Origin of the sequence: Mixta intestinalis, from assembly GCF_009914055.1 — a bacterium.
GTDB classification, from domain to species: domain Bacteria; phylum Pseudomonadota; class Gammaproteobacteria; order Enterobacterales; family Enterobacteriaceae; genus Mixta; species Mixta intestinalis.
The window spans coordinates 3,498,979-3,556,649 of the sequence record NZ_CP028271.1 but is presented as its reverse complement, the minus strand read 5'-3'; the positions used below and the strand labels follow the sequence as shown (position 1 = coordinate 3,556,649).

Sequence of the window (57,671 nt, the reverse complement as noted above, 5' to 3'; positions counted from 1 at the left end):
ATTAACCCATTCAGCCATTGACCTTTCTCCGTCCTGTTAGCTTTGCGCCTATCTTCGCCACTCCGCGCCTCTTTTTCCAGCCCGGGCGGGACAGGAAAGCTCTGAGCGACAAAAACAGGCGACACTTTGTGCGCCCGTATAGTTAGTTTTACAAATAAGGGCAATTTCTGCTGCCACAAGAGCAAAATATCTTTTCGCCCTCGCTGTTCCTTTCCTGACGCAACCTGATATTTTTGCCGCCATCAATCCTGTTTGACCTTCTGATTAGCTGCATATTTGCTAAACGGTGGGTTTTCATTCTGAAATTTCGTCTGAGTAGCCATGAAAAAAGTAGAAAACGGACATCTGTTACTGATGCTGATTGTGTTGGTCGCGGTAGGGCAAATGGCGCAAACCATCTATGTCCCGGCGATGTCTATTATCGCGGAATCCTTTAACGTGCGTGATGGCGTGATGCAGCGCGTTATGGCTGCTTATCTGATGACTTATGGCGGATCGCAACTGTTTTATGGGCCGCTGTCGGACAGCATCGGGCGTCGCCCGGTGATTTTAATGGGGATGTGCGTCTTTATGGTCGGCGCGCTTGGGGCGCTGTTATCCCCGTCGATTAACTGGCTGGTGGTGGCCAGTGCGGTGCAGGGGCTGGGCACCGGCGTCGGGGGCGTTATGGCGCGTACTATGCCACGCGATCTCTATTCAGGGAGCGCGCTGCGCCGGGCGAACAGCCTGCTGAATATGGGCATTCTGTTTAGCCCGCTGGTAGCGCCGATGATTGGCGCGCTGTTAACGCAGATGTTTGGCTGGCACGCCTGCTTTGTGTTCATGCTACTGCTCTGTCTGCTGGTTACCGGCGCGATGGCGTACTGGCTGCCAGAAACCCGTCCACAGCAAAGCGAAGCGCGCCCGCTGTTTTCCCGCTACCGTCCGCTGCTGCGCGATCGCATCTTTGTTCGCTATTTGCTGATACTGATCGGTGCGCTGGCGGGGATTGCGCTGTATGAGTCGAGCTGCGGCGTACTGATGGGCGGGGCGCTGGGGCTGGATGCGATGACCATCAGCATTCTGTTTATCCTGCCGATTCCGGCGGCCTTTTTTGGTGCCTGGTTTGCCGGGCGTGACGATAAAAGTTTTCATACGCTGATGTGGTATGCGGTGAACAGCTGTCTTCTGGCGTCAGTGCTGATGTGGCTGCCGGGATGGTTTGGCATTATGAACACCTGGACGCTGCTGGTGCCGGCCTCACTGTTTTTCTTTGGCGCTGGCATGATGTTTCCGCTGGCGACCTCCGGCGCGATGGAACCCTACGCCTGGCTGGCGGGCACCGCCGGGGCACTGATTGGCGGGCTACAAAACCTTGGCTCTGGTCTGGCAGCCTGGCTGTCGGCGCTGCTGCCGCAGGACAGCCAGTTTAGTCTCGGCATGCTGATGTGTGCGACCACCCTGTTGATGCTGATATGCTGGTGGCCGCTCTCTAAAAACCCGGAGCCGCAGACCGTTTAATTGCTACAGTAGCCACTGCTGCAACGCCGTATCCTTGCGATCCAGATAATGAATTGACTGGATACGGCGAATAGTGCGCGATTTGCCACGAATCAGCAGGGTTTCACTGGTCGCCATATTCCCCTGACGCGTAATGCCCTTCAGCAGGTCGCCGCTGGTAATGCCGGTGGCGGCGAAAATAACATTGTCATTGCGCGCCATCATCTCCAGCGTCAGCCGCTGATTAGCGTTGATGCCCATTTGCTGACAGCGTGCCAGTTCCTGCTCGCCGAGGCGGCGATTTTCTTCGCTTTCGCCTTTCACCTCATGACGAGGCAGCAGGCGTCCCTGCATATCGCCATCCAGCGCGCGGATGACCGCCGCAGAAACCACGCCTTCCGGCGCGCCGCCGATGCCGTAGAGCACGTCTACTTCGCTATCGGGCATACAGGTGAGGATAGAGGCGGCAACGTCGCCATCGGGAATAGCGAAAATACGCACGCCCAGCTGCTGCATCTGCTTGATTACCGCATCGTGACGCGGTTTTGCCAGAATAGTCACCGTCAGCTCGTTAAGCGTTTTGCCTAATGCCGCAGCGATGTTTTTCAGGTTAGTTTCCAGCGGCAGGTCGAGATCGATATGGCCTTTGGCACCGGGGCCGACAATCAGCTTCTCCATGTACATATCGGGCGCGTGCAGAAACGTGCCTCTGTCGCCCACCGCCAGTACCGCCAGTGCATTTGCCTGGCCCATAGCGGTCATGCGTGTACCCTCGATGGGATCGACAGCGATATCTACCGCATCGCCGTTGCCGGTACCGACTTTCTCACCGATATAGAGCATCGGTGCTTCATCAATTTCACCTTCTCCGATAACGATCTGTCCGTCGATATCCACTTTATTCAGCATGATGCGCATGGCATTAACCGCTGCGCCGTCAGCCAGATTCTTGTCACCGCGGCCCAGCCACTTATAGCCAGCCAGCGCTGCCGCTTCGGTCACGCGGGAAAATTCAATGGCGAGTTCTCGTTTCATCACCAGCCTCTGCAAAAACGAATGAGGCAAAAGTGTATCACAGCGGGGAAGCCGGGGGAGAAAAGCCCGCACCGGCTGGGGTGCGGGCCTGAAGGATTATGACTCGTGATCTTCCCACGCCTGAGCACGGGCCACGGCTTTTTTCCAACCGGCGTAGCGGTAGTTACGTTCGGTGGTTTCAATGCTGGGGCGGAACTCGCGCTCGATAATCGATTTAGCACGTACCTCATCCAGATCCTGCCAGAAGCCCACCGCCAACCCGGCCAGATAAGCCGCGCCTAATGCGGTCACCTCACGGACTTCCGGACGCTCTACGCGCGTGCCAAGAATATCGGACTGGAACTGCATCAGGAAGTTGTTGGCGACCGCACCGCCATCCACGCGCAGCGATTGCAGGCGGGTATTTGCATCGTTTTGCATCGCCTCCAGCACGTCGCGGGTTTGATAAGCGATGGATTCCAGCGTGGCACGGATAATATGATTTGCGTTTGCGCCGCGTGTCAGACCGAACAGCGCGCCGCGCGCATAGGGATCCCAGTAAGGTGCGCCGAGGCCGGTAAAGGCGGGCACCATATAAACCCCGTTTGAATCTTTGACTTTCATCGCGAAATATTCGGAGTCAGCGGAATCGCTAATCAGCTTCATTTCGTCGCGCAGCCACTGAATTGACGCGCCGCCGATAAATACCGCACCTTCCAGCGCATAGTTAACTTCGCCGCGCGGCCCACAGGCAATGGTGGTGAGCAGGCCGTGGGTAGACGTTACCGCTTCGGTGCCGGTATTCATCAGCATAAAGCAACCGGTGCCGTAGGTGTTTTTCGCCATGCCGGGCTGTACGCAGAGCTGGCCATACAGAGCCGCCTGCTGATCGCCTGCGATACCGGCGATTGGGATACGGGTGCCGCCTTTGCCGCCGATGTTGGTCTGACCGTAAATCTCAGAGGACGATTTTACTTCCGGCAGCATTTCACGCGGGATATCAAGGATATCCAGCATCCGCTGATCCCATTCCAGCTTGTGAATGTTGTACATCATAGTACGGGAAGCGTTAGTGTGATCGGTGATATGTACCCGGCCCTGGGTCATTTTCCAGACAAGCCAGGTATCCACGGTGCCGAACAGCAGTTCGCCGCGTTTAGCGCGGTCACGTGCGCCTTCCACATGGTCCAGAATCCATTTTACCTTGGTGCCGGAGAAGTAGGGGTTAATGACCAGGCCGGTGGTGTGCTGGATATATTCTTCCAGCCCTTCTTTTTTCAGTTTTTCACAGTAATCTGCGGTACGCGGATCCTGCCAGACAATAGCATTGTAGATAGGCTTGCCGGATTCTTTATCCCAGACGATTGCCGTTTCGCGTTGGTTGGTGATACCGATAGCGGCGATCTGATCGGAGCGAATATCCGCATGCGCCAGCACCTCTACCAGTGTGGAACTTTGTGATGCCCAGATATCTAACGGATCGTGCTCAACCCAGCCCGCTTTTGGGTAGATCTGGGTAAATTCGCGCTGGGAAACCGCAACGATATTGGCGTCATGATCGAGTACCACGGCGCGGGAGCTGGTTGTACCCTGATCGAGCGCAACAATATATTTTTTATCTGTAGACATAATCATTTCCTGATGAGCAAAAATTGTACAGGGTTACGCTTTACGTTGTTCAGTACGGGTAACAGGCTTATCGGCGTCGGTTTTCTGCGTGATATTAAGATTACATGGCAGATGACGACAGATCAGCGAGCGGTAGCCCCATGCACCCAGGCAGGCACCCACCAGTGGGCCGAAAATCGGGACCAGAAAATAGGGGATATCGCGTGCGCCGGTAAAGGCGACGCTGCCCCAGCCTGCCAGCCAGGCGAAAATTTTCGGACCAAAATCACGCGCAGGGTTGAGGGCAAAACCGGTCAGCGGGCCCATTGCGCCGCCGATAATGGCGACCAGCAGACCAATCAGCAGCGGTGCCAGCGGGCCACGCGGTACGCCATTGCCGTCATCGGTTAGCGCCATAATCACCGACATCAGTACGGCAGTAATGACCAACTCCACTAAAAACGCCTGGCCTACGCTAATATGCGGGTTAGGATAGGTTGAGAAGATCCCTGCCAAATCGAGGCTGTCAGCCGTGCCACGTACCATCTGGTGACTGCTTTCATAATCAATGAACAGGTTGTAATAGAGGCCGTAAACCAACGCCGCAGCGCAAAAGGCACCGGCAACCTGGGCGATAATATAAGGGATGACCTTGCGTCCTTCAAAATTGGCGAACAGGCAAAGGGCGACGGTCACCGCTGGATTCAGATGCGCGCCGGATACGCCCGCTGTCATGTAAGCGGCCATTGAAACCGCCAGGCCCCAGATAATGCAGATTTCCCATTGACCAAAAGCGGCGCCGGCCAGCTTCATCGCGGCAACACAGCCAGCCCCGAAGAAGATAATCATGCCGGTTCCGAGGAATTCGGCAATGCACTGACCCTTAAGTGTGCTCGTTGCTGTCTGACTCATAATGAAATTCCTGAAGGCGAGGTTAAGTTTTATCAATCGTTGTTTTCATTCCGTTGAACCACCCAAACAAATGTGGGGTTGTTGTGAATTTATCGTTAACGCGCATAAACGAGAAATAGCGAAATTAAAATCTGTGTGCTCCATCAAAAAAATGCGCGTTTTCGCGTCTTTTACCGTTCTGTAAACACCATTTTGGCGGTCGCGCGCGCTGCGTGGCGCTCATTTTATTTAACAAAAAGCAGATAATCTGAGATTCGCGTTCAGATACCGTTTAAGCGCTCGGCATAAGCTGAAAATTGTTACATACTGCGCTTCACAACGGTTCGCCGCTGGACTTGGGCTGTGCGCCTACTTACAATCGGTATATCAGTATTTTCAACGGAGTTTTGTGATGTCTCGTCGTCTGCGGCTGGCATCATCAACGCCTTGCGATTAGGAGAAGTCATAGAATGTCATTTGAAGTTTTCGAGAAACTGGAAGCGAAAGTCCAGCAGGCGATTGATACTATCACCCTGCTGCAGATGGAAATTGAAGAGCTGAAAGAGCAGAACAATACGCTGAAGAATGAAGTGCAGCAGGTTTCAGGAAACAGCGAAGCGCTGGTGCGTGAAAACCAGCAGCTGAAAGAAGAGCAGGTTCAGTGGCAGGAACGCCTGCGGGCTTTGTTAGGTAAGATGGAAGAAGTGTAATCCTTCGGGGATGCTGCTTTCATCAACCATGAAAAAACGGGTGCTCTCAGGCACCCGTTTTTCGTTGCGCAATCCGCCGCGTCTAAGCGTTGACGCGGCGTTAAGATTATTCGATATCCAGCGGGTCTTCTGACAGGATGATGCCGGTGTTATCTGCGTAGAGGTGATCGCCGGAAAAGAAGGTGACACCACCGAAGTTTACGCGTATATCGCTTTCGCCGATGCCTTCACCTGCCGCGCCAGCTGGAATGGCGGCAATGGCCTGGATGCCGATATCCAGCTCTTCCAGATCGTCTACCTGGCGCACAGAGCCGTAGACTACAATGCCTTCCCATTCATTTTGCACCGCCAGCTGTGCCAGCGCCGCATCAACCAGCGCCCGTCGCACCGAGCCACCGCCGTCTACCAGCAGCACACGACCCCGGCCGTTTTCTTCCAGTAGATCGTATAACAGGCCGTTGTCCTCGAAACATTTTACGGTCGTAATTTGGCCGCCAAACGAGGTGCGACCCCCAAAGTTGGAGAAGAGTGGTTCCACCACGTTAACGTCTTCGTGATAGATGTCGCAGAGTTCGGAAGTATCATATTTCATAGGATTTTCGTCTGTTTGCCACAGGAGCGGTAAGTATATCGCTTTATCTGAGTTGTTGGCAAAATCATCAACCGCGCAAAAATTGCGTTATATCAGCAATCCGGCGATCAGCTAAGCAGTATGCCTACCGAAAAGAGAATATTGGTCAAAAGCGCCGCCTTCACCGTTTTCTCCAGCATCGGGCGCATCGCCTGAGGCGTCTTGTGATGCAGAATATAGTGGCCCTGTTGCCATAGCAGCGGAATGACCAGTAAAAACAGCCAGCGTCCCCAACCCTGTTGTCCGGCCCAGGCAAAAACGGCAAAGCACAGCAGCGCACTGCCCAGCAACAGTGCATGATAGCGCCGTGCATTATCTGCGCCAAGCCGTACCGCCAGCGTCATTTTTCCACATTGACGATCGGTTTCTATATCGCGCAGATTGTTAATGTTCAGCACCGCTGCTGCCAGCAGGCCGCAGGCGGTTGCCGGTAGCAGCACCAGCAGCGGCAGGTTATGGCTTTGCAGATAGAAGCTGCCACCGACGCCCAGCCAGCCAAAAAAGATCAGCACCGACAGGTCACCCAACCCAAGATAGCCATAGGGCTTTTTACCTACGGTATAGGCAATCGCCGCGACAACGGCCAGCGCGCCCAGCACAAGGAAGCTCAACACGTCGCCCAGCGTGTGGCAGGCGCGGCTAATTAACATAATGCCGCAGAGCAATGCCAGGCCCGCTACCAGCACCATTCCTCTGCGTAGCTGTGGTAGCGTGATAGCGCCTTTCTGGATGCCGCGCAGCGGGCCAAGCCGTTCGCTGCTGTCGCTGCCTTTTAGCGCATCGCCATAATCGTTAGCCAGGTTGGAAAGCACCTGTAGCAGGCCGCTGGTCAGAAAGCAGAGCAGGGCGATGATCAAACTGAAATGATGTTGCCACCAGGCCAGTGCGGAACCGGTCAGGATAGAAGCAAACGCCAGCGGTAGCGTACGCAGGCGCAGGCTTTCCAGCCAGCCTCGGAATTGAAAGGAGGTTATCCGTTGAATCTGTTCCATAAGCCTGCCTGCAGCGGGTGTAATTAAAAAGGAGTAGGCTGATTTTAAGGCGGCGGGCGATGCGGCGCTTTAATCTTCGTCAAGTTGCCGGAGCTAAAGGGCAAGAATGCAACAAAAAAGGAGGCCGTAGCCTCCTTTTAATGGGGTATTGATGCCGGTTACAGAATAAAGCGGCTCAGATCCTCGTCAGCGACCAGCTGATCCAGATGCTGAGAAACATAATCGGCGTCGATAGTAATGCTTTCACCGTTACGGTCGCTGGCATCATAGGAAATATCTTCCATCAGACGCTCCAGAACCGTGTGCAAACGGCGCGCACCGATATTTTCTGTGGTTTCATTGACCTGCCAGGCGGCCTCAGCGATACGGCGGATACCGTCATCGGTAAAGTTGATGTTCACGCCTTCAGTCCCCATTAACGCTTTGTACTGAACGGTAATTGAAGCGTTCGGCTCGGTCAGGATGCGTTCGAAATCATTTACCGTCAGCGCCTGCAGCTCAACACGGATCGGCAGGCGGCCCTGTAGTTCCGGGATCAAATCGGACGGGCTGGCAACCTGGAAAGCGCCAGAGGCGATAAACAGGATGTGGTCGGTTTTCACCATTCCGTGCTTGGTAGATACAGTACAGCCTTCTACCAGCGGCAGCAGATCGCGCTGTACGCCTTCGCGCGATACGTCAGGACCGGACGTTTCGCCGCGTTTACAGATTTTATCGATCTCATCAATAAACACGATGCCGTGCTGTTCAACCGCGTCAATTGCATCCTGCTTCAGCTCTTCCGGGTTAACCAGTTTTGCCGCTTCTTCTTCGATCAGCAGCTTCATCGCCTCTTTGATTTTCAGCTTGCGCGGCTTCTGCTTCTGTCCACCCAGATTCTGGAACATGGACTGTAACTGGCTGGTCATTTCCTCCATGCCCGGAGGAGCCATGATTTCTACGCCCATCGGCGCGGCAGCCAGGTTAATCTCGATTTCTTTGTCGTCCAGCTGGCCTTCACGCAGCTTTTTACGGAATGACTGGCGTGCTGCGGAGGGTTCAGCGCTCTGCTCCGGCTGTCCCCAGTTATTTTTTGCCGGGGGAATCAGCGCATCAAGAATACGCTCTTCAGCCATCTCTTCAGCGCGGTAGCGATTTTTTTCAATCGCCTGCATACGCACCATTTTCATGGCGGCATCGGTCAGATCGCGGATGATGGAATCCACTTCCTTACCGACATAGCCGACTTCGGTGAATTTGGTTGCTTCAACTTTAATAAAAGGCGCGTTCGCCAGCTTGGCCAGACGGCGGGCAATTTCAGTTTTACCCACGCCGGTAGGACCAATCATCAGGATATTTTTCGGCGTAACCTCATGGCGCAGATCTTCATCCAGCTGCATACGACGCCAGCGGTTGCGCAGGGCGATCGCCACAGCACGCTTGGCGCCATCCTGGCCGATGATAAATCTGTTCAGTTCGCTGACAATCTCGCGCGGAGTCATTTCAGACATAATTTCGATCCTTACGCTTTGGAGGCTAATTCTTCAATAGTCAGATTGTGGTTGGTATAGATGCAGATGTCACCTGCAATACCCAGGGCTTTTTCAGCAATATCGCGGGCGCTAAGCTCGGTATTCTCCAGCAGCGCGCGGGCAGCGGCCTGTGCATAGGGGCCGCCGGAACCGATAGCGATCAGATCGTTTTCAGGCTGAATCACATCGCCATTACCGGTAATAATCAGGGAGGCGTTTTCATCCGCTACCGCCAGCAGCGCTTCAAGCTTGCGCAGCATGCGGTCGGTTCGCCAGTCTTTAGCCAGTTCCACCGCCGCCTTCACCAGATGGCCCTGATGCATCTCCAGCTTGCGCTCGAAAAGTTCAAACAGAGTGAAAGCATCTGCTGTGCCGCCGGCAAAACCCGCAATCACCTTGTCATTGTAGAGACGGCGCACTTTCTTGACGTTGCCTTTCATTACGGTATTGCCGAGAGTAGCCTGGCCATCACCGCCAATCACTACCTGGCCGTTGCGTCGTACACTTACTATCGTTGTCACGGGCAGACCCCTTGTTACAGTGGAAAAAAGGCTCCGCGCTGCGTGGCGCGGAGCATAATGCAACAAGATATGGGGCAGGTTTGGAGGGTTTCAACCCCCAAGGGCAAGAGGAATACAGCTGGAGTGTCCTGCGCTACGCAGGCGCTTCAGGGTGCTGTCAGCGCTGGCGCGACTGTTATAAGGACCAATTACCACGCGATTCCAACCGCCGCCGGTAGTAATGCGGCTTTCAAAACCTTCAAACGCCAGCTGGGCGCGCACTGACTCTGCCTGCTCGCTGCCTTTAAAGGAGCCACATTGCACCATCCAGCGCTGCGACTTCTCTTTCTCCGCTTTGGCTTTGGCGGCTTCCTGCTGTTTGGCCCGGTTGTTTTCCTGCGGTTTCGGTGTGGTAACCGGCGGATGTGATGTCCGCGGCGGTGCAGGCTGATAGCCTGGCTGCTGGACGCGCTGTTGTTGCGCCTGTTGCTGCTGCTGTTGTGTCCGTTGTTGCTGCAACTGCTGCTGCTGACGCTGGAGCGTTTGCTGGCGCTGTACCGGCGTCTGTTCGTTCCACGGCACTTCATTCAGCTGAGTGGGTGCCTGGCGCATATCAGCCTGCATCTGCTCCAGGAGCTGACGCTGTTCGTCAGTCAGCTGTGTTTGTGACTGAACTTCGCCGCCTGAGGAAGGCTCTTTCGGTGTCGGCACGGTAACCTGGCGGTTTTCCAGCTCTTTAATATAGCGCCAGCGCTCCTCAGGTTTGGGCGGCAGCCCGTTACCGGTCGCTTTATGATCGGGAATAACCGGCGTTTCTTCTTTTTTATGGTGGGCGATAAACCATAGCCCGCCAACGAACGTTACCAGCACGGCAACCGCCAGCCCTATCATCATTTTAGAAATACCGGAGCTGCCGTTGCGCTTTTTGCTGCTGCGGCTGTTGCCTTTCTTGCGACGCGTCCCTGTCGAACGCCCGCGGCCTACATAATCTTTTTGTGCCACTAATCGTTCCGCTAATTCAAAGAAGAAAATGCCTGCCGGACGAGCGGGCGCTGAAACGGGCGCGCCGCAGCTATCCAGCTGTCAGCCCGCCATGTTACTCAAGGGCCGGAAGTTTGACCAGCGGTGAGTCGTTTAAGAATTTGCTGAAACTACCTGAACGGCAGCCTGGTGCCGTTTAGCTGGCGTGTATCGTGCTTCCGCGTAGTTTCAGCTCAAACTCCAGTAGCCGGGAGCCGTTGCGTACGATCTTACCCTGTAACTGCTCCAGCAACAGCAGCATGGCTTCACGCCCCAGCGCAAAGCGCGGCTGAGCAACGGTCGTCAGCGGAGGATCGCTATAGCGAGACAGCTCAATATCGTCAAAACCAACCAGGGAGATGTCGCGAGGAATGCGCAGGCCCATACTTTTTGCCTGGGACATCGCACCTAACGCCATAATATCGTTGTGGCAAAACAGCGCCTCCGGTGGCTGCGGCTGTGCCATCAGACGTTTGAACGCGGCGGCTCCCGCCTCGAAGGTAAAATCGCCGCGCACAATATAGCGCGGTTCAACTTCCTGCCCGTGACGACGCAGCGCCTGAATATACCCTTGCAGGCGATAGTGACTGAGCGGCATCTCTTCCGGCCCGGCGATACAGGCGATGCGGCGATGACCAAGCTGCCATAAATGGTTTACCGCTTCGAAGGCCGCCGTCAGGTTATCGATATGTACCGTTGGCAGTTCCAGATCCGGTGCAAACTCGTTTGCCATCACCATTGGCGGCAGGTTGCGCTGCTCCTCTACGCCGGTATCAAAAGGCACCTGCGAGCCTAACAGCACCATGCCGTCGATCTGGCGCGTCAGCATCAGGCTGAGAAAGGATTTTTCCTGCTGGTTTTGATGTGCGCAGTCACCGATCAGCACCAGATAGCCTTCCGCTGCGGCAGTGACCTCTACGCCACGTATAATTTCGCTGAAAAAGGGATCGCAGATATCGGGCACAATAACCAGAATCGTGCGCGATTCACTGCGTTTGCCGTTACGCGCCAGCGCATGGGGAGAGTAGCCTACCTCAATAACCGCCTGCTCAACTTTCTGACGGGTTACCGCCGAAACTTTTTCAGGATTCATCAGCGCGCGGGATACGGTGGCGGTTGAGACACCCGCCCGTTCAGCCACATCTTTCATCGTCGCTGCCGTCGACGCCTGGTTCTGCTCCAACGCTTTTCTCCTCGCATCGGCTGTGCCGATCTGACCTTCTGTCCACTATGTTTTGTCAGGCTGCGCTTGTTGCGGCTAAAGCTGACGATCATCACATTTTTAACAGATTGTCAGGGGGGCCGTTACTCAAATTGCATGAAAATTGTGACTTATTCGAGGTTTTTCGATCCAGCTCGCAAACCTTTGCGCAGGATACGCCTAGCTTTCCGTCGGATCGATATCCAGCGTCCATTTTACTTTACGCGCCAGCGGCAGGGTAGGAATCAACGGCAGCGAGGTTTTTAACAGCTGTTGCAGGCGCAGACGGGCTGGATGTTGCAACAGAAGCTGCCAGCGATAGCGCCCACTGCGTTTTGCCTGCAAGGCCGGTACCGGCCCCATAATCCATAGTCCCTCGTCGCGCAGCGGGCTCGCTTCCAGCAAATTACGTAACTGATGTAAAAAGGCGGCGGCCTGCTGATTATCATGATCTTCAGCGCGGAACAGGGCATGGCTGGTAAACGGCGGCAGCTGAACGCTTTTACGCTCATTCAGCGTCTGGCTGGCAAAGGCGTCATAACCCTGATGTAGCAGGATTTGCAGTAGCGGATGCTCAGGATGATGAGTTTGCAGCAGCACTTCGCCCTGCTTACCGGCGCGTCCGGCGCGTCCGGCAACCTGGATATAGAGTTGGGCAAAGCGCTCTGCTGCCCGAAAGTCGGCGGAGAAAAGCGCGCCATCCACATCCAGTAGTGATACCAGCGTGACGTCGGGAAAGTGGTGTCCTTTTGCCAGCATCTGTGTACCGATAAGGATGCGCGCGCCGCCGCGAAACACATCTGCCAGATGCTGCTCCAGTGCACCCTTGCGGCTGGTGGTATCGCGATCGATACGCGACAGCGGTATGCCGGGAAACAGGCTCTGTAGATTATGCTCCAGCTGCTCGGTGCCCAATCCTACCGGCACCAGATGCGTGGAGCCGCACTGGGGGCACTGACGCGGTACCGGACGCTGGCTGTCGCAGTGATGGCAGCGTAGCTGGCGCTGTTGCTGATGTAGCGTGTAGTAGTGATCGCAGCGTGGGCATTCCGCGATCCAGCCGCAGTCGTGGCACAGCAGCGCAGGCGAAAAGCCGCGGCGGTTAAGGAACAGCAAAACCTGATTATCCGCCTGCAAATGTTGGCGCATACGCTGTACCAACGCCGGAGAAAGCCCGCCCTGAAGCTGGACGCCTTTTAAATCAATTAATTGCTGCGTTGCCTGCCGGGCATTACCGGCACGTTTGCTCAGGTTTAGCTGACGATACTTGCCGCTCTGTACGTTATGCAATGTTTCCAGCGCGGGCGTCGCCGATCCCATCACAATCGGAATATGTTCTTCACGCGCGCGGAACACCGCCAGATCGCGAGCGTGATAGCGCCAGCCCTCCTGCTGTTTGTAGGAGCTGTCGTGTTCTTCATCAATAATAATCACGCCGGGACGGGCGAAGGGAGTAAACAGCGCCGAGCGGGTGCCGATTACGATGGCGTTTTCTCCCTGGCGCGCGCGCAGCCAGACAGCCATGCGTTCGCTGTCGTTCAGGCCGGAGTGCAGTACATCGATCGGCGCGTTAAAGCGCGCCCGGAAGCGTGAGATGGTTTGCGGCGTCAGGCCGATTTCCGGCACCAGCACCAGCGCCTGACGGCCACGGCTCAGCACGTTTTCCAGCACGCTGAGATAGACTTCGGTTTTCCCGGAGCCGGTGATGCCTGCCAGCAGCCAGGGCGCGAACTGTTCATCCTCGCTGCGAATAGCGCCAACGGCCATCGCCTGCTCCGTATTCAGGCGCAGCCGTTCGCCTTTAATGCCGAAGCACGTGCGCCAGTCTTCTCTGGCTGGCAGATACTCGCGCAGATCGCACAGTCCCTTTGCCCGCAGTGCCTGTAACGCCTGGTCAGCCAGCGCATGCTGCGCGATTTCGTGGCGGTAAAGCGGCTGTTGGCGTAGTGCGGCAAGCGCCTGCTGCTGTTTGGGCGCACGCTTCAGGCTTTCCGGGGCGGTTTCGCGCCCCAGCTCGGTAATAAACCATTGCCAGAGCGGGGTATCCTGTGCCGGTTTACCCTGACGCAGCAGCACCGGCAGCGCATGAAACAGCACTTCACCCAGGGGGTAGTGATAATAATCTGCGGCCCAGTGCAGAATGCGCCAGAGAGAAGGTGGAAACAGTGATTCGTTGTCGATAACGTCCAGCACGCTTTTTAGCTGCGCTTCAGGGAGCTCGCTCTGCTCGCTAAACCCCACTACGATACCAACCATTTTGCGATTGCCAAAGGGCACGCGTACGCGACCGCCTGGCACAGGGTGCAGGTGAGCAGGAAGCAGGTAATCAAACCGGCGCGCCAGCGGAACGGGCAGCGCAACCTGAGCAACGGGCATGACGTTATCCGTAAAAAGAGTTGGACGGCGTAGTGTACACTGTGTCGCCATAAATGTGCGGATTCGATTGCACAGGGCGGTTATTTTCTGTATAGTTTGCCGCCTTTGATGCAAAACAGCGTATCAAAAATCACCAGAATTTTTAATCCACGTGTGGTGCCGGCGCAGGTTTTTCCTGGCGCGGGAGAGCGACACGGCCTTTACTGAGGTTATCCCATGAAACAAGGTATTCATCCTAACTATGTTGAAATTACTGCAACTTGTTCTTGCGGTAATGTGATCAAAACCCGTTCTACCGTTGGTCACGATCTGAACCTGGACGTGTGCGGTAAATGCCACCCGTTCTACACTGGTAAACAGCGTGTTGTTGATACCGGTGGTCGTGTTGAGCGCTTCAACAAACGCTTCAGCATCCCGGGCAGCAAATAAGTTTCCCGGCAGACGCTACCCTGGTTTCAGCGGAGCGGATGCAAGAAAAAACCCAGCCTCGGCTGGGTTTTTTTATGGGCGAAACAGACGGAATTAATATTCCCAGGTATCGGGATCTTTCCCCAGTTCACGCATGATTTTCTTCGCCTCTTCCGGGATTTCATCGCTGCGTTCCTTACGCAGATCAACGTCGTCCGGCAGCGGCTGGCCGGTAAAAGCATGCAAAAATGCTTCGCACAGCAGTTCGCTGTTGGTGGCGTGACGCAGGTTATTGACCTGACGGCGCGTGCGTTCGTCTGTCAGAATTTTTAATACCTTCAGCGGAATAGACACGGTAATTTTTTTAACCTGCTCGCTCTTCTTACCATGCTCAGCATAAGGGCTGATATATTCGCCATTCCATTCAGCCATGAGTTACCTTAATTATTAAAAGTGAAAGTGCTGGAAATCAGCCAATTATGCCCGATCTTTCCACGTCTCACTAATTAAAGTCAGCATTTAACAGCAACTCTGCCGGTTTAGATAAGACGTTTTACAGCGGGGCAATGACCTGCAATTTTAGCGGTTATTGCGCCTTTGCTCAATCTATACGCAAAGACATTTAGATGTCCAGATGTATTGACGTCCAGAAGCGAAATGTTATCCTGTGAACCTTCTTTTCAGGCCCTTTCAGGAACAGTAAGCACCATGACGCGCAAACAGGCAACTATTGCAGTACGTAGCGGTTTGAATGATGACGAACAGTATGGCTGCGTTGTCCCGCCAATCCATCTCTCCAGCACCTATAACTTTACTGATTTCAATCAGCCACGTGCCCATGACTATTCGCGCCGTGGTAATCCAACGCGCGACGTAGTGCAGCGGGCGTTAGCCGAGCTGGAAGGCGGCGCTGGCGCGGTGATGACCAATACCGGCATGTCGGCGATTCATCTGGTTTGCACGCTGTTTCTGAAGCCTGGCGATCTGCTGGTGGCACCGCATGACTGCTATGGTGGTAGCTATCGTCTGTTTGATAGCCAGAGTAAACGCGGCGCGTATCGTGTGAAATTTGTTGATCAGGGGAATGCCGAAGCATTACAGGCTGCGTTGGCAGAAAAACCGAAGCTGGTGCTGGTAGAAAGCCCCAGTAATCCCTTATTGCGCGTGGTGGATATCGCCGCCATCTGTACCGCTGCACGTGCCGTCGGCGCGGTAAGCGTGGTGGACAACACTTTTCTGAGCCCGGCGTTACAGAATCCGCTGGCACTGGGTGCCGATCTGGTGCTGCACTCCTGTACCAAATATCTTAATGGCCACTCTGACGTAGTGGCGGGAGCGGTAATCGCCAAAGAAGCTGAAGTCGCGACGGAGCTGGCATGGTGGGCGAATAATATCGGCGTGACCGGTTCTGCTTTTGACAGCTATCTGTTGTTGCGTGGCATGCGCACGTTAGGCCCGCGCATGGCGGCGGCGCAGCGTAACGCGTTGGCAATTATTGATTATCTGAAGCAGCAGCCGCTGGTGAAAAAGCTGTATCATCCTTCCCTGCCGGAAAACCCAGGTCATCAGCATGCCGTGCGCCAACAGCGCGGTTTCGGCGCGATGCTAAGTTTTGAGCTGGATGGTGATGAAGCGCGCCTGCGCCGCTTCCTGAAGGCGCTGGAATTATTTACCCTGGCGGAATCGCTGGGGGGAGTAGAAAGTTTAATTTCCCATACCGCGACCATGACCCACGCCGGGATGTCAGCGGAAGCGCGAGCGGAAGCCGGTATTTCCGATACCCTGTTGCGCGTATCTGTTGGGATAGAAGATCACGAAGATTTAATCGCCGACCTGGAGCAGGCATTCCGGGCGGCAGTCGAGGATTAAGAGATGAGTATTTCAGCCACAGCGGGCGCGCCGAACAGCAGACAGCTGCATAAATTTGGCGGCAGTAGCCTTGCTGATGTCAGCTGCTACCAGCGTGTTGCAGGCATTATGGCCGATTACAGTCAGCCGGGCGATCTGATGGTGGTTTCTGCCGCTGGCAGTACCACTAACCAGCTGATCGGCTGGCTGAAGCTGAGCCAGAGCGATCGGCTGTCGGCGCATCAGGTACAGCAAAGCCTGCGTCGTTATCAGTCCGATTTAATTAAGGGCTTGCTACCTGCGGAAATTGCCCAGCCGCTGCTGGCGCGCTTTATCCAGGATCTGGAATATCTGGCCGGGCTGTTGGACGGCAAGATAACCGACGCAGTCTATGCCGAAGTTGTCGGGCACGGCGAGGTTTGGTCAGCGCGCCTGATGGCGGCGGTGTTGCAACAGCGCGATCTGGAGGCCTGCTGGCTCGACGCCCGCGATTTTCTGCGTGCTGAGCGTGCGGCACAACCGCAGGTTGATGAGGGAAAGTCCTGGCCTCTGCTACAACAGCTGATGGCGCAACACGCACACCAGCGCCTGGTGGTTACCGGCTTTATTTGCCGTAACGATGCTGGAGAGACGGTATTGCTGGGGCGTAACGGTTCTGACTATTCCGCTACCCAAATTGGTGCGCTGGCGGGCGTTAGTCGCGTAACTATCTGGAGTGATGTGGCAGGCGTTTACAGCGCCGATCCGCGTAAGGTTAAGGATGCCTGCCTGCTGCCGCTGCTGCGTCTGGATGAAGCCAGCGAGCTGGCGCGCCTGGCAGCACCGGTGCTGCATGCCCGCACCTTACAGCCGGTTTCCAACAGCGATATCGATTTGCAGTTGCGCTGTAGCTATCAGCCGGAGCAGGGATCGACGCGCATTGAACGTGTGCTGGCCTCTGGCACCGGTGCCCGTATTGTTACCAGCCATGATGACGTTTGTCTGATTGAGATCGCGGTGTCGCCGCAGCACGATTTTGCGGCCCTGCATAAAGAAGTGGATCATCTGCTGAAGCGTGCACAGATTCGTCCGCTGGCAACCGGCGTGCACAGCGATCGCAGCCTGTTGCAGCTCTGCTATACCTCTGAAGTTGTTAATAGCGCGTTTGAACTACTGCTGGAGGCGGGCTTACCAGGCCGTCTTCAGCTACGTGAAGGGTTGGCGCTGGTGGCGCTGGTGGGTGCTGGCGTAAGCCGTAATCCGCTACACAGCCATCGCTTCTGGCAGCAGATCAACGATCAGCCGGTAGAGTTTATCTGGCAGTCGGAAGAGGGCATCAGCCTGGTAGCGGTGCTGCGCGTCGGCCCGACGCAGCATCTGGTTCAGGGGCTGCATCAGTCGCTGTTCCGCGCCGAGAAACGCATCGGCCTGATGCTGTTTGGCAAAGGCAATATCGGTTCGCGCTGGCTGGAACTGTTTGCCCGCGAACAGAAAAGCCTTTCCGCCCGTACCGGCTTTGAATTTGTGCTGGCGGGGGTGGTGGATAGCCGCCGTAGTCTGTTGAGCTATGACGGGCTGGATGCCAGTCGTGCCATGGCCTTTTTTGAGGATGAAGCGGTTGCGCAGGATGAGGAGTCGCTTTTCCTGTGGATGCGTGCGCATCCTTATGATGATTTAGTGGTGCTGGACGTAACCGCCAGTGAGTCGCTGGCTGAGCAATATCTCGATTTTGCCAGCTACGGCTTCCATGTGGTGAGCGCAAACAAAGTCGCTGGTGCATCAGGCAGCCATCGCTGGCGTCAGGTGCGCGATGCTTTTGCCAAAACCGGACGCCACTGGCTATATAATGCAACGGTTGGCGCAGGTCTGCCGGTCAACCATACGGTGCGCGACCTGCGTGAAAGTGGCGACAGCATTCTTTCTATCAGCGGTATTTTTTCCGGCACGCTCTCCTGGCTGTTCCTGCAATTTGATGGCACGGTGCCTTTTAGTGAGCTGGTGGATCAGGCCTGGCAGCAGGGGCTGACCGAACCCGATCCGCGTGTCGATCTTTCCGGGCAGGATGTTATGCGCAAGCTGGTGATTCTGGCACGTGAGGCGGGTTACGATATCGAACCCGATCAGGTACGCGTTGAGTCGCTGGTGCCCGCGGGTTGCGAAAGCGGTTCCGTCGATCATTTCTTTGAAAACAGCGATGCGCTGAATGAGCAGATGCTGCAACGCCTGGAGGCGGCGCAGGAGATGGGGCTGGTGCTGCGCTATGTCGCGCGCTTTGATGCTAACGGCAAGGCGCGCGTTGGTATTGAGGCGGTACGTCCTGAACACCCGCTGGCGGCGCTGCTGCCCTGCGATAATGTGTTTGCAATTGAGAGCCGCTGGTATCGCGATAATCCACTGGTCATTCGCGGGCCGGGTGCCGGGCGCGACGTGACGGCGGGAGCGATACAGTCTGATATTAACCGGCTGGCACAGCTGCTGTAATACAGTCAGTAAAAAACGGGTGACTGAAATCACCCGTTTAGTCTTTCCTCTTCAGTCAGATGGTGCGCTTAAGCCAGTACAAACTGACTTTCATGCAGCTGATCGAGCGTGACGCCCACCAGCGTGATGCTGCCCGCATCGCAGGTGAACTGTACGCCGTTCTCACACTCCGACAGGTAATCCAGATAGCTGCCGTTGGCGGTGGTCTGTGTGTTAGCCATAAACGCCAGCTTGTCGTCCTGGCCGAAGCCGTAAACGGTTTTATTGCCGATATCGTTGCCGGTCAGCAGAATGGTGTCGTCGCCGCCGTTGGTATAAATGACGTCATCGCCGCTCTGGCAGACAAACACGTCGCTACTGCGGGAGCCGTGCATAACGGTGTCCTGAGCAGAGCCTACCAGCCAGCTGGTCTGGTCAACGTAGAAGCCACCGTTTTCCGGCGCGAAGATTTCGCCGCTTTGTTCGGTGCTGGCGTGTACCGAGTTGGCGTAAGTGAGGGAAAGCTTGCCGTCCAGGGTCAGCCCCTCGTTGGTCACTTCATAGGTGAGATAGTTGTCCCAGAGGAACCAGTAGGTTTCTTTGATCGCCTCGACGTCATGCAGCAAAGTAATACCGCCGTCGGCCCCCTTGATGGCGAGGATGCCGTTGGAAATTTTGGCAATGGAGGTTTTGCTGATTTCACCCTGCAAATCAAACAGGTCATAGCCCGCGCCGCCATCGATAACGTTAAAGCCGCCCGCATCGCGGAAGACGTCGTCACCGGCAAAGCCTTCCAGATAATCCATACCTTTGCCACCGGCGATCAGGTCGGCTTTATCCGAGCCAAGAATAAAGGTAGGGCCTTCGTGCGGCAGTGCTTTATAGTTTAAATCCTCTACCCAGGTTGTCTCCCGCAGTTTATCAGAAAGTTGTGCAGTAATAACGGTAGAGTTTTTGTCGGTAATATCGTAATAAATTGATTTGCTAATAGCATTAATGGCATTCATATACCATTTAGGATTGTGGCCTCCCTGCCAGGCAACTAGGTTTAATAGCGATAAAATATCATTTTTTATATAGTGGTCATTAAAGGCGACGATATTATTCGTGCAGCTTTCTTGGGGTTTATCATGAACGTTAAAGCTATCAGGAGAGATGCTATCACCATCTAACACGCGGAAAATCGGATCGTTTTCCAGACCGATATTCAATACTTTATCATCCAAACGGTTTTGTGTCGGCGAAGAAAGGGAGACATACACTGAATCTTCATAAAAGCCTTTCCAGTGTCCCATACTAGATGCGCTTGCCATGCTATTAACGCTCATTCCGCCCATGCTTAGGCCGGTAACAATGATATCTTTTCCCGACAGACCATTTGCCTGAGCAAACTCACTTACTTTTGTCAGTAAATCGTTAAAGGCAGCGAAAATATAGCCGTCAGCGCTGCCTTGATAACTTAATGCGACTCCGACATTGGTCAACATATCCATCAGGAAATTGCTCGTCCAGTCTTCTGCATCATGCGCGGTGCCGGTACCCCAGTAGCTGAGGCCGATACTAGTTAGCTTTCCATCATTATCATATTTGCCAAGTACACTAACTTCTGAGGTAGCAAGCAATAGATTTTCACCGTAAAACTGATTATAGCCACCGGTCTTACCGCTGTAATTAATATCTTCTGCGGTTATTACTTTCCAACCCAATTCGCCTGAGTATTCCTGAAAGCTCTTCTCCCATATTGCACTGGAATAGGATTCCCAGTTGAAAGTCGTTAACGCCATCAGGTCATCAATATCGTCTTTATTAAAATTACTATGATTAAATATTCCCATAAAAATTCCTTTTATTAGAGAAGGTGTGAGGTATTTTTTTACTACGGGTATTACATTTACAGCGTAATCATTGTGAAAAATAAGCGGCGATAACTTTTAATTTTTCAGGCGTAAGCTGACCGGAGTAATAATTCAGCATTAACCAGGCGCGCATATGCTGATATTGCTCATTAAGTAAATTCAGACGCGTGCTGTAGAGCTGATATTCCGCGTTGAGTAAGTCCATATTGGTACGTTGACCAGCCTTAATACCTTTTTGGGTAGCCGTGACCTGAACTTCTGCTGCCCTGACAGCCTGCTGGTAGGCTCCCAGGCGCTGGCTGGCATGGTGGCACTGGACAAAATAGCTATGCAGATTGTTTACGGTATCGTTGATGCTTTTTTCTAAATCAAACTTACTTTGGTTGTAGCGTGCATTGGCCTGTCTGACGGCGGCACGGCTGTAGCCGCCGGTATAGAGCGCGTAATTAAGTTGGATACCGACGCTGCTACTGTCATAGCGCTGATCGATGGTGGTATCGCTGGAAGAGTGACTGATGCTGTGTGAAACATAGAGCTGAACGCGCGGGAAAAAGCCGCCGCGCTGCTGTTCGCGATGATAAAAGCTAATCTGCATTTGCTGTCTTGCCGCCGCCAGTTCCGCATTTTCCTTCAGAGCCATCTGCTGCCATTGCTTAAAATGGGCAGGTAATAACGGGATCGGCTGGAAAGGGCCAGATATCAGCTTATCGAGCTGAGCGAGGTTAGTTATCGGTTGCCCGATTAGATTTTCCAGCGCTCTGTGCGCCTTATCCTGTTCATCCTGTGCCGTAAACAGCTCCGCCGCAGTTAGCGCAAGACGTGATTCTGTTTCAGCAATCTCGGTAACCGTGCCTTCACCGGCATGCAGCCAGCGGCGGTTCTGCTCAAGCTGCTGTTGTAGCGTAGCCTGCTGCCGTTCGGCCAACACCACTTTTTCCTGCGCGGCAATGAGATCCAGGTAGCTGTTAACCACCCGTACCGCCAGTTCCATAAAGCTGGCGCGCCATTGATCGTTTGCCATGAGCGCCTGCGCGACACCCAGCTGATAACCAGCCCACGCTTCATAATCAAAGAGAGGCTGCGTCAGCATCAATGAGCCGCTTTGCGACTGATAGTGGCGATGCGTTGTTACCTTTTCCATCTTAGGATTCAGCAAACTTTTACGCTGTGGCACTTCAGCGGTTTGCCAGTTTCTTAAGCCGTTCTGGTAAGAAAGATTAAGAGAAGGCAGCAGGCCCGCACGCCCCATCGCCTTATGTTCTTCACCAGCATTTTTCTCTTCAATTGAAGCGCGAAACTGCGGATCCTTTTGCTGGGCGAGCGCATATATCTCCACAATGCCAATCGCGTGGGCTGACAGACAGAAACCGCAGCAAAACAGGAGTATCATTAGGTTTCGATACATTGTTTATTCCTCGGTCAGGGCAGTGGAGGTACGATCCCACACGGGCTTGAAGAGATAGCTCAGCAGCGAACGAGATCCGGTTTTGATTAACACCGCAACCGGCATACCGGGCCGAATATCTTCATGTCGCAGCAGCGCCATACCCTCATCGCTGACGGTAATCTGTACGGCGTAATAGGGCTCGCCGCTTTTTTTATCGATAAGCCGGTCAGGCGATACCAGAGTGATATGCCCCGGAATAACCGGTGTTCGGTTCTGATTGAGCGCGGTAAACATCATATTAACCGGTAGCCCAGAGGTCACTTTATCAATCAGATCGGCAGTTAGCTGGGCATCAACAATTAATGGCGTATTATCCGGTACAATTTCCATCAGCGTTTCGCCAGCGGAAAGAACGCTGCCCGGTGTTAATATTGAAAGTGCCATTACCGTGCCGGATACGGGTGACACAATATTGGTATGTTTAAGATCCTCTGCGGCGACTTGCATATTACTTTGATGTTCATTAATGCTGGCCGCGGCTTTTTCAAGCTGGGTATTAACTTCTTTATCGTATTCACGCTGTATTTGATCGATACGCTGCTCAATCTCATCTCTTTTTTTCTGATTAACGGCGATTTGCCCCATCAGTTCTTCTGCCTGACTCTGTGTATCGTGCTGCTGACGTTCTAATTCACGATAGCGATTAAGCGGCAGGAAGTGTTCCGCAACCAGGCTTTGCATATCATGCAATTGCTGTTGCAGGCTGGTATTAAGTTTGCGCTTCAGTACCAGGGTGCGTTGCAGGCTTTTTATCTGCTGCGTCAGGCCCGACAGCATATGTTGGTTGGTATTTACCTCGCTGAACAAAGCCTGCTGACGTGCGGTAAACAGCTGGTTTTGCAATGTGATAATCGCTTCTCCCTGTGACCGCCATGCTTCCTGATGAAGCGCGGCGGGATAGCGCGGCGCGGTCTGCTTATCCCGTTCCGCTTCCAGCCTGGCAACGGTAGCCAGCGCGGAAAGATATTTATCCCGCGACTGTTCATAACGCGCCAGCGCAGCGGTGCGGCTTAATGCAATCAGGGGCGTATCGGCTTTTACGTTGTCTCCCTCTTTTATCCAGATTTTATCCACGATGCCATTAACCGGTGCCTGAACCGTTTTACGATTCCCTGAAACAATCACGGTGCCTGACGCCGTTACGCCTTTATCCAGCGGCGCAAAAGCAGCCCAGATGAAAAATCCGATAACGCCAATAAGAATGATGGCTAAACCCATACGCTGGTAATAATGCTCATCCTTCCCGTCATTCACGCTGTGTTCAGGCGTCGGGACAAAAAAATCTTTTTTCTGATCCATCAGTTAATATGATCCTGTTAATACGGCTTATTAAGCTTGCTGGGCGCTGGCATGAGCAGTTTTATTTTTTACGGTTGATGAGCTGATTAATTTATTTAAAACGGCAGGGGTGTCACCGAACTCTTTAACTTTTCCTCCCTGCAAAACCAGTACTTTATTAGTAAGCGCCAGCAGCTGCTTACGATGAGTAATCAGTACAACGGTGGTGTTGCGTTTTTTCATCGCGGCCAGCGCCTGTGCCAGCGCCAGTAAACCCATATCATCCAGGCTGGCGTCCGGTTCATCGAGAATAAGAAGTTTTGGATAGCCATACAGCGCTCTGGCTAGCGCGATTCGCTGTTTTTGCCCGCCGGACAGACCAATGCCGGTGGGTGTATCGTAACCTGCGGGTAAGCGCAGAATCATTTCGTGTACGCCAGCCAGCTTCGCGGCCTCGATGGTTTTTTCTGTATCAACGTCATTAAAGCGGGCAATATTTTCCGCGATGGTGCCGGGAAATATCTCCACCTCCTGCGCCAGATAGCCCAGGGATGGACCAAGCTGCTCGCGATTCCACTGCTGTATATCCGCACCGTCCAGGCGAATTGCGCCACGCGTAGGCAATTGTAGGCCAAGCAGCAGGCGTGCCAGCGTACTTTTCCCTGACGCGCTGGGGCCGATAATGCCGACAATATCGCCCGCCGCCAGCCTGAAGCTTATTTCATGCAGCACATTTACTTCGCTGTTATGTAGCGAGGCCAGCGTCAGGTTCTCAACCGAAACGTTGCCTTCAGGCGCGGGCAGCTGCATCTTTTCAGCGTCAGGGGTATGTTGAGAAAGCAGCGCTTCCAGACGAGTCAGTGCGTTCCAGGTGTTTCCCCACTGCTTCCAGGCGGCAATGAGCTGCTCTATCGGTGCCAGAGCGCGTCCAAGCAGTATTGAACCGGCAATCATCATTCCCGGCGTTAGCTGTCCATCGAGCGCCAGCCAGCCACCGGCTCCAAGAATCAAGGACTGCAAAGCCATACGGACAAAACGAGTAATTGATGTCAGGCGTCCGTTATATTCACTGGCCTGGTGCTGTAACTGAATAAATTTTTCATGAAGCGCCCACCAGCGCCGCTGGAAGTTAGGCAATAGCCCCATTGCTGCAATCGTTGAGGTATAGCGAAACGTGATACCTGCGGTATTACCGGAGAGGTGGGACATTTTTCCTGCCTCTTTCATGGGCTGCTGGATGATTTTATGGTTAATCGCCGCCAGAGCGATTAGTAATAGCGCCCCAACAAGTGAAAACAGGCCCAGCCATGGGTTAAAAAGAAATATTACCAGGATAAAAACTGGAAACCACGGGGCATCGATAAAAGAAAAAATAGCGTTACCGGTGAAAAACTGTCTTACCGTTGTCACATCGCTTAAATAATTCTCAGCATTTTTATTTTTCTGTTGCATGTTAGCGGCAAAGGCCGCCTGATAAACGGCCTGACTCAGGCTACGATCGATCTTCTTGCTAATATTAACTGCAATCATACTGCGGCAATATTCCAGCAACGCGACGGCCCCTAATGCTCCAAGAATCATAATTGTTAGCATCAGCAACGTCATTTCGTTACGAGAGGGTAATACCCGATCGTAAACTTGTAGCATATAGATAGAAGGTGACAAAATTAACAGGTTTATCAGCGCTGAGAAAAAGATAACGGAATAGAGCGTGGTTCGATGATGCTTAAAAATGGTAAAAATAAAAGTTATGGCTGGTGATATCGGCATGCGGCTTCTTCCCTGGACGGCTGATAAAATAAAAATGTGGTAACAGGCAAAGATATTCCATTCTCTGCACAATGATTTTTCTGTTTATGATAAACATGAGAACAATTCAGTTTATATTATCAATTAATTCCATTGCTCCAGAGCTTTTACTTGTTGCTATCTCCCTGCATAACTAACAAAGTAAAATTGTCTTTTTGTTTAAATACTCATTTCCTCAGGTTAAACAATTGAAAACAAATATTCAATGATTAGTTTGTAAACAAAAACAGAATAAGCGCCTACAAAAAGAACCATATCTTTTGTTTGGGCGGACGCCTCTTTATCGTCAGGGGTGGCGTTGGAGGTGATGTAACTTTTTCATCAGCCATGAAAGAAAATCATTGGGTTCCGGCTGCTTTTCAATTGACAACAAAGTGTACAACACGCATCTTATAGCTATGTGGACGTCTATACGTTTAGATGTGTAAGGGCGAGCCAGCGTAACCACTTAGAGATTGATTAAGGTAGAGCGGACATGAGTTTCTTTCACGCCAACCAGCGCGAAGCGCTGAACCAAAGCCTGGCAGAGCTGAACGGGCGCATTAACGTATCTTTTGAGTTTTTCCCGCCGCGCACCAGTGAAATGGAAGAAACGCTGTGGAACTCTATCGATCGTTTGAGCAGCCTTAAGCCGAAGTTTGTTTCCGTTACCTATGGCGCGAACTCCGGCGAACGCGATCGTACCCATTCGATTATTAAAGGCATCAAAGATCGCACCGGGTTGGAAGCTGCACCGCATTTGACCTGTATCGACGCCTCACGCGACGAGCTGCGCGCTATTGCGCAGGATTACTGGCATAACGGTATCCGTCATATCGTTGCGCTGCGTGGCGATCTGCCACCGGGCGGCGGCAGGCCAGAGATGTACGCTACCGATTTAGTGGCGCTGCTGAAAGAAGTGGGGGATTTTGATATATCCGTTGCCGCCTATCCTGAAGTACATCCGGAGGCCAAAAGCGCCCAGGCCGATCTGATCAATCTGAAGCGTAAAATTGATGCCGGTGCCAGTCGTGCCATTACGCAGTTCTTCTTCGACGTAGAGAGCTATCTACGCTTTCGCGATCGCTGCGTTGCGACAGGTATTGATGTGGAGATCGTGCCTGGCATTTTGCCGGTATCTAATTTTAAACAGCTACAGCGCTTTGCCGCGATGACAAACGTGCGGGTTCCGGGCTGGATGAACAGTATGTTTGAAGGGCTGGATGACGATGCGGAAACTCGCAAAATGGTGGGGGCTAACGTGGCAATGGATATGGTAAAAATCCTCAGCCGCGAAGGGGTAAAGGATTTTCACTTCTATACGCTGAATCGCGCAGAGATGAGTTACGCTATCTGTCATACGCTGGGGGTTCGCCCTGCGACAGCGCTGGTTGCCTGATTTTCATCCTGCTGTCAGATTAATAAAAAAGGCTCATAACCTGGCGGGTATGAGCCTTTTGCAATGGCGGTTAGCCCGTGTTGCGCATGCCCGCTGCAACGCCTGCAATGGTTACCATCAGCGCCTGTTCAACGCGTGCATCCACCTCTTCCCCTTTTTCCTCCTGTGCGCGTGAGCGATGCAGAAGTTCCGCCTGTAGCACGTTTAGCGGGTCGGTGTAGACGTTACGCAGGGCGATAGATTCGGCAATCCAGGGTTCATCGGCCATCAGATGTGAATCGTTGGCGATAGTCAGCACTGCTTTAATATCGGCCGCCAGTCGATCGCGTAGCTCTTTGCCCAGCGGCCAGAGCGATGCATCTACCAGGCGTTGATCGTAATACTCAGCCAGCCACAAATCTGCCTTAGAAAACACCATTTCCAGCATGCCGAGGCGGGTAGAGAAGAACGGCCAGTCGCGGCACATGGTTTCCAGCTGGTCCTGATGCCCCTCATCCATCGCCTGCTGTAGCGCTGCACCTGCACCCAGCCAGGCGGGCAGCATCAGACGGTTCTGCGTCCAGGCGAAAATCCAGGGGATGGCTCGCAGTGACTCAACGCCGCCGGTAGGACGACGCTTCGCCGGACGAGAGCCCAGCGGTAGCTTGCCCAGCTCCAGCTCTGGCGTAGCCGAACGGAAATAGGGCACAAAATCCGCTTTTTCGCGCACGTAGCCACGATAAATTGCGCAGGAGACGTCAGATAGCTGATCCATAATGCTGCGCCATTCGCTTTTCGGCTCCGGCGGCGGCAACAGGTTCGCTTCAAGGATGGCGCTGGTATAGAGCGACAGGCTGGCAACCGCCACTTCCGGCAGGCCATATTTAAAGCGGATCATTTCGCCCTGCTCGGTAACGCGCAGGCCGCCTTTCAGGCTGCCCGGCGGCTGGGAAAGCAGCGCCGCCTGGGCCGGTGCACCGCCGCGACCGATAGTACCGCCGCGTCCGTGGAATAGCGTCAGCGCGATACCCGCTTTTTCACAGGTCTTAATCAACGCGTCCTGCGCCTGATATTGCGCCCAGGAGGCGGCCATGACACCCGCATCTTTTGCCGAGTCGGAATAGCCGATCATGACCATCTGCTTGCCCTGAATAAAGCCGCGATACCAGTCGATGCTTAGCAGTTGCGACATGACATCGTTTGCGTTGTTCAGGTCATCGAGGGTTTCAAACAGGGGGGCGACCGGGAGCGCAAAGGGAATTCCCGCTTCTTTAAGCAGCAGATGAACCGCCAACACGTCAGAAGGCGTTTTAGCCATGGAAATAACATAGGCGGCAATGGAGCCGCGCGGCGCCTCTGCCGCTACGCGACAGGTTTCCAGCACTTCGCGCGTTTCCTCACCGGGTTCCCACTGACGCGGCAGCAACGGACGTTTGGAGTTCAGCTCGCGTATCAGAAAAGCCTGTTTATCCGCTTCTGACCAGCTTTCATAATCACCCAGGCCGAGATAGCGCGTAATTTCAGCAATCGCTTCGGTATGGCGTGTGCTTTCCTGGCGCAGATCGATACGTACCAGCGGCACGCCAAAGCATTTCACCCGGCGCAGCGTATCCAGCAGCAGACCGTTAGCGATGATACTCATGCCGCACGCCTGCAATGACTGGTAGCAGGTATAGAGCGGTTCCCACAGCTGGTCGTTAGAGATCAACAGCCCTTCCGGGCGCGGCAGGCGCTCACCCTTCAGACGGCGCTCCAGATAATTTTGAGTGGTGGTCAACTGGGTGCGCAGGCGCTTCAGGATAACGCGATAAGGCTCCAGCGCCTGCGGATCGCCACATAGCTCGCGTAACTCTTCGGTACATTCTGACATCGACAGCTCGGATACCAACACGCTGATGTCGCGCAGGAAGAGATCGGCAGCTTTCCAGCGGCTGAGCTGCATAACATGGCGGGTAATGCTGGCGGTGACGTTAGGGTTGCCGTCGCGGTCTCCGCCCATCCAGGAGGTAAACTGTACCGGGACAAAATCAACCGGTAGCGTAAAGCCGAACGTTTCTTCAACCTGCTCGTTCAACTCGCGCAGAAAATTAGGTACGCCTTCCCACAGGCTGTTTTCCACAACCGCAAAGCCCCATTTGGCTTCGTCGATTGGAGAGGGGCGATGTTTACGAATTTCATCGGTATGCCAGGCCTGAGCCACCAGCTGACGCAGGCGACGCATTATCTGGTTGCGGTCATACTCGGTGAGATCGTTATGGTCGAGCTGTCGTAAACAGGTATTTACTTCGACCAGTTTATGAATCAGGGTGCGGCGGGTGATTTCGGTAGGGTGAGCGGTCAGAACCAGTTCCAGTGAGAGAGATTCAATGGCCTTAAGAATATCTGCTTCGTTAAGGCCAGGCTGCTGCTTGAGTCGCTCGAAGGCTTTTTTCATCAGCTCTGGATGGTTCGCGCCTTCTCCGTGTGGCGAAATGGTTTGATACTGTTCGGCAACGTTGGTCAGGTTAAGAAACTGGCTGAAAGCACGTGCAACCGGCAAAAGTTCATCATTTGAGAGATTCTGTAGCGTGGTGAGCAATTCCTTGCGATGCGCATCGTTGCCCGCGCGCGATGACTTGGAGAGTTTGCGGATAGTTTCCACCCGATCAAGAATGTTTTCTCCCAGCGCATCCTTAATCGTCTCTCCCAGCAGTTTGCCGAGCATACTGACGTTACTTCGCATTGCGGAATATTGTTCGTTCATATGACCCCTGACACCCTTCTTGTCTTTAATTTTCGCCCTGGCGGGCATAATGCCGCCTTTTATCTAGCCATGTAACTGCTGATTCGTCAATTGCACAAAACGTGTCGCCTGTAACGGTTAACTCCCGGTAATTTAAGAAATTTAACAACCCAGAAGTGGGATAAATTATTCTTATTGGCAAAGTCGGAACTTTTCCGGGGAAAACCGGCATTTTTGTAGTCAATTGCCCCAAATGCTGCCGGTCAGTAACAAAAATGGTTAACCAGTTGTCCAATCAACAAACGTGTCGGTTTGATAAAGGCCATATCAATGAATTCATCCGGCTGATGCGCCTGATTGATTGAGCCAGGCCCTAATACCAGCGTTGGGCAGATTTGCTGAATAAACGGCGCTTCGGTGCAGTAGTTCACCACTTCGGTTGGCGTTCCGAGTAATTTTTCTACCACCCGTACCAGTTCATGATCGCGGGGACACTCATAGCCGGGAATCGGGGGATGCAGCTCGGCAACGGTCAAACGCCCCGGCCAGCGGGCGCTGACCGGCTCCAGCGCACCATTCAACAATTCATCTAAATCGCTAAGCGTCAGCCCTGGCAGCGGGCGAATATCCATGTGCAGTTCGCAGCAGGCACAGATGCGGTTCGCCGCATCGCCGCCGTGGATATGACCAAAATTCATCGTAGGATAAGGAATTGCGAAGCCGTCATGGTGATAGCGTTCTTTTAGCGTATTGCGTAACAGCATGAGATGGCTGATAGCTTCGTGCATAAGTTCGATGGCGTTGACGCCACGAGCCGGATCGCTGGAATGGCCCGACTGACCTTCGACGCGAATGGCGTTGGAAAGGTGACCTTTATGTGCACGTACCGGTTTCAGCGAGGTCGGTTCGCCGATGATGGCGCAGTCGGGACGCAGCGTGGCGGATTCCGCAAAGTATTTTGCGCCCGCCATGGTCGTTTCCTCATCTGCCGTGGCGAGAATATAGAGTGGTTTCTTTAGCTGACGGATATCCGTATCGCGTAGCGTATCGAGGATAAAAGCGAAAAAGCCTTTCATATCCGCCGTACCTAAGCCGTATAGCTTATTGTCATATTCGGCGAGGGTGAAGGGATCGCGCGTCCAGCGTCCATCATCAAAGGGCACCGTATCCGTATGGCCCGCCAGCAGCAATCCGCCAGCGCCTTCACCGCTTTTAGCCAGCATGTTGAATTTATGGCGTGTGCCGGGTACCGGCTGCACCTCCACGTTAAAGCCGAGATCGCGGAACCATCCCGCCAGCAGAGTGATTAAATCCTCATTGCTTTGATCGAGCGCGCTGTCGGTGGCGCTGATAGAAGGCGTGGCGATCAGCTGGCGATAAAGTTCGATAAAAGGCGGTAATTTTGTCTTCACTGTTGACGGTCCTTGAGTTAGGATGTATCAATATTCATGCAATAATAGTGAATAAAAATACAATAACGTGCGCAGGATGGGAAATGAAAAAGCCCGCCAGCTCACGTTGGATTTCATGGGCGCGCGGCGATGGGCTGCACACCGGGTTTGAATGACAGTAAATAAGGTAAACGGCCTGATGTTGAACACGCTGATTGTTGGTGCCAGCGGCTACGCTGGGGTAGAGCTGGCAACCTTTCTGAATCGTCATCCGCATATGAACATAGCCGCTTTAGCGGTATCAGCGCAAAGCCCTGATGCGGGAAAACGTCTTTCCGAACTGCATCCACAGTTGAAAGGCATCGTCGATATGACGCTGGAGCCGCTCAGCGATGCCTCTGCCTGGGCTGATAAAGTAGACGTCGTGTTTCTCGCTACCGCCCATGAAGTCAGCCACGATCTGGCACCGCAGTTTCTGGCTGCGGGTTGCGTGGTGTTCGATCTTTCCGGCGCATTTCGCGTCAACGATCCTGCGTTCTATTCACGTTATTACGGCTTTACGCATCAGCATAGCGCATGGCTGGAAAAAGCGGTTTACGGCCTGGCGGAGTGGCAACACGATGCGATTAAAGAGGCGCAGCTGATTGCCGTGCCCGGTTGTTATCCCACCGCTTCACAGCTGGCGCTGAAGCCGTTAATCGAGGCCGATCTGCTGAGCGAGGCGCAGTGGCCGGTGATTAACGCGACCAGCGGCGTAAGCGGCGCAGGCCGCAAGGCGTCAATAAATAACAGTTTCTGTGAAGTCAGCCTGCAACCCTATGGCATTTTTACTCATCGTCACCAGCCGGAGATTGAAACTCATCTTGGCGTGCCGGTGATCTTCACTCCGCATCTCGGTAATTTTCCTCGCGGTATCCTCGCCACCATTACCTGTCGTCTGCGCTCCGGCGTCAGCCGTGAAGATGTAGCGGAAGCGTTCCATAACGCTTATCAGGACAAACCGCTGGTGCGTCTCTATCAACAGGGTGTACCGGCGCTGAAGGCGGTGATTGGCCTGCCGTTTTGCGATATCGGCTTCGCGGTGCAGGGAGAACACCTGATCGTGGTGGCAGCGGAAGATAACCTGCTGAAAGGCGCGGCCTCGCAGGCTGTACAGTGCCTTAATATTCGTTTCGGTTTCCCGGAAACCGAGTCACTTATCTAAGCGGATAAATATGATGACGACTCCATTGATTATCAAACTGGGCGGCGTGCTGCTCGATAGCGAAGAAGCACTGGCGCGTCTGTTTACCGCGCTGGTGGCTTATCGGGAAGCGCATCAGCGTCCGTTACTGATCGTCCACGGCGGCGGCTGCCTGGTGGATGAGCTGATGAAGAAGCTCTCTCTGCCGGTGCAAAAGAAGAACGGCCTGCGCGTTACGCCTGCCGATCAAATCGACATTATTACTGGCGCGTTGGCGGGCACGGCGAATAAAACCTTGCTGGCCTGGGCGAAAAAGCATCATATTCAGGCGGTGGGCCTCTGTCTTGGTGATGGCGACATGGCTCACGTCGCGCAGTTCGACGAAGCGCTGGGTCACGTTGGCAATGCGCTGCCGGGCTCGCCAGCGCTGCTGAATACGCTGTTACAGGCGGGTTATATGCCGATCGTCAGCTCAATTGGCATTACCGGAACGGGTGAGCTAATGAATGTCAACGCCGATCAGGCCGCGACGGCGCTGGCGGCAACGCTGGGTGCGGATCTGATTTTACTTTCCGACGTTAGCGGTATTCTTGATGGCAAAGGCCAACGGATTGCTGAAATGACGGCGGCGAAAGCGGAGCAGCTGATCGCCCAGGGCATTATTACCGACGGCATGATCGTCAAAGTACATGCGGCATTAGATGCGGCGCGCACGCTGGGACGTCCGGTGGATATTGCCAGCTGGCGTCACGCCGATCGGCTACCTTCTTTGTTTAACGGTGTGCCGATCGGCACCCGGATTCACGCATAAAGAAACTACTTTCAAGGATTAAGAAATGCAAAATCAAGGCATTAAGAAAATTGTTCTGGCTTATTCTGGCGGTCTGGATACTTCCGCTATTATTCCGTGGCTGAAAGAGAATTACGGCTGTGAAGTGGTCGCTTTCGTGGCGGATATTGGTCAGGATCGCGAAGATTTAGTCGGCGTCGAGAAAAAAGCGCTGCAGTCCGGCGCGTCAGAATGTCATGTTGCCGATCTGCGTGAAGAATTCATCCGCGACTATGTTTATCCGGTATTGCAGACCGGTGCGTTGTATGAAGGCAGCTACCTGCTGGGCACCTCAATGGCGCGTCCGATTATCGCTAAAGCACAGGTTGAACTGGCGCTGAAAGTGGGCGCCGATGCGCTGTGCCATGGCGCAACCGGTAAAGGTAACGACCAGGTGCGTTTTGAAACCACCTATACCGCGCTGGCGCCGCAGCTGAAAGTTGTAGCGCCGTGGCGTGAATGGAACCTGCGCTCCCGCGAAGCGCTGCTCGACTATCTGAAAGAGCGCAATATTCCGACCACTGCCTCGCTGGAAAAAATTTACAGCCGTGATGAAAACGCCTGGCATATCTCTACCGAAGGCGGCGTGCTGGAAAGTCCGTGGAACGCGCCGAATAAAGATTGCTGGGTCTGGACTGTCGATCCACTGGAAGCGCCGGATCAGCCGGAGCAGGTAACGGTAACGGTAGAAAAAGGGCGTGTGGTCGCCGTTAACGGCGAAACGCTGAGTCCGTTCCAGTGCCTGGAAAAACTGAACGTGCTGGGCGCTAAACATGGCGTTGGCCGTATCGATATCGTTGAAAACCGTCTGGTAGGTATTAAATCACGCGGCTGCTATGAAACTCCCGGCGGCACCATTATGGTTAATGCGCTGCGTGCGGTAGAACAGCTCGTGCTGGATCGCGATAGCTTCAAATGGCGCGAACAGCTGGGTCTGGAAATGTCTTATGTGGTGTATGACGGACGCTGGTTTGCGCCGCTGCGTAAATCGTTGCAGGCAGCCGCTGAATCACTGGCCGCCGAGGTTAACGGCGAAGTCGTGCTGCAGCTCTATAAAGGCCAGGTAACGGCCATTCAGAAAAAATCACCGAATAGCCTCTACTCCGAAGAGTTTGCCACCTTTGGTGAAGATGAAGTTTACGATCACAGCCATGCGGGCGGCTTTATCCGACTGTTCTCGCTCTCTTCACGCATTCGCGCGCTGAACGAGAAGAAATAACGGAACGGTAAGGGCGGTGTCTATGGTGTCGCCCAGGAGAAAGCCAGGCGCCGCCTGTGCGCAACAGACTTCAGGAGCATTTAACATGGCATTATGGGGTGGACGCTTTACGCAGGCGGCCGATGAACGCTTCAAGCAGTTTAACGATTCGCTGCGTTTTGATTACCGGCTGGCGGAGCAGGATATTATTGGTTCTGTCGCCTGGTCTAAGGCGCTGGTAACCGTTGACGTATTAACTTCAGAAGAGCAGCAGCAGCTGGAAACGGCGCTGGGCGCGTTGCTGGAAGAAGTACGTGCTAATCCGCAGCAAATTTTGCAAAGCGATGCTGAAGATATCCATAGCTGGGTAGAAGGCAAGCTGATCGATAAGGTCGGCGCGTTGGGTAAAAAGCTTCATACCGGACGCAGCCGTAACGATCAGGTCGCTACCGATCTGAAACTGTGGTGCAAGGATCAGGTGTTGCAGCTGTTAAGCGCGGTACGTGAACTACAGCAGGCGCTGGTGGCCACGGCAGAAGCGAATCAGGATGCCGTGATGCCAGGCTATACCCACCTGCAACGTGCGCAGCCGGTAACCTTTGCGCACTGGTGCCTGGCCTATGTAGAGATGCTGGCGCGGGATGAAAGCCGTTTGCAGGATACGCTAAAGCGCCTTGATGTCAGCCCCTTGGGCAGCGGCGCGCTGGCCGGAACCGCCTATGAAATCGATCGTGAGCAGCTGGCTGACTGGCTGGGATTTGCTTCAGCCACACGCAATAGCCTGGATAGCGTTTCCGACCGCGATCATGTGCTGGAGCTGCTTTCTGATGCGTCTATCGGCATGGTGCATCTGTCACGCTTTGCTGAAGATTTGATTTTCTTTAATACTGGCGAAGCTAACTTTGTCGAACTATCCGATCGCGTCACTTCCGGTTCTTCATTGATGCCGCAGAAGAAGAACCCGGATGCGCTGGAACTGATTCGCGGTAAGTGCGGGCGCGTACAGGGTGCGTTGACCGGTATGATGATGACGTTAAAAGGACTGCCGCTGGCCTATAACAAGGATATGCAGGAAGATAAAGAAGGGCTGTTCGATGCGCTCGATACCTGGCTTGACTGTCTGCATATGTCGGCGCTGGTACTGGATGGCCTGCAGGTGAAGCGTCCTCGTTGCCAGGAAGCGGCGGAGCAGGGTTATGCAAATGCGACAGAGCTGGCTGATTATCTGGTCGCCAAAGGCATTCCTTTCCGCGAAGCCCATCATATCGTAGGTGAGGCCGTCGTCGGCGCGATTGCCCAGGGCGTTGCGCTGGAAGGGTTAACGCTGGCGCAATTGAAGCAGTTTAGCCCGGTTATCGAACAGGACGTTTATTCCGTTCTTTCCCTTCAGTCCTGCCTGGATAAACGTAATGCGCAAGGTGGTGTCGCACCGCAGCAGGTGAAAAAAGCTATTAAGGAAGCGCAGCAGCGACTTAAATAATTTCATCAAAAATGAGAAAGGAGAATGAATAAATTCTCCTTTCTTATATTTATTCCTTATTCCCCGCTCTTTCAGATATTGCTGCAAGCCAACAGCGATAACTTCATGTTTTTAGTAATCTTATTTCTTCCAGAAATAATATTTCACAATCTGATAATTTGTTAAAACTTATCTTTTTTCTGAAGGTAAATTTTAAAATGGATTTTTTTCGATGTTAATATTTAGGTATTCTTCTATTCTTTTTGTCCTGTTTAGCAAAACAGTAACTTATTTAACAATAATTAATTAAATAACGAGAGGGAAATATGAGACAGCTTTCTTTTAATGAAATGACTACCGTCGCTGGAGGCGAAGGGAATAGTTTCTTTGACTTTATCTGGGATCGCCTGCATACCGCAGCGCTTGGTGGCGTGGCTGCGGCTGTGACCGGAGCTGCTATTGGTTGGGTTCACGGCGGAAAAAATACCGGTTATTTAGGTTTAAGCATTATCGGTCATCCCGTTGGTGCTCTTACCGGGGCCATCATCGGTGGGATTGGTGGCGTAATTGGCGGTTTACTGGTCTCCTATGAATTTTGTTATAACATGGCGATGCAAGCCTTCGACTCGATCAGAAAGGGTAAAATCGAGTAAGACAGTTGAAGAAGTTCTGGATAACGATGTTTAAAGGGAATTATCATGCGTGAATTGAAACACAATGAATTAGAAAGTGTCTCCGGTGGCTATGGTGCAAATATGCTGGCCAACCTCGGCGAATTTGCCGTCTGTGCGGTAGGAGGAGCTGTTGTGGGCGCCTGGACATTCGCAATATGGGGTGACTGGGGTGGCGCGTCCCGCTATGATTTAATCGGTATCGGCGGCGGCATTACCGGATTCCTTGGCGCACTGGCCGGTGTGGTGGTGGGTGTCGTACTGGGTGCCATTAAGGGAACCGCCATGGGCTACGAAAGGGGCCTTGCCTATGCTGAAGGGGTGCTGCTCAATATAGCTCAGGGTAAACCAGGGAATATTGAGCGTTAATAAGAGTAATTGTTAACGCTGCTATCAGATTTGCTAATGCTTAACAGGTTATTTGCTCTCTTTCCAATGACGGAAAGCAACGAATAGGTTAATTATTTGACTGCTGTCATCATTCTCTTTTATGCCTGACAGTCTCCGGTGTAGCTTATAAAGCAATAAAAAAGGCGGGCAATCTTGCCCGCCAACCTCTGACTTCAACTATTTCTTCTTATAGGCACATCTGAAAACCGGTCTGGGTAATGAAACCGGCTTCCGGATTCTTAGGCAATCTGAAAGAATTTCTCTAAATCATCGCTTCCACCGATATGACGGCCGCCAATAAATACCTGCGGTACGGTTGCGCGTCCGGTCATTGCGCGCAGGCTAACGGTGGTTGCATCCTGTCCCAGAACAATCTCTTCATACTGAATGCCGCGATCGAGCAGTATCTGTTTCGCTTTGGTGCAGAATGGGCAACCTGGTTTAGTAAACAGAGAAACTGATTCCTGTACTTTAAATTCGGGTGCCAGATAACGCAGCATGGTATCCGCATCGGATACTTCAAACGGGTCGCCCGGCTTATTCGGCTCAACGAACATCTTTTCAATAATGCCGTCGCGAACCAGCATTGAATAACGCCAGGAGCGTGGGCCAAAGCCAAGATCCGCTTTCTCAACCAACATATTCATACCACGGGTGAAATCACCGTTGCCGTCCGGAATGAAAGTAATGTTTTCTGCATGCTGATCGGCTTTCCAGGCATTCATAACAAACGTATCGTTGACGGAAACGCACAGGATCGCATCAACGCCATGTTTGGCGAATACGCCCGACAGTTCGTTGTAACGTGGCAGATGACTGGAGGAACAGGTCGGAGTAAATGCACCCGGCAGCGAAAATACAATGACGGTTTTGCCCTTAAACAGCTCATCAGTTGTCACATCAACCCAGCTGTCGCCCTGGCGCGTATGAAAAGTAACCTGTGGGACGCTTTTGCCTTCCTGACTTGCAAACATAAGAATCAACACCTCTGAATTAACGTTGCGGTTCATATTTAACTTCTGCGGTGCATTATTCTTATCCAGGCTTGATAGGGCTAATCGTTCATTGCTATTCTATTCATTGCCACGGGCTATCGTGGCTCGGAGGATAAAATGAATATTCGTGATCTTGAATACCTGGTTTCCCTCGCTGAACACCGCCATTTTCGGCGCGCTGCCGATGCCTGTCATGTTAGCCAGCCCACGCTGAGCGGGCAGATCCGCAAACTGGAAGATGAGCTTGGCGTGATGTTACTGGAACGTACCAGTCGTAAAGTGCTGTTTACCCAGGCCGGTTTACTGCTGGTAGACCAGGCACGTACCGTGCTGCGTGAGGTAAAAGTACTGAAGGAGATGGCCAGCCAGCAGGGTGAGGCGATGTCCGGCCCGCTGCATATTGGTCTGATCCCGACCGTCGGGCCTTATCTGCTGCCGCATATTATTCCAATGCTGCATCAGAGTTTCCCCAGGCTGGAAATGTATCTGCATGAGGCGCAAACGCAGCAGCTGTTGAGCCAGCTGGATAGCGGCAAACTTGACTGCGCTATTCTGGCGCTGGTTAAAGAGAGTGAAGCCTTTATTGAGGTGCCGCTGTTTGATGAGCCGATGAATCTGGCGATCTGGCAGGATCATCCGTGGAAAGATCGCGATCGTGTGCCGATGTCCGATCTGGCGGGCGAAAAATTACTGATGCTGGAGGATGGGCACTGCTTGCGCGATCAGGCGATGGGCTTCTGCTTCCAGGCAGGTGCCGATGAAGATACCCATTTCCGGGCAACCAGCCTTGAAACGCTACGTAACATGGTGGCGGCAGGAAGCGGCATTACCTTATTGCCTGCGCTGGCGGTGCCGCCTGAGCGTACCCGTGATGGCATTACCTATCTTCCGTGCTATAAACCTGTGCCGCAGCGTACTATTGCACTGGTTTACCGTCCCGGATCGCCTCTGCGCAGCCGCTATGAGCAACTGGCTGAGGCTATCCGTAGCCATATGCAGGGAAAAATGGAAACCACGTTAAAACAGGCGGTTTAAGCCGTTCAGAGCGGCGACGCGATATGCTTCCGCCATCGTGGGATAGTTAAAGGTGGTATTCACGAAATACTCAATCGTGTTGCCACCGTTTTTCTGCTCCATAATCGCCTGTCCGATATGAATGATCTCAGCCGCGCGCTCACCGAAACAGTGAATCCCTAAAATCTCTTTGGTATCGCGGTGGAAAAGAATTTTCAGGCTGCCTACATTCATCCCAACAATCTGCGCACGTGCCAGATGTTTAAACTGCGCCCGGCCCACTTCATAAGGAACTTTCATCGCCGTTAGCTGCTGTTCGGTTTTTCCAACGGAGCTGATTTCTGGGATGGTATAGATACCGGTGGGAATATCTTCAATCAGGTGCGCGGTAGCTTCGCCTTTTATCACCGCCTGCGCGGCAATGCGGCCTTGATCGTAGGCAGCAGAAGCCAGGCTGGGGTAGCCGATCACATCGCCTACGGCGTAGATATGTGGCTGTGCGGTTTGGTACATGCTGTTAACTTTCAGCAGGCCGCGCCCGTCCGCTTCCAGGCCCACATTTTCCAGCGACAGCGAATCGGTATTGCCCGTGCGTCCGTTGGCATAAAGCAGGCAATCCGCCTTAACTTTTTTGCCTGACTTAAGGTGCATGATCACGCCATCACTTACGCCTTCAATCTTTTCAAACTCTTCGTTGTGGCGAATCACCACGCCGCTGTTCCAGAAGTGATAAGAGAGCGCATCGGACATCTCCTGATCGAGAAACGCCAGTAGACGGTCGCGCGTGTTGATTAAATCCACTTTGACATTTAGGCCACGGAATATCGACGCGTATTCACAGCCGATCACGCCTGCGCCATAGATAATGACGTGGCCCGGCTCATGATGCAGGTTAAGAATGGAATCGGAATCGTAAATTCGCGGGTGGGTGAAGTCGACATCTGCCGGATGATAAGGACGTGAGCCGCAGGCGATAATAAATTTTTCTGCCGTCAGGCGTTCAACCGAACCATCAGGATGCGTTAAACCGATGGTATTGGCATCGAGAAAACGGGCGTCGCCCTGAAACAGCTCGCAATGGTTACGTTCGTAAAAACCCTGGCGCATGCGTGTCTGCTGGTTAATCACATTTTCCGTATGTCTCAGGATATCGGCGAAGGAGGAACGAAGATGGCGGGTGTGATCGCTGTATAAAGGGTTTTGGTTGAATTCGATAGTGCGGCTGACCGCATGTCGCAACGCTTTAGACGGTATCGTTCCCCAGTGTGTGCAGCCGCCGCCAATATTGTGATAGCGCTCAATTACGGCAATACGGGCGCCCTGTTTGACCAGCCCCATCGCGGCACCTTCGCCGCCAGGACCGGAGCCAATCACAATAACATCGTAATCGTAAGCATGTAGCATACTGGCACTTCCTTTATTTTATACACATTTTAGCAACGAGATTCTAACATTCCGACACCCATATCCCAATTCCTGGAGTGATTTTAGCCGCAATTTTTTAAAGCGTGAGGTTAATAGCCGTTCACAAACTTTGACGGACTGTACGCTGGGTTATTTGTTATAGTGGGGCTTCCGGTAGGCTAACAGGCAGTAAAAATGGGCGTCAGAGCACAGCAAAAAGAACGTACACGACGTTCGCTAATTGAAGCGGCATTTAGTCAACTGAGTGCCGAGCGCAGTTTTGCCAGCCTGAGTTTGCGCGAAGTTGCGCGCGAAGCCGGTATTGCTCCAACCTCGTTTTATCGGCATTTTCGTGATGTAGATGAGCTGGGGTTAACCATGGTGGATGAGAGCGGCCTGATGCTCAGGCAGCTTATGCGCCAGGCGCGTCAGCGTATTGCCAAAGGCGGCAGCGTAATAAAAACCTCCGTTGCTACCTTTATGGAATTCATTGAAAGCAATCCTAACGCCTTCCGCCTGCTGTTGCGCGAACGCTCAGGTACTTCCGCCGCCTTCCGTGCCGCTGTGGCGCGTGAGATCCAGCATTTTATCGCTGAACTGGCCGATTACCTTGAGCTGGAAAACCGCATGCCGCGTAGTTTTACCGAAGCGCAGGCAGAAGCGATGGTTATTATCGTTTTTAATGCGGGCGCGGAAGCGCTGGATGTTGACGTGGAGCAGAGGCGCAAGCTGGAAGAACGGCTAGTGTTGCAGTTGCGTATGATCTCTAAAGGCGCTTACTACTGGTATCGCCGTGAACAGGAGCGGACAGCGGTCACGCTCGATAATCCTGACTAACATATAAAAAAGGATAAGCTATGACAGATCAGAACCCTCGCGATAAAGGAACCCTGGTGCTGGCATTTATCACCGGCCTCGCGATTAATGGTTCTTTTTCGGCTCTTTTTAATACTTTTGTGCCGTTCTCTATTTTTCCCGTTCTTGCGCTGGGCCTTGCTGCCTGGAGCCTGCATCAACGTTATCTTGACCGCGCTATGCCAGAAGGCATGCCTTCACTGGCCGCTGCGTTTTTCCTGCTGGGTATTCTGCTTTATAGCGCCATTGTCCGCGCCGACTATCCCGAAATCGGCTCTAACTTTATTCCAACCGTTTTAATGGTGGCGCTAATCTTTTGGATTGGCAGCAAGCTGCGTAGGAAAAGCTGATGCCGGGGCGCTATCGGTGAGATAGCGCAAGCCCGTGAGAAGAAGCCTGTAGGGATCGCGGCTGGAAAGATCCCTACAGCTTCCGCCAGTTTTTAACGGCGCGTCAACAGAACGCCACACTCCATATGATGAGTGTAGGGAAACTGATCGAACAGCGCCAGACGGCGAATAGTGTGGGTTTGCGCCAACGTTTCCAGATTTTGACACAGCGTTTGCGGGTTACAGGAGATATAGAGGATCTGCGGATAGCCCTGCACCAGTTTTACCGTCTCTTCATCCAGCCCGCTACGCGGCGGATCGACAAAAATCGTTTCACACTGATAGCTCTGTAAATCGATACCCTGTAAACGGTTAAAGGTGCGTACGCCGTTCATCGCCTGGGTAAATTCCTCTGCTGCCATACGAATAATTTGTACATTATCAATCTGGTTGGCTGCGATATTGTACTGGGCCGCTGCGACCGAAGGTTTAGCGATCTCCGTTGCCAGCACCTGGCGGAAGTTACGCGCCAGCGCCAGTGAAAAGTTACCGTTGCCGCAGTACAGCTCCAGCAGATCGCCCTGCGCGCCCTTTGTGACATCCAGTGCCCACTCCAGCATCTGAATGTTCACCGCCGCGTTAGGCTGGGTGAAACTGTTCTCTATCTGACGATAGATCATATCGCGCCCAGCGACCGGCAGCCGTTCATCCACATAATCACGATCGAGGCAGATTTTGGTTTTAGTGGCGCGTCCAATCAGTTGTACGTCAATGCCCTGCGCCCGCAGCGCGTCACGTAATTCCTGCGCCGCCTGCTGCCACTCCTCATCAAGTTTGCGGTGATAAATCACAGAGATAGCGATCTGGTTACTGAGCGTGGAGAGATAATCAATCTGGAAAAGCTTGCGGCGTAGCACGTTATTGTCGCGGATCGCGGCGATCATCATTGGCATTAGCTGATTGATCAGCTGGCTGGCGGCCGGAAATTGATCGACGCGAATACGCTGGAGCGTCTGCTGATCGAACATGATGTGATAAAGATCGTCGCCTTCGTGCCAGATGCGAAATTCAGCGCGCATGCGATAGTGGCTGTCCGGCGAGCGAAACACCTCGACTTCCGGCGCAGAAAAGGCCGCCATCATCGTTTGCAGGCGCGTCACTTTTTCCGCGAGCTGGGCTTCATATTGTTCGACAGGCAGTTGTTCGGGCGTCATGGCTTTTCCTGATTGAATGGCAAACTTGCCGGGCGATTGTAGGGATTCACTGCGCGATGTCCAGCCTTCTCATGTTTAGTGAGAGCGGTTTCCTGGAAGTCTGGACATCCAAAAAGCGCGCTTGTAGACTGCGCGAGCCGGTCTCCTGCTGAGTTAAAAGGGAACCCAGTGCAATTCTGGGGCTGACGCGCAGCGGTAAAGAATGTCGTGGCGATAGCGAAAGCAGACACTGTCATTAGATGGGAAGTCATCGCCATATTATCGATTCTAAGCCCGAAGACCTGCCGGTAATACGTCGCACTTTACGGCTATCGCGTGCTATTGGCCGTACCTCTGCGGCATCCTGCTCGACCTTTTGGATGCTTTAATGAAATGTTGATAATGAAAAAAACGCCGCTGGCATTGGCTATTGCGGCACTTTCCTTCTGGGCGCAATCCGGCATCGCTGCCAGCAATAATGACAATATCGTCGTAACAGCAAACCGTTTTGCTCAGCCTGTCTCTTCCGTGCTGGCACCAACCACGGTTGTAACCCGTGACGATATCGATCGCTGGCAGGCGAAAAGCCTGGTAGATGTGATGCGCCGTCTGCCCGGCGTCAATTCAGCAGTTAACGGCGGCCTGGGGCAGCAAAGCTCGCTGTTTATCCGCGGCACTGAATCAGATCACGTGCTGATTTTGATTAACGGCGTGCGGCTTAATCAGGCTGGTATCAGCGGATCGTCCGATCTTAGCCAGATTCCGCTCTCGCTGGTTCAGCGTATTGAATATATTCGCGGCGCACGTTCCGCCGTATATGGCTCAGATGCTATTGGCGGCGTGATCAATATTATTACCGGGCGCGCGCAGCCGGGCAGCAGCTTAACGGCGGGTGTCGGTTCACACGGCTATCAGATGTATGATGGTGCAACGCAGCAAAAGCTGGGCGAGGCGACAACGCTCACGCTGGCGGGAGATTACACCTATACCAAAGGGTTCGATGTTAAGGCGGGTTATCCTAACGCTTATGGCCCGGCCCAGCCCGACCATGATGGCTTTATGAGTAAAACGCTGTATGGCTCGATTGAGCAGCAGTTTACCGATGAGCTTAGCGGCTTTATTCGCGGCTATGGCTTTAGCAACCGTAGCGCCTATGATTTCGATTACAGCTATGACAGTAGCTATACCCATGTATTAGGTATCAAAGATACGCGGCAGCTATACAGCCGCAACTGGGATAGTGGGCTGCGTTTTCAAAACGATATCTATTCAACGCAGCTAATCGCCAGCTACAGCCATACCAAAGATTATAACTATGACCCGCGCCTGGGCCGCTATAGCGCTATTACTACGCTCGACGATATTCAACAATATAACCTGCAGTGGGGTAATACGCTGCGCGTGGCGCAGGGAGAAGTCAGCGCTGGCGTGGACTGGCAGAAGCAGACCACGGAGCCGGGTACTAATTACCTGGCGCAGGGTTATGAACAACGCAATACAGGCCTCTACCTGACGGGGCAGCAGCAGTTTGGCAGCGTGACGCTGGAAGGGGCGGTACGTGGTGATGATAACAACCAGTTCGGCTGGCATAACACCTGGCAAAGCGCCGCCGCCTGGGAGTTTATCGAAGGCTATCGGCTTTTTGCCTCTTACGGCACCGCTTTCAAAGCACCTAACCTGGGGCAGGTCTATTCGCCGGGCTATGGCAATCCTGATCTTTCTCCAGAGAAGAGCAAACAGTGGGAAGGTGGCGTTGAAGGATTAACCCATGCGGTTAACTGGCGTGTATCAGCGTATCGTAATGATATCGACAATATGATTAATACCGATGCCTCTTACCGCTATTACAATATCCAGCAGGTGCGAATTAAAGGGATTGAGGCTACGGCGCAGTTTGATACCGGGCCGTTAAGCCATCAGGTTTCATATGACTATAACGATCCGCGTGATACGCAAACTGACCAGGTTCTGGCGCGTCGTGCCCGGCAGTTGGTGAAATATCAGCTGGACTGGATGCTGTCTGATTTCGACTGGTCATTAACCTGGCTTTATACCGGTTCGCGTTATGATACTGACTATAACAGCACGCCGTCACGCCGCGTGAAGCTGGGTGGTATGAGCCTGTGGGATCTTGCGGTTTCTTATCCTGTCACCTCTCGGCTGACGGTTCGTGGTAGAATCGCCAACCTGTTCGATAAAGATTACGAGACAGCGTATGGCTTCGAAACCCCAGGAAGAGAGTTCTACCTCACAGGAACTTACAGCTTCTAATCTGCGGCCTACCGTACTGGTATTTGATTCCGGTGTGGGCGGGCTGTCTGTCTATGATGAGGTCCGGCAATTATTGCCGGATCTTCACTATCTGTATGCCTTTGATAACGTCGCTTTTCCATATGGGGAAAAATCAGAAGCGTTTATCGTCGAGCGCGTTGTGGCGATCGTAGAAGCGGTAACCCGACGTTATCCTTTAGCGATGGTAATTGTGGCCTGTAATACGGCCAGCACCGTTTCTCTGCCTGCGCTACGAGCGCGCTTTGATTTTCCCGTTGTTGGCGTGGTGCCTGCCATCAAACCTGCCGCCAGATTGACGCGTAACGGCGTGGTAGGGCTACTGGCAACGCGGGCAACGGTACGCCGCTCCTATACGCACGATCTGATTGCTCAGTTTGCCAGTGAATGTAAGACCGAGATGTTAGGTTCGGGCGAGCTGGTGGAACTGGCAGAGATGAAGCTGCATGGTCAGACAGTTTCACTTGACGCGATTCGCCGTATCCTGCAGCCGTGGCTACGTATGGCAGAGCCGCCGGATACGGTAGTACTGGGCTGTACACATTTTCCTTTACTGGCTGAAGAATTGCAGGAAGTGCTGCCTGAAGGGACGCGTTTTATCGATTCAGGAGCCGCGATTGCCCGCCGAACCGTTTGGCTATTACAACATGACGCCCCTGATGCGCGTTCTTCTGATAGCAATATGGCTTTCTGTATGGAAATGACACCGGAAGCTGTACAATTAATGCCCGTTTTGCAGCGTTATGGCTTCGAAAAGTTGGAAAAACTCGCGCTTTGATGAAAAAAGCGACATACGAATCTTTTTTTGCAATTAGTACTTGTCAGCTGAAAAGAACTCCCTATAATGCGCCTCCACTGACACGGCACAACGGCTTCTGAGTCGGCCTGGTCAGGAAGAGAAAAGAAAATAAAACCTTGACTCTTCAGCGGGAAAGCATAATATATGCAGCCCGCGCCACAGCAGAATGTGGCACTGCTCTTTAACAATTTATCAGACAATCTGTGTGGGCACTCACGGAACGGATATCGCAAACTAATTGCAGTATCAAAGTCTCTGAGTGAACACGTAATTCATTACGACGTTTTTCTCTGAGCATCAGACTTTAATTGAAGAGTTTGATCATGGCTCAGATTGAACGCTGGCGGCAGGCCTAACACATGCAAGTCGAACGGTAGCGGGAAGAAGCTTGCTTCTTTGCCGACGAGTGGCGGACGGGTGAGTAATGTCTGGGAAACTGCCCGATGGAGGGGGATAACCACTGGAAACGGTGGCTAATACCGCATAACGTCTTCGGACCAAAGTGGGGGACCTTCGGGCCTCACGCCATCGGATGTGCCCAGATGGGATTAGCTTGTTGGTGGGGTAACGGCTCACCAAGGCGACGATCCCTAGCTGGTCTGAGAGGATGACCAGCCACACTGGAACTGAGACACGGTCCAGACTCCTACGGGAGGCAGCAGTGGGGAATATTGCACAATGGGCGCAAGCCTGATGCAGCCATGCCGCGTGTATGAAGAAGGCCTTCGGGTTGTAAAGTACTTTCAGCGGGGAGGAAGGGGTGAGCCTTAATACGGTTCGTCATTGACGTTACCCGCAGAAGAAGCACCGGCTAACTCCGTGCCAGCAGCCGCGGTAATACGGAGGGTGCAAGCGTTAATCGGAATTACTGGGCGTAAAGCGCACGCAGGCGGTCTGTCAAGTCGGATGTGAAATCCCCGGGCTCAACCCGGGAACTGCATCCGAAACTGGCAGGCTTGAGTCTCGTAGAGGGGGTAGAATTCCAGGTGTAGCGGTGAAATGCGTAGAGATCTGGAGGAATACCGGTGGCGAAGGCGGCCCCCTGGACGAAGACTGACGCTCAGGTGCGAAAGCGTGGGGAGCAAACAGGATTAGATACCCTGGTAGTCCACGCCGTAAACGATGTCGACTTGGAGGCTGTGAGCTTGACTCGTGGCTTCCGGAGCTAACGCGTTAAGTCGACCGCCTGGGGAGTACGGCCGCAAGGTTAAAACTCAAATGAATTGACGGGGGCCCGCACAAGCGGTGGAGCATGTGGTTTAATTCGATGCAACGCGAAGAACCTTACCTGGTCTTGACATCCACGGAAGACTGCAGAGATGCGGTTGTGCCTTCGGGAGCCGTGAGACAGGTGCTGCATGGCTGTCGTCAGCTCGTGTTGTGAAATGTTGGGTTAAGTCCCGCAACGAGCGCAACCCTTATCCTTTGTTGCCAGCGCGTGATGGCGGGAACTCAAAGGAGACTGCCGGTGATAAACCGGAGGAAGGTGGGGATGACGTCAAGTCATCATGGCCCTTACGACCAGGGCTACACACGTGCTACAATGGCGCATACAAAGAGAAGCGACCTCGCGAGAGCAAGCGGACCTCACAAAGTGCGTCGTAGTCCGGATCGGAGTCTGCAACTCGACTCCGTGAAGTCGGAATCGCTAGTAATCGTGGATCAGAATGCCACGGTGAATACGTTCCCGGGCCTTGTACACACCGCCCGTCACACCATGGGAGTGGGTTGCAAAAGAAGTAGGTAGCTTAACCTTCGGGAGGGCGCTTACCACTTTGTGATTCATGACTGGGGTGAAGTCGTAACAAGGTAACCGTAGGGGAACCTGCGGTTGGATCACCTCCTTACCAGCGGATACCATTCGGTGAAGTGCTCACACAGATTGTCTGATAGAAATAACGAGCAGTAAAACCCCGGCAGGCTTGTAGCTCAGGTGGTTAGAGCGCACCCCTGATAAGGGTGAGGTCGGTGGTTCAAGTCCACTCAGGCCTACCAATTCCTTCCAGCACTGCGTTATGGTTCCGGCTCGCATAGTTCACTATGCTTCGCGAAACCATGCCTTGTTCTGAAAGGAATGTTGGTGTGCGGGTTTTACCGAAATATCTGGGGCTATAGCTCAGCTGGGAGAGCGCCTGCTTTGCACGCAGGAGGTCAGCGGTTCGATCCCGCTTAGCTCCACCATCAACGCCCAGGTTGATGACCACTTCAGAATACATTCACGAATGTATTGTGAAGTATTGCTCTTTAACAATCCGGAACAAGCTGAAAATTTGAAAGAGCGGCTTTTTTTACAGAAGCCGTTCAGAGTCTCTCAATTTCTCGCACCGGTAAGTGTCTCACGAGACGCTTGCGGGTTGTGAGGTTAAGCGACGAAGCGTACACGGTGGATGCCCTGGCAGTCAGAGGCGATGAAGGGCGTGCTAATCTGCGATAAGCGCCGGTAAGGTGATATGAACCGCAATAACCGGCGATACCCGAATGGGGAAACCCAGTGCAATCCGTTGCACTATCATGTCATGAATACATAGTGGCATGAGGCGAACCGGGGGAACTGAAACATCTAAGTACCCCGAGGAAAAGAAATCAACCGAGATTCCCTGAGTAGCGGCGAGCGAACGGGGAAGAGCCCAGAACCTGAATCAGCGCGTGTGTTAGTGGAAGCGTCTGGAAAGGCGCACGGTACAGGGTGACAGTCCCGTACACAAAAGCGCATGCGCTGTGAGTTCGACGAGTAGGGCGGGACACGTGGTATCCTGTCTGAACATGGGGGGACCATCCTCCAAGGCTAAATACTCCTGACTGACCGATAGTGAACCAGTACCGTGAGGGAAAGGCGAAAAGAACCCCGGCGAGGGGAGTGAAACAGAACCTGAAACCGTGTACGTACAAGCAGTGGGAGCCTACTTGTTAGGTGACTGCGTACCTTTTGTATAATGGGTCAGCGACTTATATTCTGTAGCAAGGTTAACCGCATAGGGGAGCCGAAGGGAAACCGAGTCTTAACCGGGCGCTAAGTTGCAGGGTATAGACCCGAAACCCGGTGATCTAGCCATGGGCAGGTTGAAGGTTGGGTAACACTAACTGGAGGACCGAACCGACTAATGTTGAAAAATTAGCGGATGACCTGTGGCTGGGGGTGAAAGGCCAATCAAACCGGGAGATAGCTGGTTCTCCCCGAAAGCTATTTAGGTAGCGCCTCGTGAATTCATCTCCGGGGGTAGAGCACTGTTTCGGCTAGGGGGCCATCCCGGCTTACCAACCCGATGCAAACTGCGAATACCGGAGAATGTTATCACGGGAGACACACGGCGGGTGCTAACGTCCGTCGTGAAGAGGGAAACAACCCAGACCGCCAGCTAAGGTCCCAAAGTCATGGTTAAGTGGGAAACGATGTGGGAAGGCCCAGACAGCCAGGATGTTGGCTTAGAAGCAGCCATCATTTAAAGAAAGCGTAATAGCTCACTGGTCGAGTCGGCCTGCGCGGAAGATGTAACGGGGCTAAACCATGCACCGAAGCTGCGGCAGCGACACGTAAGTGTTGTTGGGTAGGGGAGCGTTCTGTAAGCCTGCGAAGGTGTGCTGTGAGGCATGCTGGAGGTATCAGAAGTGCGAATGCTGACATAAGTAACGATAAAGCGGGTGAAAAGCCCGCTCGCCGGAAGACCAAGGGTTCCTGTCCAACGTTAATCGGGGCAGGGTGAGTCGACCCCTAAGGCGAGGCCGAAAGGCGTAGTCGATGGGAAACGGGTTAATATTCCCGTACTCGGCGTTACTGCGAAGGGGGGACGGAGAAGGCTATGTTGGCCGGGCGACGGTTGTCCCGGTTTAAGCGTGTAGGCTGAGCATCCAGGCAAATCCGGATGCTTAAGGCTGAGGCGTGATGACGAGGCGCTACGGCGCTGAAGCAACAAATGCCCTGCTTCCAGGAAAAGCCTCTAAGCTCCAGGTAACGCGGAATCGTACCCCAAACCGACACAGGTGGTCAGGTAGAGAATACCAAGGCGCTTGAGAGAACTCGGGTGAAGGAACTAGGCAAAATGGTGCCGTAACTTCGGGAGAAGGCACGCTGGCGCGTAGGTGAAGGGACTTGCTCCCGGAGCCGAGGCCAGTCGAAGATACCAGCTGGCTGCAACTGTTTATTAAAAACACAGCACTGTGCAAACACGAAAGTGGACGTATACGGTGTGACGCCTGCCCGGTGCCGGAAGGTTAATTGATGGGGTTATCCGTAAGGAGAAGCTCTTGATCGAAGCCCCGGTAAACGGCGGCCGTAACTATAACGGTCCTAAGGTAGCGAAATTCCTTGTCGGGTAAGTTCCGACCTGCACGAATGGCGTAATGATGGCCAGGCTGTCTCCACCCGAGACTCAGTGAAATTGAACTCGCTGTGAAGATGCAGTGTACCCGCGGCAAGACGGAAAGACCCCGTGAACCTTTACTACAGCTTGACACTGAACACCGGTCCTTGATGTGCAGGATAGGTGGGAGGCTTTGAAGCGCGGACGCCAGTCCGCGTGGAGCCGCCCTTGAAATACCACCCTTTAATGGCTGGTGTTCTAACGTAGGCCCGTAATCCGGGCTGCGGACAGTGTCTGGTGGGTAGTTTGACTGGGGCGGTCTCCTCCCAAAGCGTAACGGAGGAGTACGAAGGTCAGCTAATCACGGTCGGACATCGTGAGGTTAGTGCAATGGCATAAGCTGGCTTGACTGCGAGAGTGACGGCTCGGGCAGGTGCGAAAGCAGGTCATAGTGATCCGGTGGTTCTGAATGGAAGGGCCATCGCTCAACGGATAAAAGGTACTCCGGGGATAACAGGCTGATACCGCCCAAGAGTTCATATCGACGGCGGTGTTTGGCACCTCGATGTCGGCTCATCACATCCTGGGGCTGAAGTAGGTCCCAAGGGTATGGCTGTTCGCCATTTAAAGTGGTACGCGAGCTGGGTTTAGAACGTCGTGAGACAGTTCGGTCCCTATCTGCCGTGGGCGCTGGAAGACTGAGAGGGGTTGCTCCTAGTACGAGAGGACCGGAGTGAACGCACCGCTGGTGTACGGGTTGTCATGCCAATGGCACTGCCCGGTAGCTACGTGCGGAAGAGATAAGTGCTGAAAGCATCTAAGCACGAAACTTGCCTCGAGATGAGTCTTCCCTGAGGCCTTTGAGCCTCCTGAAGGGACGTTGAAGACGACGACGTTGATAGGCCGGGTGTGTAAGCGCAGCGATGCGTTGAGCTGACCGGTACTAATGACCCGTGAGGCTTAACCTTACAACGCCGGAAGCGTTTTGGGGAAAGAGAGAGACGCGAGAATTTTCAGTTTGTTCACCGGATTAAAGCATCAAGCGGGAGCGGGTAAAAGCGCGTTCCGGCGACAAGAATTTGCCTGGCGGCGAGAGCGCGGTGGTCCCACCTGACCCCATGCCGAACTCAGAAGTGAAACGCCGCAGCGCCGATGGTAGTGTGGGGCTTCCCCATGCGAGAGTAGGGAACTGCCAGGCATCAAATTAAGGTAACGCCCGCGGGCGGAGCCGGTTATCAGCGGGGTTGTGCTGATAATGCAGTATTCGGTGGAGCGGTAGTTCAGTCGGTTAGAATACCTGCCTGTCACGCAGGGGGTCGCGGGTTCGAGTCCCGTCCGTTCCGCCACCCTATTTAGGGGCGTAGTTCAATTGGTAGAGCACCGGTCTCCAAAACCGGGTGTTGGGGGTTCGAGTCCCTCCGCCCCTGCCAGATAAAGGATCCTTTGCTAACGCAAAGGATTTTTTTTGCCTGCGATTCAGTCATTCCCTTTTGCCTTTGTTATGCCTTTCTGTACGAGGATGAGCATAATTTCTCTCATCCCTTCTGTTCGTAAAAACAAACGCGGTGGTAGTTGAACGACATTTATTGCTGTATCAATACCGGATATTTCAACAGCTGACGAATATGCGTCTGTTGATCGCTATTCTGTAGCCAAACGGCGTAAAGCGGCCTGACGGCAACTGGCGTATCGGGGATAACGGTTAAATCAGGATAGTGCTGCAGCCAGCAGTCCGGCAAAAATGCACAGGCACCGGTAGTATGCAGCAGCTGCCGGGTTAGATGCGCTGACGTGGTGGTTAGCACGGGTACATCATCGGCACCGGCCAGATAGCTTTCATGTTGATGGAAATCGGCACCCCATTCCAGCTTGATATAGTCATATTTTTCCTTCTTCTCGCTTTTACGAGAGCGAAATAGTGTTAGCGAAATATGGCCTATTTGCTGGCTGGTCAGTTCATCCATCTTCGGAGCTTCGGTTGTAATCAGCAGATCAAGCTGACGTTCATGCAGCTGTTTGACCAGTAGATGTCTTTGCGCAACGCGAGCTTCCAGATGCAGACTCTCACGATTTTCATACAGCGTCTGCAACCAGGGGGTCAGATAGGCTTCCCAGAGAGATGCACTGGCCCCGATAGAAAGCTCATGGTGCTGTTGCGTATGCGCCACTTCTTTTTTAGCCATTAGCCAGGTGCTCATCAGGCTTTCCGCGTAAGGAAGCAGCCGCTCACCTGCCGAAGTCAGGCGTATGTTATTGCGATGTCGGGTAAAAAGGTTCACGCCCAGCTGATTCTCCAGCTGTCTGATGCGAAAGCTGACCGCTGACTGTGTCAGGTAGAGCGCTTCTGCGGCGCGTCCAAAGTGACGTGTTCTGCTCACTTCAAGAAAGGTCTTCAGTAATTCCGTATCCACAGCCCACTCCAAAAATTTGTTTGTCGTAATGATTTAAATGTTTTGTTTTACACTCTGTCAAGCCTAACTAATACTCCGCGCCATAAATCGCACGGCCATAGAAGAGTTAGGAGCGTGTAAAATGGCGGATAGCTTCGCAACAAATAATCGTTTTTTTGATAACAAACACTACCCGCGTGGGTTTTCGCGTCACGGTGATTTCACTATAAAAGAAGCTCAGCTTCTCGAAAGACATGGTTACGCGTTTAATGAGCTTGATCTGGCCAGACGTGAGCCGGTGACAGAAGAAGAACGTCAGTTTATAGAAGTATGTCGTGGTTTACGTGAACCACAAACCGAAGCCGAGCGTGTGTGGAGTAAATATATGACGCGTATCAAGCGTCCAAAACGTTTCCATACGCTCTCTGGCGGTAAACCGCAGATGGAAGGTGTTGAAGACTATAGCGATACGGATGATTAATCCAACGCGCTTCGCGTCTTAAGCAGTTACGTGATGATGGGGCTGCGGCCCCATATCTCACTCCAGGTTTTTATGTAGATGAGCCAACATTCGGTCCATACCCCGATAGCTTAGCGCTTCAAGCAGATGCGTTCGCGTCAGCGTTTCCTCTTCCGCCAGATCGGCAATAGTCCGTGACACCTTTAGCAGTCGTTGCCATGCTCTGACTGAAAGTCCCAGCGTAATCAGTATCGATTCAAGCCACTCAGCATCTGCCGCAGAAAGCGCGCACCATTGTTGTACTTCACGGTTATCTAATAGCGCATTAATCTTTCCCTGTCGCGCCAGCTGGCGTTCCCGCGCTTTTAGCACCCTTAGTCGCACTTGAGCACTCTGTTCAGCCCCCTTTGAGGGCTGACTAAGCATACCGGCAGGCAATAGTGGGATCTCCAGAGAGAGATCGAAACGGTCCAGAAACGGACCCGACAGACGGCCAAGGTAACGTAATGTCTGCAACGGCGTACTGCGATTATGTTTACCTTCATAATGCCCGCCAGGACTGGGATTCATCGCGGCGATAAGCTGAAAGCGCGCAGGCCAGGTAACTTTTGCTCTGGTACGAGAGATCGTAATTTCCCCCGTTTCCAGTGGTTCACGCAATGCATCCAGAGTTTTTCGGCTGAATTCAGGCAGCTCATCCAAAAACAGAACACCATTGTGCGCCAGCGTAATCTCACCCGGCTGGGGGATAGCGCCGCCGCCTGTTAGCGCATAGAGCGTGGAACTATGGTGGGGGATGCGAAAAGGGCGTTTTCGCCATTGTTTATGTACGCCTCCGCGATTAATCAGGCTGGCAATGGTGGCGCACTCCAGCGCTTCACGATCGCTCAGAGGCGGTAACAGGCCAGTCAGGCGCATCGCCAGCATAGTTTTTCCTGTGCCGGGTGGACCAATAAGCAGTAGATTGTGTCCTCCCGCAGCGGATACTTCCAGAGCGCGCTTACCCTGTTGCTGTCCGACGATATCGCTTAAATCTTCCTTTTTCGCTTCATCATCTGGCAAATCTGCGCAACCAGACGCAAGCGATCGTTGAGCCGTCAGGAAAGCACATACTTCTGGAAGATTACTGGCGATTAGTGATTCGCCCTGTTTAACCAGGCCAACATCGTTACCATTTTCTGCCGGTACAATCAGCGTCCTTCCTGCATCGCTTGCCGCCATCGCAGCCGGAATAGCGCCCTGTACACCCCTTAAGGCCCCGCTTAGAGCAAGCTCACCCAGGAATTCAAACTGCGCCAGTTTGGCTTCAGGAAGCTGCTCTGAGGCAGCGAGAATAGCAATGGCAATAGGCAGATCGAAACGTCCACCTTCCTTGGGCAGATCGGCAGGTGCCAGATTGACGGTAATGCGTTTCGCAGGAAAGGTAAAACCGCTATTCAGAATAGCGCTGCGTACTCGGTCACGAGCCTCTTTTACCGTGGTTTCAGCTAATCCCACCAGTGAAAGGCCCGGCAATCCGTTGCTTATGTGAACTTCAACCGTAACCAGCGGCGCTTTGACGCCAAGGGCGGCACGCGTAGCTACATGGGATAAAGCCATAATCCCTCCTTATTTTGACTCGGAGGCAGTATGCGTAGTGTTCGGTACGAAGGCGATGGGTAATGAAGAAAGATACGCGCCTTCTCGAAAAGATTCTTGTAACGAGGGCGTTATTTGCAATAAGCCAACGGCAATAATGCCAGTAGTAAAACATCTATTTATTACGGCAGGGGCGTAATGAAAATTTTTCAATAATATTAATTTATTGAATTTTATGGATATTTTTATATTTTCTTGTCGCGCCCAAAAAATTAATCAATAAAAAGTGTTGTCGATCTATGCCTGTCTGTGTTACCTCTTTAGGCATTACTTCGAATAAGCGAAATTTTGAACATTATATGAAAGCCCTTCTACGAGTGATTAGCCTAGTCGTGATTAGCGTGGTGGTGATTATTATCACACCGTGCGGGGCTGCGCTCGGAGGAAGAAAGGCTTAAAAATCAAGCCTGAATCTAAAAGAACCCCCGCACCGAAAGGTCCGGGGGTTTTTTTATGGTCAGGCATCGGGACAGTCAATGAAAGAGGAACAAACAATGCACAGTAGCATAAAATGCTGTTGTTCCCGGCAAACGATAGGGGAATAACGATGACAGGCGCTCAGTGGGTGGTTCAAGTATTGCGTGCGCAGGGAGTTGATACCGTGTTTGGTTATCCCGGCGGTGCGATTATGCCGGTTTACGATGCGCTCTATGATGGCGGCGTCGATCACCTACTGTGTCGCCACGAGCAGGGCGCGGCAATGGCGGCTATCGGCTATGCACGTGCTACGGGTAAAACGGGCGTCTGCATTGCGACTTCCGGGCCGGGGGCGACAAACCTGATCACCGGCCTGGCTGATGCAATGATGGATTCTGTTCCGGTTGTAGCCATCACCGGGCAGGTCGCCGCGCCGCTGATTGGTACCGATGCTTTTCAGGAGATTGATGTTTTAGGCCTCTCGCTGGCCTGCACTAAACACAGTTTCCTGGTTGAATCGCTGGAATCGTTACCGGAAGTGATGGCTGAGGCGTTTGCGATTGCCCAGTCAGGGCGCCCGGGGCCGGTTCTGGTTGATATCCCGAAAGATATTCAAATTGCCAGCGCTGAACTGACGCCACATTTGCTGCCCGTTGCTGAAATACCAGCCTGCCCGCAGCAGGATTTGGAACAGGCCCGCATGCTGATCGCCCAGGCAAAAAAACCCGTGCTGTATGTAGGTGGCGGCGTAGGAATGGCGCAGGCTGTTCCGGCGTTACGTGAATTTATCCGACAGACTGGTATTCCCGCGGTAGCAACGCTGAAAGGGCTGGGCGCGCCGGATGCCAGCGATCCCTGTTATCTCGGCATGCTGGGTATGCATGGGACGAAAGCGGCGAATCTGGCCGTACAGCAGTGCGATCTGTTGATTGCTGTCGGCGCGCGTTTTGACGATCGCGTTACCGGTAAGCTGGATACCTTCGCCCCGCATGCCAGCGTTATCCATATGGATATCGATCCGGCAGAACTGAATAAGCTGCGTCGTGTGCATGTCGGTTTGCAGGGCGATCTGAATACGCAGTTGCTGGCGCTGGCGCAGCCGTGCCAGATCGATGAATGGCGTGCAGAAGTGATGACGTTAAAAGCCGGGCATAGCTGGCGTTACGATCATCCGGGCGAGGCTATCTACGCCCCGCTGTTTTTGCGCCAGCTGTCCGATCGTAAAGATGCCCGCACCGTGGTGACCACCGATGTCGGTCAGCACCAGATGTGGACGGCGCAGCATATGACCTTCACCGCACCTGAAAATTTTATTACTTCCAGCGGGCTGGGTACCATGGGATTTGGCCTGCCCGCCGCGATAGGCGCGCAGGTTGCCCGCCCTGAAGATACCGTTATCTGTGTTTCCGGCGATGGCTCTTTCATGATGAACGTGCAGGAACTGGGCACCATCAAACGTAAAGGGCTGCCGATCAAAATTGTTCTGCTGGATAACCAGCGCCTGGGGATGGTACGCCAGTGGCAGCAGCTGTTTTTTTCTGAGCGCTACAGCGAAACCAACCTTTCCGATAATCCCGATTTCCTGACGCTGGCAAGCGCTTTTGATATCCCAGGCCAGCGTATTACCCGTAAAGATCAGGTCGACGCTGCATTAGATGCTCTGCTGACCAGTAAAGGTCCCTGGTTGCTGCATGTGGCCATTAATGAGCTTGAAAACGTCTGGCCTCTGGTGCCGCCCGGTGCCAGCAATGCAAACATGATGGAGAAAATCGTATGAACCAGCACCAGTTGTCTATTGAAGCACGCTTTCGGCCTGAAGTTCTGGAGCGCATATTGCGGGTTATCCGTCATCGCGGCTTTCAGGTCTGCTCCATGAATATGGCCGCCGTCGCTAATGCTGAGAATATTAATATTGAAATGACCGTTGCCAGCCCACGTTCAGTCGATTTACTGTCAACACAGCTGTGCAAACTGATGGATGTCGCTTGCGTCCAGATCCAACAACAGACAACACAACAAATCCGCGCATAGTCGCTAAAGGAAATAAGAATGAGTACGAAGAAAGCAGACTTTATCTGGTTCAACGGCGAGATGGTGAAATGGGAAGAAGCGAAGGTCAGCGTGATGTCCCATGCCCTGCATTACGGTACGTCAGTTTTTGAAGGCGTCCGTTGCTATGACTCGCATAAAGGGCCGGTAGTCTTCCGTCATCGTGAACATATGCAGCGCCTGCACGACTCCGCCAAAATTTATCGCTTTCCGCTGAAGTATAGCGTGGATGAGCTGATGGCCGCCTGCCGCGACGTTCTGCGCGTGAACAAACTGAAAAGCGCCTATATCCGCCCGCTGGCATTTGTCGGCGACGTAGGCTTAGGGGTTAACCCGCCGGAAGGCTACGGTACGGACGTGATCATCGCCGCGTTCCCGTGGGGGGCTTACCTGGGTGCTGAAGCGCTGGATCAGGGCATCGACGCGATGGTTTCCTCATGGAACCGCGTGGCACCGAACACTATTCCTACCGCGGCTAAAGCGGGCGGCAACTATCTCTCCTCGCTGCTGGTTGGTAGCGAAGCGCGCCGTCACGGTTATCAGGAAGGCATTGCGCTGGATACTCACGGTTATATCTCTGAAGGTGCCGGTGAAAACCTGTTTGAAGTTAAAGACGGCATCCTCTTTACCCCGCCGTTCACCTCTTCCGCACTGCCGGGCATTACCCGTGATGCCATCATCAAGCTGGCAAAAGATGTCGGTATCGAAGTACGCGAGCAGGTGCTGTCACGTGAATCACTCTATCTGGCGGATGAAGTCTTTATGTCCGGTACGGCAGCGGAAATTACGCCGGTACGTAGCGTCGATGGTATTCAGGTTGGTGAAGGCAAATGTGGTCCGGTAACGAAACGCATTCAGCAGGCGTTCTTTGGCCTGTTTACCGGCGAAACTGAAGACAAATGGGGCTGGTTAGATCCCGTAAACCCATAAAACACCTTTTTGCGGGTGCCAGCCGTGCCCGCTTATTTATCCAGACTGGAGTAAACAGAGCATGCCCAAGTACCGTTCCGCAACGACCACCCACGGACGCAATATGGCTGGTGCCCGAGCCTTATGGCGCGCCACAGGAATGACCGACGCCGATTTTGGTAAGCCGATTATCGCCGTTGTTAACTCTTTCACCCAGTTCGTGCCTGGACATGTGCACCTGCGCGATCTCGGCAAGCTGGTAGCCGAACAAATTGAGGCCGCTGGCGGCGTTGCGAAAGAGTTCAACACCATCGCGGTCGATGACGGTATCGCCATGGGCCACGGCGGGATGCTCTATTCACTGCCGTCGCGCGAGCTGATTGCCGATTCGGTGGAGTATATGGTCAACGCCCA

At 53.2% G+C, this 57,671-nt stretch carries 46 protein-coding genes, 4 tRNA genes, 3 rRNA genes and 1 riboswitch (2 of these 54 only partly in view); of the genes, 30 read left to right on the top strand and 23 right to left on the bottom strand.

What is annotated here, in order from left to right; translation table 11 throughout:
• A protein-coding gene (gene fpr, locus C7M51_RS16425) for a ferredoxin--NADP(+) reductase (RefSeq protein WP_160622699.1) crosses the window boundary here: on the bottom strand, positions 1–18 show its 5' portion. The gene continues 729 nt to the left of window position 1, outside the view; only the first 18 of its 747 coding nucleotides appear in the window; its start codon is at positions 16–18; its stop codon lies beyond the left edge, outside the window.
• A gap of 303 nt (positions 19–321) precedes the next feature.
• On the opposite strand from fpr, the gene emrD reads away from it, so the two are divergent.
• Complete coding sequence (emrD, locus tag C7M51_RS16420; RefSeq protein ID WP_160622698.1) at positions 322–1,500, top strand: multidrug efflux MFS transporter EmrD; 1,179 nt, start codon at positions 322–324, stop codon at positions 1,498–1,500.
• A 3-nt stretch (positions 1,501–1,503) separates the two neighbouring features.
• Here the strand turns inward: emrD and glpX are convergent, their stop codons facing one another.
• From glpX to C7M51_RS16405, 3 genes are all read right to left on the bottom strand, one after another.
• Positions 1,504–2,514: a class II fructose-bisphosphatase gene (glpX, locus tag C7M51_RS16415; RefSeq protein WP_160622697.1), complete on the bottom strand. Its 1,011-nt coding sequence runs from the start codon at positions 2,512–2,514 to the stop codon at positions 1,504–1,506.
• Between the two features lie 96 nt (positions 2,515–2,610).
• Positions 2,611–4,125, bottom strand: a complete 1,515-nt coding sequence (glpK, locus tag C7M51_RS16410) for a glycerol kinase GlpK (protein ID WP_160623680.1) — start codon at positions 4,123–4,125, stop codon at positions 2,611–2,613.
• A 30-nt stretch (positions 4,126–4,155) separates the two neighbouring features.
• Positions 4,156–5,013 carry an MIP/aquaporin family protein gene (locus tag C7M51_RS16405; RefSeq protein WP_160622696.1) on the bottom strand — a complete coding sequence of 286 codons (858 nt, stop codon included), beginning with the start codon at positions 5,011–5,013 and terminating at the stop codon, positions 4,156–4,158.
• A 449-nt stretch (positions 5,014–5,462) separates the two neighbouring features.
• Between C7M51_RS16405 and zapB the strand changes: the two genes are divergently transcribed.
• Positions 5,463–5,702: a cell division protein ZapB gene (zapB, locus tag C7M51_RS16400; RefSeq protein WP_160622695.1), complete on the top strand. Its 240-nt coding sequence runs from the start codon at positions 5,463–5,465 to the stop codon at positions 5,700–5,702.
• Between the two features lie 106 nt (positions 5,703–5,808).
• On the opposite strand, the gene rraA is transcribed toward zapB, so the two are convergent.
• The 7 genes from rraA to priA form a co-directional block, all read right to left on the bottom strand.
• Positions 5,809–6,294: a ribonuclease E activity regulator RraA gene (gene rraA / locus C7M51_RS16395; RefSeq protein WP_160622694.1), complete on the bottom strand. Its 486-nt coding sequence runs from the start codon at positions 6,292–6,294 to the stop codon at positions 5,809–5,811.
• A 107-nt stretch (positions 6,295–6,401) separates the two neighbouring features.
• On the bottom strand, positions 6,402–7,325 hold the full coding sequence (locus C7M51_RS16390) for a 1,4-dihydroxy-2-naphthoate polyprenyltransferase (protein ID WP_160622693.1): 924 nt from the start codon (positions 7,323–7,325) through the stop codon (positions 6,402–6,404).
• Between the two features lie 158 nt (positions 7,326–7,483).
• A complete protein-coding gene (gene hslU / locus C7M51_RS16385; RefSeq protein ID WP_160622692.1) occupies positions 7,484–8,815 on the bottom strand; it encodes an HslU--HslV peptidase ATPase subunit in 1,332 nt (443 codons plus the stop codon).
• An 11-nt stretch (positions 8,816–8,826) separates the two neighbouring features.
• Positions 8,827–9,357: an ATP-dependent protease subunit HslV gene (gene hslV, locus C7M51_RS16380; RefSeq protein ID WP_160251174.1), complete on the bottom strand. Its 531-nt coding sequence runs from the start codon at positions 9,355–9,357 to the stop codon at positions 8,827–8,829.
• A gap of 90 nt (positions 9,358–9,447) precedes the next feature.
• Positions 9,448–10,338: a cell division protein FtsN gene (ftsN, locus tag C7M51_RS16375; protein WP_160622691.1), complete on the bottom strand. Its 891-nt coding sequence runs from the start codon at positions 10,336–10,338 to the stop codon at positions 9,448–9,450.
• A 175-nt stretch (positions 10,339–10,513) separates the two neighbouring features.
• A complete protein-coding gene (gene cytR, locus C7M51_RS16370; RefSeq protein ID WP_160622690.1) occupies positions 10,514–11,539 on the bottom strand; it encodes a DNA-binding transcriptional regulator CytR in 1,026 nt (341 codons plus the stop codon).
• A gap of 198 nt (positions 11,540–11,737) precedes the next feature.
• Positions 11,738–13,933 (bottom strand): primosomal protein N', encoded by a 2,196-nt coding sequence (gene priA / locus C7M51_RS16365; RefSeq protein ID WP_160622689.1) that lies wholly within the window; start codon positions 13,931–13,933, stop codon positions 11,738–11,740.
• 216 nt (positions 13,934–14,149) lie between these two features.
• Here priA and rpmE point away from each other — a divergent pair, with 216 nt between their 5' ends.
• Positions 14,150–14,362, top strand: coding sequence for a 50S ribosomal protein L31 (rpmE, locus tag C7M51_RS16360; protein WP_104958924.1), 213 nt, complete (start codon positions 14,150–14,152; stop codon positions 14,360–14,362).
• Between the two features lie 93 nt (positions 14,363–14,455).
• Here the strand turns inward: rpmE and metJ are convergent, their stop codons facing one another.
• Positions 14,456–14,773: a met regulon transcriptional regulator MetJ gene (gene metJ, locus C7M51_RS16355; RefSeq protein WP_038629044.1), complete on the bottom strand. Its 318-nt coding sequence runs from the start codon at positions 14,771–14,773 to the stop codon at positions 14,456–14,458.
• Between the two features lie 276 nt (positions 14,774–15,049).
• On the opposite strand from metJ, the gene metB reads away from it, so the two are divergent.
• Complete coding sequence (metB, locus tag C7M51_RS16350) at positions 15,050–16,210, top strand: cystathionine gamma-synthase (RefSeq protein ID WP_160622688.1); 1,161 nt, start codon at positions 15,050–15,052, stop codon at positions 16,208–16,210.
• A 3-nt stretch (positions 16,211–16,213) separates the two neighbouring features.
• Positions 16,214–18,649, top strand: a complete 2,436-nt coding sequence (locus C7M51_RS16345) for a bifunctional aspartate kinase/homoserine dehydrogenase II (RefSeq protein WP_160622687.1) — start codon at positions 16,214–16,216, stop codon at positions 18,647–18,649.
• 68 nt (positions 18,650–18,717) lie between these two features.
• Here C7M51_RS16345 and C7M51_RS16340 read toward each other — a convergent pair whose 3' ends face one another.
• From C7M51_RS16340 to C7M51_RS16325, 4 genes are all read right to left on the bottom strand, one after another.
• A complete protein-coding gene (locus tag C7M51_RS16340) occupies positions 18,718–20,463 on the bottom strand; it encodes a hypothetical protein (protein WP_160622686.1) in 1,746 nt (581 codons plus the stop codon).
• 67 nt (positions 20,464–20,530) lie between these two features.
• Positions 20,531–21,889, bottom strand: coding sequence for a TolC family outer membrane protein (locus C7M51_RS16335; protein WP_160622685.1), 1,359 nt, complete (start codon positions 21,887–21,889; stop codon positions 20,531–20,533).
• Between the two features lie 3 nt (positions 21,890–21,892).
• On the bottom strand, positions 21,893–23,230 hold the full coding sequence (locus C7M51_RS16330; RefSeq protein WP_160622684.1) for an HlyD family type I secretion periplasmic adaptor subunit: 1,338 nt from the start codon (positions 23,228–23,230) through the stop codon (positions 21,893–21,895).
• A gap of 30 nt (positions 23,231–23,260) precedes the next feature.
• A complete protein-coding gene (locus C7M51_RS16325) occupies positions 23,261–24,979 on the bottom strand; it encodes a type I secretion system permease/ATPase (RefSeq protein ID WP_160622683.1) in 1,719 nt (572 codons plus the stop codon).
• 514 nt (positions 24,980–25,493) lie between these two features.
• Between C7M51_RS16325 and metF the strand changes: the two genes are divergently transcribed.
• A complete protein-coding gene (metF, locus tag C7M51_RS16320) occupies positions 25,494–26,396 on the top strand; it encodes a methylenetetrahydrofolate reductase (RefSeq protein ID WP_160622682.1) in 903 nt (300 codons plus the stop codon).
• A 70-nt stretch (positions 26,397–26,466) separates the two neighbouring features.
• Here metF and ppc read toward each other — a convergent pair whose 3' ends face one another.
• Both ppc and argE read right to left on the bottom strand, forming a co-directional pair.
• Complete coding sequence (gene ppc, locus C7M51_RS16315) at positions 26,467–29,118, bottom strand: phosphoenolpyruvate carboxylase (protein ID WP_160622681.1); 2,652 nt, start codon at positions 29,116–29,118, stop codon at positions 26,467–26,469.
• Between the two features lie 242 nt (positions 29,119–29,360).
• Positions 29,361–30,509, bottom strand: coding sequence for an acetylornithine deacetylase (gene argE, locus C7M51_RS16310; RefSeq protein ID WP_160622680.1), 1,149 nt, complete (start codon positions 30,507–30,509; stop codon positions 29,361–29,363).
• Positions 30,510–30,687: 178 nt separating this feature from the next.
• Here argE and argC point away from each other — a divergent pair, with 178 nt between their 5' ends.
• From argC to C7M51_RS16280, 6 genes are all read left to right on the top strand, one after another.
• On the top strand, positions 30,688–31,692 hold the full coding sequence (gene argC / locus C7M51_RS16305) for an N-acetyl-gamma-glutamyl-phosphate reductase (RefSeq protein WP_160623679.1): 1,005 nt from the start codon (positions 30,688–30,690) through the stop codon (positions 31,690–31,692).
• Between the two features lie 13 nt (positions 31,693–31,705).
• Positions 31,706–32,482 carry an acetylglutamate kinase gene (gene argB / locus C7M51_RS16300; protein WP_160623678.1) on the top strand — a complete coding sequence of 259 codons (777 nt, stop codon included), beginning with the start codon at positions 31,706–31,708 and terminating at the stop codon, positions 32,480–32,482.
• A gap of 25 nt (positions 32,483–32,507) precedes the next feature.
• The gene (locus C7M51_RS16295) at positions 32,508–33,719 is read left to right on the top strand and encodes an argininosuccinate synthase (RefSeq protein WP_160622679.1); all 1,212 of its coding nucleotides are present in this window, start codon (positions 32,508–32,510) and stop codon (positions 33,717–33,719) included.
• A gap of 85 nt (positions 33,720–33,804) precedes the next feature.
• A complete protein-coding gene (gene argH, locus C7M51_RS16290; protein ID WP_160622678.1) occupies positions 33,805–35,178 on the top strand; it encodes an argininosuccinate lyase in 1,374 nt (457 codons plus the stop codon).
• Positions 35,179–35,483: 305 nt separating this feature from the next.
• On the top strand, positions 35,484–35,810 hold the full coding sequence (locus tag C7M51_RS16285) for a hypothetical protein (protein ID WP_160622677.1): 327 nt from the start codon (positions 35,484–35,486) through the stop codon (positions 35,808–35,810).
• 102 nt (positions 35,811–35,912) lie between these two features.
• Positions 35,913–36,197, top strand: coding sequence for a hypothetical protein (locus C7M51_RS16280; protein WP_244323746.1), 285 nt, complete (start codon positions 35,913–35,915; stop codon positions 36,195–36,197).
• 260 nt (positions 36,198–36,457) lie between these two features.
• Here the strand turns inward: C7M51_RS16280 and C7M51_RS16275 are convergent, their stop codons facing one another.
• On the bottom strand, positions 36,458–37,192 hold the full coding sequence (locus C7M51_RS16275; protein WP_160622675.1) for a redoxin family protein: 735 nt from the start codon (positions 37,190–37,192) through the stop codon (positions 36,458–36,460).
• A 138-nt stretch (positions 37,193–37,330) separates the two neighbouring features.
• Between C7M51_RS16275 and oxyR the strand changes: the two genes are divergently transcribed.
• Positions 37,331–38,248, top strand: coding sequence for a DNA-binding transcriptional regulator OxyR (gene oxyR, locus C7M51_RS16270; protein WP_160622674.1), 918 nt, complete (start codon positions 37,331–37,333; stop codon positions 38,246–38,248).
• On the opposite strand, the gene sthA is transcribed toward oxyR, so the two are convergent.
• Positions 38,231–39,631: a Si-specific NAD(P)(+) transhydrogenase gene (gene sthA / locus C7M51_RS16265; RefSeq protein ID WP_160622673.1), complete on the bottom strand. Its 1,401-nt coding sequence runs from the start codon at positions 39,629–39,631 to the stop codon at positions 38,231–38,233. The genes oxyR and sthA overlap by 18 nt on opposite strands.
• Before the next feature lie 195 nt (positions 39,632–39,826).
• Between sthA and fabR the strand changes: the two genes are divergently transcribed.
• Both fabR and C7M51_RS16255 read left to right on the top strand, forming a co-directional pair.
• A complete protein-coding gene (gene fabR, locus C7M51_RS16260) occupies positions 39,827–40,468 on the top strand; it encodes an HTH-type transcriptional repressor FabR (RefSeq protein WP_160622672.1) in 642 nt (213 codons plus the stop codon).
• Positions 40,469–40,488: 20 nt separating this feature from the next.
• The gene (locus C7M51_RS16255; protein WP_160622671.1) at positions 40,489–40,836 is read left to right on the top strand and encodes a YijD family membrane protein; all 348 of its coding nucleotides are present in this window, start codon (positions 40,489–40,491) and stop codon (positions 40,834–40,836) included.
• 92 nt (positions 40,837–40,928) lie between these two features.
• Here the strand turns inward: C7M51_RS16255 and trmA are convergent, their stop codons facing one another.
• On the bottom strand, positions 40,929–42,029 hold the full coding sequence (gene trmA, locus C7M51_RS16250) for a tRNA (uridine(54)-C5)-methyltransferase TrmA (RefSeq protein WP_160622670.1): 1,101 nt from the start codon (positions 42,027–42,029) through the stop codon (positions 40,929–40,931).
• Between the two features lie 122 nt (positions 42,030–42,151).
• Positions 42,152–42,332: riboswitch (cobalamin riboswitch) on the top strand.
• A gap of 69 nt (positions 42,333–42,401) precedes the next feature.
• Here trmA and btuB point away from each other — a divergent pair.
• The 9 genes from btuB (at position 42,402) to C7M51_RS16205 (ending at position 50,824) form a co-directional block, all read left to right on the top strand.
• Positions 42,402–44,279, top strand: coding sequence for a TonB-dependent vitamin B12 receptor BtuB (gene btuB / locus C7M51_RS16245; RefSeq protein ID WP_160622669.1), 1,878 nt, complete (start codon positions 42,402–42,404; stop codon positions 44,277–44,279).
• Positions 44,224–45,075, top strand: coding sequence for a glutamate racemase (murI, locus tag C7M51_RS16240; protein ID WP_160622668.1), 852 nt, complete (start codon positions 44,224–44,226; stop codon positions 45,073–45,075). The genes btuB and murI overlap by 56 nt, the downstream gene beginning before the upstream one ends.
• A 326-nt stretch (positions 45,076–45,401) precedes the next feature.
• A 16S ribosomal RNA gene (locus C7M51_RS16235) occupies positions 45,402–46,943 on the top strand.
• Positions 46,944–47,014: 71 nt separating this feature from the next.
• Positions 47,015–47,091: transfer RNA gene (locus C7M51_RS16230), tRNA-Ile, on the top strand.
• 110 nt (positions 47,092–47,201) lie between these two features.
• A tRNA-Ala gene (locus C7M51_RS16225) sits at positions 47,202–47,277 on the top strand.
• A gap of 179 nt (positions 47,278–47,456) precedes the next feature.
• Positions 47,457–50,362, top strand: a 23S ribosomal RNA gene (locus C7M51_RS16220).
• A gap of 114 nt (positions 50,363–50,476) precedes the next feature.
• Positions 50,477–50,592 (top strand): 5S ribosomal RNA (rrf, locus tag C7M51_RS16215).
• The 16S, 23S and 5S rRNA genes sit together here with 4 tRNA genes alongside, the layout of an rRNA operon.
• 71 nt (positions 50,593–50,663) lie before the next feature.
• Positions 50,664–50,740, top strand: a tRNA-Asp gene (locus tag C7M51_RS16210).
• Positions 50,741–50,748: 8 nt separating this feature from the next.
• A tRNA-Trp gene (locus C7M51_RS16205) sits at positions 50,749–50,824 on the top strand.
• A gap of 153 nt (positions 50,825–50,977) precedes the next feature.
• Here C7M51_RS16205 and hdfR read toward each other — a convergent pair.
• Positions 50,978–51,805, bottom strand: a complete 828-nt coding sequence (gene hdfR / locus C7M51_RS16200; protein ID WP_160622667.1) for an HTH-type transcriptional regulator HdfR — start codon at positions 51,803–51,805, stop codon at positions 50,978–50,980.
• A 121-nt stretch (positions 51,806–51,926) separates the two neighbouring features.
• Between hdfR and C7M51_RS16195 the strand changes: the two genes are divergently transcribed.
• Positions 51,927–52,265: a MaoP family protein gene (locus tag C7M51_RS16195; protein WP_160622666.1), complete on the top strand. Its 339-nt coding sequence runs from the start codon at positions 51,927–51,929 to the stop codon at positions 52,263–52,265.
• Between the two features lie 57 nt (positions 52,266–52,322).
• Here C7M51_RS16195 and C7M51_RS16190 read toward each other — a convergent pair whose 3' ends face one another.
• Complete coding sequence (locus tag C7M51_RS16190) at positions 52,323–53,843, bottom strand: YifB family Mg chelatase-like AAA ATPase (RefSeq protein WP_160622665.1); 1,521 nt, start codon at positions 53,841–53,843, stop codon at positions 52,323–52,325.
• 338 nt (positions 53,844–54,181) lie between these two features.
• Here C7M51_RS16190 and ilvL point away from each other — a divergent pair, with 338 nt between their 5' ends.
• The 5 genes from ilvL to ilvD all read left to right on the top strand — a co-directional run.
• On the top strand, positions 54,182–54,280 hold the full coding sequence (gene ilvL, locus C7M51_RS16185) for an ilv operon leader peptide (protein WP_071883719.1): 99 nt from the start codon (positions 54,182–54,184) through the stop codon (positions 54,278–54,280).
• Between the two features lie 149 nt (positions 54,281–54,429).
• Positions 54,430–56,076, top strand: a complete 1,647-nt coding sequence (gene ilvG / locus C7M51_RS16180) for an acetolactate synthase 2 catalytic subunit (protein WP_160622664.1) — start codon at positions 54,430–54,432, stop codon at positions 56,074–56,076.
• On the top strand, positions 56,073–56,330 hold the full coding sequence (gene ilvM, locus C7M51_RS16175) for an acetolactate synthase 2 small subunit (protein WP_160622663.1): 258 nt from the start codon (positions 56,073–56,075) through the stop codon (positions 56,328–56,330). The genes ilvG and ilvM overlap by 4 nt, the downstream gene beginning before the upstream one ends.
• An 18-nt stretch (positions 56,331–56,348) precedes the next feature.
• Complete coding sequence (gene ilvE / locus C7M51_RS16170; protein ID WP_160622662.1) at positions 56,349–57,278, top strand: branched-chain-amino-acid transaminase; 930 nt, start codon at positions 56,349–56,351, stop codon at positions 57,276–57,278.
• Positions 57,279–57,339: 61 nt separating this feature from the next.
• Positions 57,340–57,671, top strand: the 5' end (the start) of a protein-coding gene (ilvD, locus tag C7M51_RS16165) for a dihydroxy-acid dehydratase (protein WP_160622661.1). The gene runs 1,519 nt beyond the window's last position; only the first 332 of its 1,851 coding nucleotides appear in the window; it begins with the start codon at positions 57,340–57,342; the stop codon falls past the right edge of the window.

Bases quoted from the DNA above. Each gene is read 5' to 3' on its own strand.
- emrD (WP_160622698.1), top strand. From the start codon at position 322: ATGAAAAAAGTAGAAAACGGACATCTGTTACTGATGCTGATTGTGTTG.
- glpX (WP_160622697.1), bottom strand. From the start codon at position 2,514: ATGAAACGAGAACTCGCCATTGAATTTTCCCGCGTGACCGAAGCGGCA.
- C7M51_RS16405 (WP_160622696.1), bottom strand. From the start codon at position 5,013: ATGAGTCAGACAGCAACGAGCACACTTAAGGGTCAGTGCATTGCCGAA.
- zapB (WP_160622695.1), top strand. From the start codon at position 5,463: ATGTCATTTGAAGTTTTCGAGAAACTGGAAGCGAAAGTCCAGCAGGCG.
- rraA (WP_160622694.1), bottom strand. From the start codon at position 6,294: ATGAAATATGATACTTCCGAACTCTGCGACATCTATCACGAAGACGTT.
- C7M51_RS16390 (WP_160622693.1), bottom strand. From the start codon at position 7,325: ATGGAACAGATTCAACGGATAACCTCCTTTCAATTCCGAGGCTGGCTG.
- hslU (WP_160622692.1), bottom strand. From the start codon at position 8,815: ATGTCTGAAATGACTCCGCGCGAGATTGTCAGCGAACTGAACAGATTT.
- priA (WP_160622689.1), bottom strand. From the start codon at position 13,933: ATGCCCGTTGCTCAGGTTGCGCTGCCCGTTCCGCTGGCGCGCCGGTTT.
- rpmE (WP_104958924.1), top strand. From the start codon at position 14,150: ATGAAACAAGGTATTCATCCTAACTATGTTGAAATTACTGCAACTTGT.
- metJ (WP_038629044.1), bottom strand. From the start codon at position 14,773: ATGGCTGAATGGAATGGCGAATATATCAGCCCTTATGCTGAGCATGGT.
- metB (WP_160622688.1), top strand. From the start codon at position 15,050: ATGACGCGCAAACAGGCAACTATTGCAGTACGTAGCGGTTTGAATGAT.
- C7M51_RS16345 (WP_160622687.1), top strand. From the start codon at position 16,214: ATGAGTATTTCAGCCACAGCGGGCGCGCCGAACAGCAGACAGCTGCAT.
- C7M51_RS16340 (WP_160622686.1), bottom strand. From the start codon at position 20,463: ATGGGAATATTTAATCATAGTAATTTTAATAAAGACGATATTGATGAC.
- C7M51_RS16335 (WP_160622685.1), bottom strand. From the start codon at position 21,889: ATGTATCGAAACCTAATGATACTCCTGTTTTGCTGCGGTTTCTGTCTG.
- C7M51_RS16330 (WP_160622684.1), bottom strand. From the start codon at position 23,230: ATGGATCAGAAAAAAGATTTTTTTGTCCCGACGCCTGAACACAGCGTG.
- C7M51_RS16325 (WP_160622683.1), bottom strand. From the start codon at position 24,979: ATGCCGATATCACCAGCCATAACTTTTATTTTTACCATTTTTAAGCAT.
- metF (WP_160622682.1), top strand. From the start codon at position 25,494: ATGAGTTTCTTTCACGCCAACCAGCGCGAAGCGCTGAACCAAAGCCTG.
- ppc (WP_160622681.1), bottom strand. From the start codon at position 29,118: ATGAACGAACAATATTCCGCAATGCGAAGTAACGTCAGTATGCTCGGC.
- argC (WP_160623679.1), top strand. From the start codon at position 30,688: ATGTTGAACACGCTGATTGTTGGTGCCAGCGGCTACGCTGGGGTAGAG.
- argB (WP_160623678.1), top strand. From the start codon at position 31,706: ATGACGACTCCATTGATTATCAAACTGGGCGGCGTGCTGCTCGATAGC.
- C7M51_RS16295 (WP_160622679.1), top strand. From the start codon at position 32,508: ATGCAAAATCAAGGCATTAAGAAAATTGTTCTGGCTTATTCTGGCGGT.
- argH (WP_160622678.1), top strand. From the start codon at position 33,805: ATGGCATTATGGGGTGGACGCTTTACGCAGGCGGCCGATGAACGCTTC.
- C7M51_RS16285 (WP_160622677.1), top strand. From the start codon at position 35,484: ATGAGACAGCTTTCTTTTAATGAAATGACTACCGTCGCTGGAGGCGAA.
- C7M51_RS16280 (WP_244323746.1), top strand. From the start codon at position 35,913: ATGCTGGCCAACCTCGGCGAATTTGCCGTCTGTGCGGTAGGAGGAGCT.
- C7M51_RS16275 (WP_160622675.1), bottom strand. From the start codon at position 37,192: ATGTTTGCAAGTCAGGAAGGCAAAAGCGTCCCACAGGTTACTTTTCAT.
- oxyR (WP_160622674.1), top strand. From the start codon at position 37,331: ATGAATATTCGTGATCTTGAATACCTGGTTTCCCTCGCTGAACACCGC.
- sthA (WP_160622673.1), bottom strand. From the start codon at position 39,631: ATGCTACATGCTTACGATTACGATGTTATTGTGATTGGCTCCGGTCCT.
- fabR (WP_160622672.1), top strand. From the start codon at position 39,827: ATGGGCGTCAGAGCACAGCAAAAAGAACGTACACGACGTTCGCTAATT.
- C7M51_RS16255 (WP_160622671.1), top strand. From the start codon at position 40,489: ATGACAGATCAGAACCCTCGCGATAAAGGAACCCTGGTGCTGGCATTT.
- trmA (WP_160622670.1), bottom strand. From the start codon at position 42,029: ATGACGCCCGAACAACTGCCTGTCGAACAATATGAAGCCCAGCTCGCG.
- btuB (WP_160622669.1), top strand. From the start codon at position 42,402: ATGTTGATAATGAAAAAAACGCCGCTGGCATTGGCTATTGCGGCACTT.
- murI (WP_160622668.1), top strand. From the start codon at position 44,224: ATGGCTTCGAAACCCCAGGAAGAGAGTTCTACCTCACAGGAACTTACA.
- C7M51_RS16195 (WP_160622666.1), top strand. From the start codon at position 51,927: ATGGCGGATAGCTTCGCAACAAATAATCGTTTTTTTGATAACAAACAC.
- C7M51_RS16190 (WP_160622665.1), bottom strand. From the start codon at position 53,843: ATGGCTTTATCCCATGTAGCTACGCGTGCCGCCCTTGGCGTCAAAGCG.
- ilvL (WP_071883719.1), top strand. From the start codon at position 54,182: ATGAAAGCCCTTCTACGAGTGATTAGCCTAGTCGTGATTAGCGTGGTG.
- ilvG (WP_160622664.1), top strand. From the start codon at position 54,430: ATGACAGGCGCTCAGTGGGTGGTTCAAGTATTGCGTGCGCAGGGAGTT.
- ilvM (WP_160622663.1), top strand. From the start codon at position 56,073: ATGAACCAGCACCAGTTGTCTATTGAAGCACGCTTTCGGCCTGAAGTT.
- ilvE (WP_160622662.1), top strand. From the start codon at position 56,349: ATGAGTACGAAGAAAGCAGACTTTATCTGGTTCAACGGCGAGATGGTG.